55 protein-coding genes are annotated in these 56,858 nt (G+C 71.9%); 38 read left to right on the top strand and 17 right to left on the bottom strand.

Features of this window, described 5'->3' with window-relative positions; all coding sequences use genetic code 11:
• Positions 1-387: 387 nt before the first annotated feature.
• From AC07B0_RS37810 to AC07B0_RS37770, 9 genes are all read right to left on the bottom strand, one after another.
• Positions 388-1,848, bottom strand: a complete 1,461-nt coding sequence (locus tag AC07B0_RS37810; RefSeq protein ID WP_469383470.1) for a peptidoglycan DD-metalloendopeptidase family protein — start codon at positions 1,846-1,848, stop codon at positions 388-390.
• Complete coding sequence (locus AC07B0_RS37805) at positions 1,841-2,530, bottom strand: hypothetical protein (RefSeq protein ID WP_469383468.1); 690 nt, start codon at positions 2,528-2,530, stop codon at positions 1,841-1,843. Before AC07B0_RS37805 ends, AC07B0_RS37810 begins: the two co-directional genes overlap by 8 nt.
• A 75-nt stretch (positions 2,531-2,605) precedes the next feature.
• The gene (locus AC07B0_RS37800) at positions 2,606-5,041 is read right to left on the bottom strand and encodes a hypothetical protein (RefSeq protein ID WP_478900276.1); all 2,436 of its coding nucleotides are present in this window, start codon (positions 5,039-5,041) and stop codon (positions 2,606-2,608) included.
• Positions 5,038-7,644 (bottom strand): ATP-binding protein, encoded by a 2,607-nt coding sequence (locus AC07B0_RS37795; protein WP_469383464.1) that lies wholly within the window; start codon positions 7,642-7,644, stop codon positions 5,038-5,040. The genes AC07B0_RS37800 and AC07B0_RS37795 overlap by 4 nt, the downstream gene beginning before the upstream one ends.
• Positions 7,645-7,687: 43 nt before the next feature.
• The gene (locus AC07B0_RS37790) at positions 7,688-8,281 is read right to left on the bottom strand and encodes a hypothetical protein (protein WP_478900275.1); all 594 of its coding nucleotides are present in this window, start codon (positions 8,279-8,281) and stop codon (positions 7,688-7,690) included.
• A complete protein-coding gene (locus tag AC07B0_RS37785) occupies positions 8,278-8,613 on the bottom strand; it encodes a hypothetical protein (RefSeq protein ID WP_469383459.1) in 336 nt (111 codons plus the stop codon). Before AC07B0_RS37785 ends, AC07B0_RS37790 begins: the two co-directional genes overlap by 4 nt.
• Before the next feature lie 17 nt (positions 8,614-8,630).
• Complete coding sequence (locus AC07B0_RS37780) at positions 8,631-9,749, bottom strand: conjugal transfer protein (protein WP_478900274.1); 1,119 nt, start codon at positions 9,747-9,749, stop codon at positions 8,631-8,633.
• Complete coding sequence (locus AC07B0_RS37775; protein ID WP_467299605.1) at positions 9,746-10,021, bottom strand: hypothetical protein; 276 nt, start codon at positions 10,019-10,021, stop codon at positions 9,746-9,748. Before AC07B0_RS37775 ends, AC07B0_RS37780 begins: the two co-directional genes overlap by 4 nt.
• Before the next feature lie 184 nt (positions 10,022-10,205).
• Positions 10,206-11,156, bottom strand: a complete 951-nt coding sequence (locus AC07B0_RS37770) for a hypothetical protein (protein ID WP_478900272.1) — start codon at positions 11,154-11,156, stop codon at positions 10,206-10,208.
• Positions 11,157-12,098: 942 nt separating this feature from the next.
• On the opposite strand from AC07B0_RS37770, the gene AC07B0_RS37765 reads away from it, so the two are divergent.
• Positions 12,099-13,136 (top strand): P-loop nucleotide/nucleoside kinase family protein, encoded by a 1,038-nt coding sequence (locus AC07B0_RS37765; RefSeq protein WP_478900270.1) that lies wholly within the window; start codon positions 12,099-12,101, stop codon positions 13,134-13,136.
• 127 nt (positions 13,137-13,263) lie between these two features.
• Here AC07B0_RS37765 and AC07B0_RS37760 read toward each other — a convergent pair whose 3' ends face one another.
• Positions 13,264-13,467 (bottom strand): hypothetical protein, encoded by a 204-nt coding sequence (locus tag AC07B0_RS37760; RefSeq protein ID WP_469383450.1) that lies wholly within the window; start codon positions 13,465-13,467, stop codon positions 13,264-13,266.
• Positions 13,468-13,579: 112 nt separating this feature from the next.
• On the opposite strand from AC07B0_RS37760, the gene AC07B0_RS37755 reads away from it, so the two are divergent.
• Positions 13,580-14,287, top strand: a complete 708-nt coding sequence (locus tag AC07B0_RS37755) for a hypothetical protein (RefSeq protein WP_469383448.1) — start codon at positions 13,580-13,582, stop codon at positions 14,285-14,287.
• 19 nt (positions 14,288-14,306) lie between these two features.
• Here the strand turns inward: AC07B0_RS37755 and AC07B0_RS37750 are convergent, their stop codons facing one another.
• On the bottom strand, positions 14,307-15,071 hold the full coding sequence (locus tag AC07B0_RS37750; protein ID WP_469383444.1) for an ABC transporter permease: 765 nt from the start codon (positions 15,069-15,071) through the stop codon (positions 14,307-14,309).
• Entirely contained in the window at positions 15,068-16,069 is a 1,002-nt protein-coding gene (locus AC07B0_RS37745) for an ABC transporter ATP-binding protein (protein ID WP_478900268.1), read from the bottom strand. The genes AC07B0_RS37750 and AC07B0_RS37745 overlap by 4 nt, the downstream gene beginning before the upstream one ends.
• 293 nt (positions 16,070-16,362) lie before the next feature.
• On the opposite strand from AC07B0_RS37745, the gene AC07B0_RS37740 reads away from it, so the two are divergent.
• The 11 genes from AC07B0_RS37740 to AC07B0_RS37690 all read left to right on the top strand — a co-directional run bounded on the left by AC07B0_RS37740 (position 16,363) and on the right by AC07B0_RS37690 (position 24,518).
• On the top strand, positions 16,363-16,542 hold the full coding sequence (locus AC07B0_RS37740) for a hypothetical protein (protein WP_356882289.1): 180 nt from the start codon (positions 16,363-16,365) through the stop codon (positions 16,540-16,542).
• Between the two features lie 443 nt (positions 16,543-16,985).
• Entirely contained in the window at positions 16,986-17,186 is a 201-nt protein-coding gene (locus AC07B0_RS37735) for a hypothetical protein (protein ID WP_356882287.1), read from the top strand.
• A 169-nt stretch (positions 17,187-17,355) separates the two neighbouring features.
• Positions 17,356-17,535 carry a hypothetical protein gene (locus AC07B0_RS37730; RefSeq protein ID WP_356882285.1) on the top strand — a complete coding sequence of 60 codons (180 nt, stop codon included), beginning with the start codon at positions 17,356-17,358 and terminating at the stop codon, positions 17,533-17,535.
• Positions 17,536-17,619: 84 nt separating this feature from the next.
• Positions 17,620-18,456, top strand: coding sequence for a hypothetical protein (locus AC07B0_RS37725; protein ID WP_356882283.1), 837 nt, complete (start codon positions 17,620-17,622; stop codon positions 18,454-18,456).
• A complete protein-coding gene (locus AC07B0_RS37720; protein WP_356882281.1) occupies positions 18,453-19,472 on the top strand; it encodes an alpha/beta hydrolase in 1,020 nt (339 codons plus the stop codon). The genes AC07B0_RS37725 and AC07B0_RS37720 overlap by 4 nt, the downstream gene beginning before the upstream one ends.
• Positions 19,469-20,014 (top strand): hypothetical protein, encoded by a 546-nt coding sequence (locus tag AC07B0_RS37715; RefSeq protein ID WP_356882279.1) that lies wholly within the window; start codon positions 19,469-19,471, stop codon positions 20,012-20,014. The genes AC07B0_RS37720 and AC07B0_RS37715 overlap by 4 nt, the downstream gene beginning before the upstream one ends.
• The gene (locus tag AC07B0_RS37710; RefSeq protein ID WP_356882277.1) at positions 20,011-20,739 is read left to right on the top strand and encodes a class I SAM-dependent methyltransferase; all 729 of its coding nucleotides are present in this window, start codon (positions 20,011-20,013) and stop codon (positions 20,737-20,739) included. The genes AC07B0_RS37715 and AC07B0_RS37710 overlap by 4 nt, the downstream gene beginning before the upstream one ends.
• Complete coding sequence (locus AC07B0_RS37705) at positions 20,736-22,451, top strand: ABC transporter ATP-binding protein (RefSeq protein WP_469383436.1); 1,716 nt, start codon at positions 20,736-20,738, stop codon at positions 22,449-22,451. The genes AC07B0_RS37710 and AC07B0_RS37705 overlap by 4 nt, the downstream gene beginning before the upstream one ends.
• The gene (locus AC07B0_RS37700; RefSeq protein WP_478900266.1) at positions 22,448-23,902 is read left to right on the top strand and encodes a phytoene desaturase family protein; all 1,455 of its coding nucleotides are present in this window, start codon (positions 22,448-22,450) and stop codon (positions 23,900-23,902) included. The genes AC07B0_RS37705 and AC07B0_RS37700 overlap by 4 nt, the downstream gene beginning before the upstream one ends.
• Positions 23,902-24,324 carry a hypothetical protein gene (locus AC07B0_RS37695; RefSeq protein ID WP_356882271.1) on the top strand — a complete coding sequence of 141 codons (423 nt, stop codon included), beginning with the start codon at positions 23,902-23,904 and terminating at the stop codon, positions 24,322-24,324. The genes AC07B0_RS37700 and AC07B0_RS37695 overlap by 1 nt, the downstream gene beginning before the upstream one ends.
• 35 nt (positions 24,325-24,359) lie before the next feature.
• On the top strand, positions 24,360-24,518 hold the full coding sequence (locus AC07B0_RS37690) for a hypothetical protein (protein ID WP_469383432.1): 159 nt from the start codon (positions 24,360-24,362) through the stop codon (positions 24,516-24,518).
• 63 nt (positions 24,519-24,581) lie between these two features.
• Here AC07B0_RS37690 and AC07B0_RS37685 read toward each other — a convergent pair whose 3' ends face one another.
• The 4 genes from AC07B0_RS37685 to AC07B0_RS37670 form a co-directional block, all read right to left on the bottom strand.
• On the bottom strand, positions 24,582-25,001 hold the full coding sequence (locus tag AC07B0_RS37685) for a nuclear transport factor 2 family protein (protein ID WP_469383431.1): 420 nt from the start codon (positions 24,999-25,001) through the stop codon (positions 24,582-24,584).
• A gap of 57 nt (positions 25,002-25,058) precedes the next feature.
• Positions 25,059-25,988 carry an NAD-dependent epimerase/dehydratase family protein gene (locus AC07B0_RS37680; RefSeq protein ID WP_356882265.1) on the bottom strand — a complete coding sequence of 310 codons (930 nt, stop codon included), beginning with the start codon at positions 25,986-25,988 and terminating at the stop codon, positions 25,059-25,061.
• Positions 25,985-28,822 carry an AMP-binding protein gene (locus tag AC07B0_RS37675; RefSeq protein ID WP_478900264.1) on the bottom strand — a complete coding sequence of 946 codons (2,838 nt, stop codon included), beginning with the start codon at positions 28,820-28,822 and terminating at the stop codon, positions 25,985-25,987. The genes AC07B0_RS37680 and AC07B0_RS37675 overlap by 4 nt, the downstream gene beginning before the upstream one ends.
• Before the next feature lie 154 nt (positions 28,823-28,976).
• Positions 28,977-29,585 (bottom strand): 4'-phosphopantetheinyl transferase family protein, encoded by a 609-nt coding sequence (locus AC07B0_RS37670; RefSeq protein WP_478900262.1) that lies wholly within the window; start codon positions 29,583-29,585, stop codon positions 28,977-28,979.
• A 791-nt stretch (positions 29,586-30,376) separates the two neighbouring features.
• Here AC07B0_RS37670 and AC07B0_RS37665 point away from each other — a divergent pair.
• The 24 genes from AC07B0_RS37665 to AC07B0_RS37550 all read left to right on the top strand — a co-directional run bounded on the left by AC07B0_RS37665 (position 30,377) and on the right by AC07B0_RS37550 (position 50,015).
• The gene (locus AC07B0_RS37665; RefSeq protein WP_478900260.1) at positions 30,377-31,171 is read left to right on the top strand and encodes a helix-turn-helix transcriptional regulator; all 795 of its coding nucleotides are present in this window, start codon (positions 30,377-30,379) and stop codon (positions 31,169-31,171) included.
• Positions 31,172-31,271: 100 nt separating this feature from the next.
• Positions 31,272-32,060, top strand: coding sequence for a LuxR family transcriptional regulator (locus AC07B0_RS37660; protein ID WP_356882257.1), 789 nt, complete (start codon positions 31,272-31,274; stop codon positions 32,058-32,060).
• A gap of 187 nt (positions 32,061-32,247) precedes the next feature.
• A complete protein-coding gene (locus AC07B0_RS37655; protein ID WP_469383509.1) occupies positions 32,248-33,273 on the top strand; it encodes an ACP S-malonyltransferase in 1,026 nt (341 codons plus the stop codon).
• 82 nt (positions 33,274-33,355) lie between these two features.
• Positions 33,356-34,108 (top strand): thioesterase II family protein, encoded by a 753-nt coding sequence (locus AC07B0_RS37650; RefSeq protein WP_356882253.1) that lies wholly within the window; start codon positions 33,356-33,358, stop codon positions 34,106-34,108.
• A complete protein-coding gene (locus tag AC07B0_RS37645) occupies positions 34,105-34,872 on the top strand; it encodes an IclR family transcriptional regulator (protein ID WP_356882251.1) in 768 nt (255 codons plus the stop codon). Before AC07B0_RS37650 ends, AC07B0_RS37645 begins: the two co-directional genes overlap by 4 nt.
• Positions 34,873-34,997: 125 nt before the next feature.
• Complete coding sequence (locus AC07B0_RS37640) at positions 34,998-35,252, top strand: acyl carrier protein (protein WP_356882249.1); 255 nt, start codon at positions 34,998-35,000, stop codon at positions 35,250-35,252.
• A gap of 34 nt (positions 35,253-35,286) precedes the next feature.
• Positions 35,287-36,552, top strand: coding sequence for a beta-ketoacyl-[acyl-carrier-protein] synthase family protein (locus tag AC07B0_RS37635; RefSeq protein ID WP_356882246.1), 1,266 nt, complete (start codon positions 35,287-35,289; stop codon positions 36,550-36,552).
• A complete protein-coding gene (locus tag AC07B0_RS37630) occupies positions 36,549-37,700 on the top strand; it encodes a beta-ketoacyl-[acyl-carrier-protein] synthase family protein (RefSeq protein ID WP_478900258.1) in 1,152 nt (383 codons plus the stop codon). Before AC07B0_RS37635 ends, AC07B0_RS37630 begins: the two co-directional genes overlap by 4 nt.
• On the top strand, positions 37,697-38,593 hold the full coding sequence (locus AC07B0_RS37625; RefSeq protein WP_478900256.1) for a beta-ketoacyl synthase N-terminal-like domain-containing protein: 897 nt from the start codon (positions 37,697-37,699) through the stop codon (positions 38,591-38,593). Before AC07B0_RS37630 ends, AC07B0_RS37625 begins: the two co-directional genes overlap by 4 nt.
• Positions 38,594-38,614: 21 nt before the next feature.
• The gene (locus AC07B0_RS37620; protein WP_478866724.1) at positions 38,615-39,463 is read left to right on the top strand and encodes an alpha/beta fold hydrolase; all 849 of its coding nucleotides are present in this window, start codon (positions 38,615-38,617) and stop codon (positions 39,461-39,463) included.
• Positions 39,460-40,428: an acyl-CoA thioesterase family protein gene (locus AC07B0_RS37615; protein ID WP_356882238.1), complete on the top strand. Its 969-nt coding sequence runs from the start codon at positions 39,460-39,462 to the stop codon at positions 40,426-40,428. The genes AC07B0_RS37620 and AC07B0_RS37615 overlap by 4 nt, the downstream gene beginning before the upstream one ends.
• Positions 40,425-40,769 carry a hypothetical protein gene (locus tag AC07B0_RS37610; RefSeq protein ID WP_478900254.1) on the top strand — a complete coding sequence of 115 codons (345 nt, stop codon included), beginning with the start codon at positions 40,425-40,427 and terminating at the stop codon, positions 40,767-40,769. Before AC07B0_RS37615 ends, AC07B0_RS37610 begins: the two co-directional genes overlap by 4 nt.
• A gap of 1 nt (position 40,770) precedes the next feature.
• Complete coding sequence (locus tag AC07B0_RS37605; RefSeq protein WP_356882234.1) at positions 40,771-41,178, top strand: hypothetical protein; 408 nt, start codon at positions 40,771-40,773, stop codon at positions 41,176-41,178.
• The gene (locus tag AC07B0_RS37600) at positions 41,178-41,561 is read left to right on the top strand and encodes a hypothetical protein (RefSeq protein ID WP_356882232.1); all 384 of its coding nucleotides are present in this window, start codon (positions 41,178-41,180) and stop codon (positions 41,559-41,561) included. The genes AC07B0_RS37605 and AC07B0_RS37600 overlap by 1 nt, the downstream gene beginning before the upstream one ends.
• A 46-nt stretch (positions 41,562-41,607) precedes the next feature.
• Complete coding sequence (locus AC07B0_RS37595; RefSeq protein ID WP_356882230.1) at positions 41,608-42,735, top strand: beta-ketoacyl synthase N-terminal-like domain-containing protein; 1,128 nt, start codon at positions 41,608-41,610, stop codon at positions 42,733-42,735.
• A gap of 34 nt (positions 42,736-42,769) precedes the next feature.
• Positions 42,770-43,018, top strand: coding sequence for an acyl carrier protein (locus AC07B0_RS37590; protein ID WP_356882228.1), 249 nt, complete (start codon positions 42,770-42,772; stop codon positions 43,016-43,018).
• A complete protein-coding gene (locus tag AC07B0_RS37585) occupies positions 43,018-43,425 on the top strand; it encodes a 3-hydroxyacyl-ACP dehydratase FabZ family protein (RefSeq protein ID WP_467299555.1) in 408 nt (135 codons plus the stop codon). Before AC07B0_RS37590 ends, AC07B0_RS37585 begins: the two co-directional genes overlap by 1 nt.
• Positions 43,422-43,901 (top strand): 3-hydroxyacyl-ACP dehydratase FabZ family protein, encoded by a 480-nt coding sequence (locus AC07B0_RS37580; RefSeq protein WP_356882224.1) that lies wholly within the window; start codon positions 43,422-43,424, stop codon positions 43,899-43,901. The genes AC07B0_RS37585 and AC07B0_RS37580 overlap by 4 nt, the downstream gene beginning before the upstream one ends.
• A 13-nt stretch (positions 43,902-43,914) precedes the next feature.
• Positions 43,915-44,661, top strand: coding sequence for a 3-oxoacyl-[acyl-carrier-protein] reductase (gene fabG, locus AC07B0_RS37575; protein WP_356882222.1), 747 nt, complete (start codon positions 43,915-43,917; stop codon positions 44,659-44,661).
• A 68-nt stretch (positions 44,662-44,729) separates the two neighbouring features.
• A complete protein-coding gene (locus tag AC07B0_RS37570) occupies positions 44,730-45,350 on the top strand; it encodes a 2-hydroxychromene-2-carboxylate isomerase (protein WP_356882220.1) in 621 nt (206 codons plus the stop codon).
• 52 nt (positions 45,351-45,402) lie between these two features.
• Positions 45,403-45,618 carry an MbtH family protein gene (locus AC07B0_RS37565; RefSeq protein WP_356882218.1) on the top strand — a complete coding sequence of 72 codons (216 nt, stop codon included), beginning with the start codon at positions 45,403-45,405 and terminating at the stop codon, positions 45,616-45,618.
• A gap of 118 nt (positions 45,619-45,736) precedes the next feature.
• Positions 45,737-46,432, top strand: coding sequence for a thioesterase II family protein (locus tag AC07B0_RS37560; RefSeq protein WP_356882216.1), 696 nt, complete (start codon positions 45,737-45,739; stop codon positions 46,430-46,432).
• Positions 46,429-47,292: a mycofactocin-coupled SDR family oxidoreductase gene (locus AC07B0_RS37555; protein WP_356882214.1), complete on the top strand. Its 864-nt coding sequence runs from the start codon at positions 46,429-46,431 to the stop codon at positions 47,290-47,292. Before AC07B0_RS37560 ends, AC07B0_RS37555 begins: the two co-directional genes overlap by 4 nt.
• Positions 47,293-47,336: 44 nt before the next feature.
• On the top strand, positions 47,337-50,015 hold the full coding sequence (locus tag AC07B0_RS37550) for a non-ribosomal peptide synthetase (protein WP_478900251.1): 2,679 nt from the start codon (positions 47,337-47,339) through the stop codon (positions 50,013-50,015).
• Between the two features lie 6 nt (positions 50,016-50,021).
• On the opposite strand, the gene AC07B0_RS37545 is transcribed toward AC07B0_RS37550, so the two are convergent.
• Entirely contained in the window at positions 50,022-50,564 is a 543-nt protein-coding gene (locus AC07B0_RS37545) for a hypothetical protein (protein ID WP_356882210.1), read from the bottom strand.
• Between the two features lie 139 nt (positions 50,565-50,703).
• Between AC07B0_RS37545 and AC07B0_RS37540 the strand changes: the two genes are divergently transcribed.
• Positions 50,704-56,858, top strand: a 6,155-nt coding sequence (locus tag AC07B0_RS37540; protein ID WP_478900249.1) for an amino acid adenylation domain-containing protein, incomplete at its 3' end; no start/stop codon positions are given.

Genomic DNA, 56,858 nt, shown 5'->3' with positions numbered 1-56,858 from the left:
GTGGTTTTTCCCGCTTCGCTCCCGCGGGCGCCGGGTTCCCGGAAAGCCTCCGGTGGCAGGCAGCCGCGGCGACCACCGCGGCGACGGTGACCGGGGCGGCCCACCAGCCGTTGTGCCGCGCCCACTCCGCGAGCCGTTCGGTATGGCCGGGAAGATCCTCCAGGATGCCGATGGCACCGTCGATGAGATCGTTCGTGGTCATCGCCCACCGCCCGGCGACGGGCTGGGCGACGTCCGGCCGGCGGCCGGGACGAACACGGGCGAAGACGGGAGCACGGCTGCACCTCCAAGGGCGAACGGGCCTTTCGTCTGATACAGGTGCCGGGATCCCGCCCGGTGTGACATCCCGCCCGCGGTTTTTCCCCACGGAGCCGGCGGCCGGCCGGGTCATATCTTGACCCCGTGGTTGCGTAGGTACCGGAGCGGGTCGATGTCCGACCCGTACTCGGGACCGACGCGTACCTCGAAGTGCAGGTGAGCGCCGCTGACGTTGCCCGTGGCACCGGAGTAGCCGATCCGGTCTCCGCCGTTCACCTTCTGGCCCACGACGACGGCCAGGGAGGAATGGTGCGCGTACTGGGAGTACTTGCCGTCCCCGTGTTTGATCACCACCTGGTATCCGTAGGCGCTGTTCCAGCCCGCGGTGACCACGGTGCCCGGGCCGATCGCGCGGATCGCCGTTCCGGAGGGTACGGGGAAGTCGACGCCGGTGTGGTAGCCGCTCGACCACATGGAGCCGGACACCCTGTAGCCGGTACCCACCGCGTCGTCCGCGACCGGCGCGACCCAGGTGCCCGAGGTACCGCCCGTGTCCGGCTCGGTGTAGTTCGGCCGCTTGATGATCAGGATCCGCGCCTCCCAGTAGGAGAGGGGCTTGATCCGGACGTCGGCACCCGTGTGCGGGGCGTCGATGACCTCTTTCCCCGCCCCCCCGATGTACATGGACACGTGTTCCGGACGGGACGCGCTGCCGCCGGAGAAGATCAGGTCGCCGGGCCGCAGGTCGCCCATCGACACCTGGGTCCCGGTGCCGACCTGGTCGTACGTCGTGCGGGGCAGGTTCACGCCCACCTTGCTCCAGGCGTACTTGACCAGGCTGGAGCAGTCACAGCGGTTGGCGCCCGTGAACTGGGGCTTGCAATCACCGCCCAGCATGTAGGGCGTGCCGAGAGCTTCCTTCGCGGCGGCGACGACCTTGGCGAGTCCGCCACCCACTTTGCCGTCCATCGGAGCCGCCCACTTCTCGGCACGCTCGCGGATCTGGCGGACGTAGTTCCTGGTCTCCTTGTACGGAGGGACACCGTGGTGCTTGCGCACCGCGCCGCTGCCCGCGTTGTAGGCGGCGAGCATGTTGTCCACCACGTCACCGGGGACGTTGCGGATCTCGTCGGCCATCTTGCAGTCGTACGACACCATCGAGGGAACGGCGTCCAGGGGTTCCAGCGGATCCCTCTTGCCGTCCTTGTTGCCGTCAACGCCTTCGGTGGCCCACGTGCTGGGGATGAACTGCGCGATCCCCAGGGCGCCGGCCCCACCGTCCGGCGGGTTCGTGCGGAAATTGCTCTCCTGGTAGAGCTGGGCGGCGATCAGCGACGGGGTGACTTCCGCACAGCCGTACTTCGAAACCGCGTCGAGGATGATGGGACGCAACCAGTCAGGGATGTCCTTGGTGTCGGACAGCCCGCCTCCGAACCCGGCGTTCTCCAGGGACTTGGAGGTGTTGTCCTTGCCAATGGCGGAGGACAGGGCCAGGACCGCGGTCAGCATCAGGCCGAAGCCGAGGAGGGCACACACGAGCAGGCCGATCACCGCCCGCTTGATCCACTTAGAGTCGTCCTGCTCAGACATTCGGCAGTCCGACCACGCGCCAGGTGCCCTCGCTGTGGCGGAGCTTGAGCGCGAGGTGCTGCTCCGACTCGGCCGCGGGGCCACTGGCGGGCGTCTCCGTCACCCGGTAGACGACCCGCGCGAAACTGTCGTTCTGGGTCGGTTCCGGCGCCCCGTCCGGCAGGGAGACCTGTAGCACCGTGACGCTCACCTGGACCTGGGCGGCCTTCCAGTTCAGCCACTGCTGCCCACCTGCGCTGCCGCCCGTGTGGGTGCGGAGGTCCTCGCCGAGTTCCCCGGCCGCGTACTCGGCGGCACGCCGGGACGCGTCGTCGTACGAGGTGTCCCGGCCGGGCCGGGCATCGTGGCTGGCCCACGCGACCGTGAAGGAACGGGCTGCTTCCTGTACCGGATCCGGCACGGGGCCGGGCGACGAGGGATGGGTGGGCTCGGTGGGTTCCGCGGCGGGGGAGGGGGACACCGCGCTCTGCGTGGGGGGCGCCGGGTCCTTCACGGGGGATACGCGGCCGCCCGCCTGCGGCGCCGGGGGAGCGGTCGTGGGGGACTTCGACGGGCTACCGGCCGGGCGGGCCGGCTCGCCGCCGTCGAGGAGCAGGACCACGCCGACGGCCGCCAGGGTCACAGAGGCGATGAACAGCCAGATCGTGCCGTGCTGGGCGCGCTCGGCATCGGCTTTGGGCATGGGGATCCCCCGTCGGGTGCTTCAGGTGCGGTGAACTGGGCGGCCGGGGCCTCGCGGGCCCCGGCCGCGGTGCGACTACGGCCGTGGTTTGGCCGGGCCGGCCGGGCGGGTGACGCGCCGGGCGACTCGCCCCGGCTGGGGCGTGGCCGGGTCCTTTTTCGGCAGCGGAGTGGGCGCCGCGGGGGTGGATGCCCCGGGGGTGGCCGGTGGCTGCATGCCCGGAACCGCGGTCGGCCCCTTGTCCGACAGTTTCGAGGCGTTCGGCTTGGAAGCAGGCTGCTTCGGAGCGCCGGGCGTCTTGGTACCGGAAACCCTCACGTTGGCACCAGGGGTCTTCGGTGCGATCGTGCCCGCCTTCGGGCCGGGGTTCTCGGTCGAGATCGCGCCGGCCCTGGGTCCGGGCGGAGCTGATGCCCTGGGGTTCGGCTCGATCTGCGCCAGACCGAGTTTGATCTGGGCTGCGGTCAGGTTGCGCATGCCCTCGTTGTGGAAGTCCTTGGCCTCCTGGAGCTTCTTCCCGACCTGAGCCTTCTTCGCGTCCTTCACCGCGGTCAGCTGATTGCGCACCTCACCCGCCCGGGCACGTGCCGCGACGGCGCTTCGCTTCGTCGCGGCTATGCCGCGGGGGATGCCCACGGGCGCACCGAGCGTGGCCATGAAGGCGAACTTGCCTGCCTTCGCTCCGTACTTCGCGGTCACGGCCGCGGCCTTGCCCGTGGCCATGGTGGCCCGCCCACCACGGGTCTGGGACATCTTGTTCACGGCGGCATCCTGGAGGCGTTTCTTCAGGGCCCCCGTGGCCGCCTTCTTTCCCGCGACCTTGGCGGCCGTGGCCGTGCCACCGGTGCCGACGGCCGCTGCCACATTGGCGCCGAGTTTGGCCGCCGTCTTCAGGCGGCTCGACTTGCCGTTCCCCTGCGGCTTGCCCACCCAGGCGTCACGTGCGGTCTTGAGGCCCTTGCCGATCGGACCGGTCACGCGCTCCGCTTCGCCGCGCGCGTCTCCCCACATCTGCTTCACGTCGGGAGTGAGCCCCGTGTCCGGGCTGGTGAAGACGGAGCTACGGGCTCCGCCGACTCGGGCGGCGGCGAGCTTGCGGTTGAGGTTGACGGCGATGCTCTGCGCGGTCTGCTTGATGCGCTTGTGGCCGGCCAGTCCGGCGACGGCGGCGACGTCGATGACGATGAACTTGACGGCCAGGACATCGCCGGTATCCGCATCGATGAGCGCGAGGATGATGACGATGAACATGGCCATGAACAGGATTGCGAGGATGACACCGAGGAGGGCCTTGACGACCGCGGAGACCCATCGCCACAGGGACGCCCGGCCGCCTCCGGGCAGGATGCCGACACACAGCGCCCAGTGGCCGCGGATGGCCTCGAACGCCAGCCAGCCCTGCGAGGTGAGGAACCCGCCGGTCACGAGCACCATGAGGATGGCCACGATGACGGCGGCGATCGCGACGAACAGGGCGCTGAACGCGAGGTCCGGGGAGGCGCGCTTGGCTTTGGGCTTCATGTCCCCGCACGCGGATTCGAACTTCTTCGCGGAGTCGGTCAGCGCTCCGACGTAGTTCGTGTCGTAGATGGAGTCCGCGAGGCCGGCTTCCCAGTAGTTCATCCCCAGCTCGCCCAGCCTGAACTCCGCGAGCTTGAACTCACGGAAGGCCTGGTCACAGGAATCCTTGAAGGTGGTTCCGTAGACCATGAGCTGGTTGGGTTTGACGATGAACGCGTCGACCAGGGCGTTGGTGATCGGCTTGGCCACGTTGTCGGGATCGGCGCAGCCCTGGGATTTCGTGGGATCGCCGGCTAGTACAACGGTGGCGACCTCGAGCGTGAAGCACTTGGCCGTGCCGACCATTCCCTCCTCCGACAGGAGCATGGTCGAGCCCGTCGGTTGAGTCTGGTCGTGGTTGCCGAGCAGCACCTGGGTGGGCGAGACCAGAACCGTGGTGGTCAGCGCGGCGATGACCAGGGACACCCCGATCTCGGCGAAGCCGCGCGAACGCTCCTTGAACAGGATCACCCAGCCGGCATAGGCGCCCGCGAAGAGCAGGAAGAGCCCGGGCAGTCCCAACTTGTCGATGACCTGGTACTTGATCGCGTTGGCGATGGTCTCGACCGGAGCGACGAGGATCTCCGCCAGGCCGAAGTTCAGAGCCCATTTGATCAACCAGCAGGTGAAGCCGACGATCCACTTCGTGAGTCCGAAGAGCAGCTGGGCGACGATGTTCCAGATCTTGAGGTCGATGTCCTTCCAGCCGCCGGTGTCCGTCTTCACCGTGTAGGCGGAGATCGGTACGTCTTTCTTGTCCGTGACGTTGAAGGGCTGCAGGATGCCGTCGCTGGCGTCCTTCTGCTTCTTGCCCTCGACGACCGTCGGCTTGGCCGCCGGCGCGCTCACCGCGGGCCCGCAGGCGGTGAGCCCGATGGTGAACAGGGCAAGCAGGAGCGTGATCAGAGCGAGACGGCTCCTCCGGCCCGCCCGCTTGCGCGCGGTCCTCATGTGAGGGCTCCGTCCGCCACCGGGGCGAGCTCCGCGTCCTCGTCGTCCGCCGCGTCGGCCTGGCCCGGGGTGGTGTAGATCGCGGCGGCCGCGTTCTCGTCCGCCGGGATCAGCACCTTCAGGCCCGCGATGCGCTTGCGCAGGTCTCGGTACAGGCATTCACCGGCCCTCATGAAGCGTTCGGCGTCGCTGACGTTGAGGGGGCTGAGGTTTTCGGTGATGAGCTTGAGCATCTCGCCGTCGGCCGGGTCCAGGTCGAGGAACTCCAGGCAGCGGGCGGCGAGCGCCTTGCCGCGGTGGCGGAACACGAAGATGTGGCTGAGCAGGGCCCGGATCTTGTCGCCGACCTCGTTCTTCGGACCGATGTCGTACGGGTCGTGGCTGCCCGCGAAGGCGCCGGCGTTGTGCTTGCGGCCGTCGGCGATCATTTCCAGCAGGAGGCCGGAGCCTTCGGCCGAACTCGTCAGCCACCAGCACTCGTCGAGGAAGACGCCGGCGAACTCGCTCGAGTCGGCGAAGGCGATCTCCCGGCACAGCGCCGTCATCAGGTACATGAGCCGCCAGCCGAACCGCTTCTCGACCTCGAGGGACGGGAGCCGGTGCTCGGACAGCTCTTCCTTGGTCGGCAGACCGAGCCGGTCGACGGCGAAGACGATGCTGTCGGCGGCCGTGATCCGGACCACCGGCAGCGACGGGTCGAAGATGACCCGGCCCAGGTCCTTCTTCGCCAGCGAGCGCAGCTTGCGGACGAGGTCGGAGGCAGCGGCCCGCACCGCGGCGTCGTTCGGTTCTTCGGGGTCGGCGGTACGGGCCCGGTCGGCGAGCGTGTCGGTCAGTGAGAGCATGCTCGGCTGAGGCCCGAGGCGCGTGGCCTCGATCGCCTCGGCGAGGGTGATTCCCTCGATGCTCATCGAGCCGATGTCGAGGAGCGGGGTGAGGAAGCTTTCGGTGTAGCGGGCCGCACGAGGGCCGCGGAAGACCCGCAGGGGGTCCAGGGACACGCCGGCGTTCTCGTCGACGTTGATGATCTGCGTGGTGCCCGGGCACGCGTTCGCGAACCGGCTCCACTCCTGCTGCGGGGTGCGGTCGATGACCAGGGCGCGGCCGCGGGAGTTCTTCTGACCGGTCCGGTGGCCGGTGGTCAGGATCGAGTACATCGCGCACTTCATCGCGACGGACTTGCCGGAACCGAGCTCACCGACGAACGCGGCGGACGCGCTGGCGTTGACCCGCGGGCCGTGGGAGAAGTCCACGAGCACCGGGCGCACACCGCCGCCGTTGAGCTGGAGCCCGAAGAGGCTGCCGGAGTCGTCGCCGAGCCCGGCGCCGCAGAACGGCATGCTCATCGCGAAGTCGCGGGCGAGGAGGTACTGGGTGTAGTCGAGCATCGGCCGGGGCGTCTTGATCCCGGGCAGCATGCCGTGGAACAACGCGACCTGGTCACCGGTGGGCCGCACGAGGGTGTAGTCGTTGCCGCCGAAGTGGTTGGCCAGGGACGTGGCCCGCTCGTCCGCCTCCTCGGCGGTCTCCCCCCATACACAGGTGGCGACGGAGGCACGGATCTCGACCTCGGTCGAGGACGCGGTGAGGCGGTCGCGGTACTGGTCCAGCGCCAGGCTCGCCTTGTCGAGGGAGGCGGGCACCCCGGAGGTCTCGCCGTCGTACTCGCCCCTCTGGTGGGCGAGTTCGCGCTGCTGGCGGCGGCTCTTCGGTTCGGCTTTCGCCCCGGACTCCACATGGAGCCGCACCGCCCAGTCGACGGGGAAGTTGAAGTCGTCCAGGGCGGCCAGGTACTCGCTGCCGGGGAACCGGAAGGCCTCCGGCATCTCCGCGAGCATGCAGAACGCCTGGTACGAGTCGCCGAACTCGGTCGTCGCGCGCATGTAGCGCCGCTTGAACGGGTTGGTCGGGCCCTTGGAGGGCCGGTTGCCGCGTCCTCCCTCGTCCAGGATGACCTGGGTGTGGGCGGTGACGGTGTGGCCGCGGCCCCGCAGGGCCCGGGGGGCCCCGTCCTCCGGGAGGAGGGGTTCGCTCACACCCCGCCGGGCGCTGTGACCGTAGATCCACAGGATCTCCGCCTCGGTGGCCGGCCGCATCCTGATTCCAGAGGGCCAGCCCGCGGCCAGGCGGGTGGCCTGCTCCAGGCGCTGCCGCTCCTCTGACACGGGTATCGGGCCCACGGGCAGACCGAGCGTCCCCAAGACCTCGGCCTGGAGGGAGGAGATGACGGCCCGGGCGCTCTGCTTGAGGTCGTTGTGGGCCAGCGGGACGGCGAGGAAGTCGACGCGGCCGGAGAGTTCCAGGTCCTGGAGCTGGTCCAGGACTTTCAGCGCCAGGTCGACGTACTCGGGGGACTGGTCGAGGTCGACGCCGGCGGTCATGCGGGTGACGACCGAGGCGGCATCGACACTCGGGCACAGGCTGAGCAGCAAAGCCTCGCCGCGCAGGGACTTGAAGAGCGCCTCCAGGGAGTCGAGCCGCTCACGCTTCGTCGACTTGCTGGCATGCGTGTAGTTCTCGGTGTCGACGCGCCACACCGCCCACACGGTGGCGGCGGTGGTCCAGATCAGGTGGCCGCTGATGTGCCGGACGGGGAGACGCATGATGCTCTGCTTTCTCTGCGGATGATGGCGTTGAGCCGGCTGGTCAGCGCTCGTCGAGTGAGGCGAGGAGGGCCTGCAGCCCGGTCTTGGGCTGCGGCCGGCCATCGGTCCCAGCAGCCGCCGGGGAGGTCGGACGGACCCGCTCCGGTGTGGCGGAGGCCTTCGTGTCCGGTACGGGAGCGGGCTCGACGACCTTGGCGGCTGGGGCCGGGGCCACCGCCGGGGCCGGCCGTTCGTCGGACCGGACGCGCACCGTGCAGGTGGCGGACGCCAGTCGTGGACGAACGACCCGCTGTGGCTGGCCGGCCAGCCGGCCCTGGACCGGGGTGGAGGAGTAGGTGAGCAGGCTCCGGAGCGCCCGGGCCGGGTCGCGCCCGTCGAGACGCGCGTAGCGCAGCACCCAGGCCAGACCCCACGGGACCGAGGCCATGAGGACGAAGTTCATCACGCCGAAGTGGGCCCACAGGTCCCTCGTCATGACGAGAAGCCCGAAGGTGACCACCATCGTCATGACCTGCGTGATCGTGTACGGCCCTCCCGGGAGCCGGCCGGCCCCCGGGAGTTTGCCGATGACCAGGGGGTGCTTGCGGGCTCGTGTGTACGAGTGCCCGATCAGCTCCTCCTCCGAGGCACTCATGACAGCTGCCGGTCCCCACCCGTCAGCCCGGCGGCGTCGCCGGTGACGTGGACGACGGAGACCGGGGCCCCATTGTCGGTGATCTCGGATCCGACCTTGCCCTGGAGGACGCCGAGGTTGCTGATGCCCCACAGGACCAGTGCGGACAGGACGAAGGCGACGAGAGTGCCGACGAAGGACCGGGTCTTCCACCACGCCATCAGCACGGCGATGACCGCCATGACGCCGGCCACGGCCATGATGAGCGCCTTGACTTGGCCGGTCTTCGTGTTGGCCCAGTCGAGGACATCGCCGGCGAGGACGACGTGGTCGGGATTGGCCAGGGTGTTCATGAACGGTTCCTCTTTCTTCAGGAGCTCGACGGCGAGGGCGATTTGCCCACGGCGCCGGGGGTCGGGGTGACGTGCGGCGCCGCGGACGGCGCACTGCTCGGGCGGACGGCCGGGGCATCGTCGATGGACGAGACCTCCCAGCGGCCCGCGCGTGACTTGAGAGTGAGCGCGTAGCTCAGGGAGACGGGTGCTCCGGTCTGTTCCGTGGCGGTGATCTGCACCAGCTGGTGCAGCACCGTGCCGTCGGCGGGCACCTTCTGCTGCCCGTTCTCGCGGGAGTCGTCCTGGACGCCGGTGACCTTGACCGTGGCGTACGGCGACGGGTTGATGGCCTGGAGGTGCACGCCCGGGGACGTGTACCGGTCGAGTTCTGCCGTGCCGGTGAGGTAGGCGGTCAGGAAACCGTGTGCGGTCTCGACCGCCGGGTCCGTGCCGCTGGAGCCGCGGTCGGATCCGTACGCCAGCTCGCCGGGCTGGAGTGCGGCGGGGGCGGCGACCTGAGCCGGCAGGGACGTCGCCGTGTACCCGGTCACGGTTTCCGCCGGCTTGCCCGTACCGCCGGCCACCGCCGGGCCCGTCGCGTGGATGCCGACACGGAAGTACTGCACTCCCTGCCGCTTGGTCTTGCCCTTGTCGTCCTGGGCGGTGACGTCGGCGGCCACGGTGATCGACCAGTAGCCCGGTTGTACCTCCCGGGACGCGATCACGGTCGACTGGGTGGCCGTCCGGGTGCCGGGCTTCACCGACAGCGAGATGGAGCCGGAGAGGAACGGCGCCAGATCGCGCTCCGTGCCCTGGCCGGCCTGGAGGTAGGCGGCGACGAACAGCTCGGCGAATCCGGCGGGACCGACCGGTGACGCCGGAGTCGGAGCCGCGACCGGCTTGGTGACTCCCTGGGCCGGTGTGGACGAGACGAGGAACGCCAACCCACCTAGGACCGGTCCGGATACCACGACCGCCCAGGCGACGATGCGGACCAGGCTGGTGATCCCGGACAGGTGCGCGGTGCTCGTCTTCCACCCGGTCGCGACCGCGTCGGCCGCCTCTTCCTGTGGCGCGTCGATCTCCTGCTCCGGGACCTCCGCCTCGACGGTCTGCTTCTTGCCGCCCTTTCGCTGACGCCGTACCCGCTTCACGAGGCGCTCCGCTGGGCCTGCGCGGTCAGGACGGTCGAGATGCGCTCCTTGAGTTCATCGGGTGTGCGGGCGACCAGGACGTCCCAGGACGCCAGCGCGGACTCCGACTCCTTGGTGAGGAAGGCACGCATCTGCTCGTGCAGTGTGCGGTCCATCGGCCGGCTCACCAGCGCGGCGGCGATCTTGGTCAGCTGACGGGAGGCGCGTGCGACGCGGGCCTCGTCGGCGTCGAGGAGCTGTCGGCCGGTGCCGGCCGGGGGCGTCGTGGTCACGTCGGGTCTCCCGGAGTCGCGAAGGGTGGAGGGGGGCTGAGGTGGGGCGGTGCCGCAGTGGGCGGGGGTTTCGGTTGCTACAGGTGTCGAAGGAGCGGCCGGTGTGACAGTGGGCCCGAAGTTTCTTCGAACGGCTTTCACAGCGGCCGCTTCAGGAGTGAACCGGCCGCCGTCGCGGCGGGATTCAGGCGACGGCCCGGTACTGGGCGAGGTCCGCCTTCGTACGCAGCGTCCGGACGGCGCGGCTGGCGTGCTGCCGCAGCAGGGCACCCTCGTGGCCCATGGACCGTGTGGTCATGTGCTGCTGCTCGGGACGGACCGAGGCGGACAGGTAGTAGCGGGCGATGCGCTGTGCCTCGATCCCTTTCAGCGCGCCGATCTCAAGCGCCCACAGCAGCAGATCGAGGACTTCAGTCCGTGTCTCGTGACGGGACAGAGCAGGCTCGTCGGCGTCGACGAGCTCCATCTGCGCCGCGCGCACCAGCAGGTCCGCGAGCTCGACCTTGTCGTGGGGAGTCTCCGGGTCCGCGCTGGAGACGACGTGGCCGTAACGGCTGTGGCATTCGGCCTCCGCGAGAGGGGCGACGCGGGCGGCAACGTCCCGGGCCTCGTCCCCTTCGTCGAAGTGGGCGGCCAGGGTGCGCCGGGTCAGCTGGAGGGTGTCGAGGGCGAGGTTGTTGTAGATGCGGTGCGGCCGCCGGTCGAGCGGGTAGGTGCGCACGACCTCGTAGGCCGCGCCGAAGACGGCCGCGCAGACGTCATCCCACGGCAGCCCGGTCCGGCGCTGCGACTTGGCCATCAGGACCGCCTTGGGCATCAGTATCCGTACCGCGATCCGCCAGGCGAGGTGCCCGTCGAAGCCCTCGCCGCCGACGCGTTCGACCAGCAGGCGCATGACGCGGTCGTGGCTGTCGAAGTCGCCGCGGCGGTAGTGGGCGGTGACCGTGTCGACGATGTCCTGGGGGCCGGTGGCACCGGCGAGGACCGGGTACTGATGTGCCCACTCGGCGACCCGGTCGACTGCGCGGAGGTCGTGGCACAGCACGTCCCAGTCGCGGTTCATCAGGGTGATCGTGTTGTAGCGGGTCACGGACTCGGAAGAGTCGAGCTCCGCGTCGAACTGGGAGGTGGCCATGCCGGGTCCGTCCTTTCGTCATCTGGACTCGATGGCGCTCACACTCCCCGGGGCCCCCTTGACCGCGGTCTGACGGCGGTGCGAGGGCCGGTGGTCAAGGGGAAACGGGCCTGGACGTCCGGTCGTCCGGCTGGGCAAGGGGTGACGGGTCAAGGGGCGGATGTGGCGGCGGACGCACTGGACCCGCCGGTGCCGACGAGTCCGGTGCGCCGCCCCCGCACCGGTCGCCCTGATGTACCTCGGTCCGCCGCATCGGCATCCGCACCCGGCTGCGGCCACCCGCGGACATCCGCACCGGATGCGCCGGTCTCGGCAGGGCCGCACCTGGGCGGTGGGGAGGGTGCGTCCCGGCATCAGCCTTCGTCGCCGCGCTCCGCGGAACCACGGCGGATTCCCACGATCCGGTCCGGAGGCCCCTTGACCAGACCTCTGGTCAAGGGGTGCGAGGTCCGTAGTGGCCCTGGTCAAGGGGGTGCCACGCACCTGGTCAAGGGGTGGCCGGCAGGCCGACTTCCCGGGCCCGGAATCAGGTCAAGGGGTCGGGAGAGGGCGAGGCACCGCCGTCACCTCACGCGGATGCCGAGTGCCCGTGTCCGAAGCGGCCCGCGCCCAGGCCAGTGGGAAGCCGCGGTCGGCCGGGAAGGGTGCAGCGGTGGTACGGAGCGGTATCGCACCGGGCTCAGGGACCGGTGCACCCGATGCACCACTTCGATGAGTGCCATCGGGTGCGTCCTGACGATGCGGATGCAGCCGGTGCCCAGGGGTGCGGCAGGCACATGGAATGTTCGCGGGGATGTTCACGGTGCAGGCCTCTTACGGCATCGGCATCGGCACCGGCATCGCACTGCCCGGGCGGCACGCGGGCCCTTCCCGCGGCCGCACGGAGAACGCCGAGGCGGACGAAATGCGGCTGCCGAGGACACGCCCTCTAGGCTTGGCCGCATGACGATGACGGAGGGTCAGAGGACGGAACAGGGGCGGCAGGGGTGGAGGCCGGACCGTCTGCGCGAGCAGAGGGAGGCCCACGGCCTGACCTTGGAGGAGACAGGTGAACGGCTCCGCGAGCTTGCCGAGCCCGCCGGGCTCGCTGGCGTCCGCGCCGCGAACCCGCTGACTTCGTGGCAGCACGAGCAAGGCGTGGTCTATCCGGACCCGCACCACCGCCGCGCCTACTGCCTCCTCTACCGGGCGACAGAAACGGACTTGGGATTCCGGGAGGTGCTGCCGGGCGAGGAGGTCTCCGGCACACTCACGCCGACGGACGACAGCCCCAACGGCGCGCACGCCCTGTCTGTAGAGCGGGCGATTCGCGCCCTCGTGCCAGGCAGCGAGGACGACGACCCTCACGGTCTCCAGCGCGGGATCATCGAGGCGTGGCAGCGCCGGCACACCGGTGGCGACCCCCACCGCCCGGTGTTGATCCTGATCGGAGGCTACGCGGGATCCGGGAAGACCGAACTCGCCCGCTTCCTGGTCCAACTCACCGGCTGGCCGCTGCTCGACAAGGACCCGCTGACCCTTCCGCTCGTGGAGAAGCTGCTGATCGCGCTCGGGGGAGATCCGAACGACCGCCACACGGACCTCTATCGGACGCAGGTCCGGCCCGTGGAGTACGACTGCCTGATGCGGTCCGCCATGGCCAACATCCGATGCGGCATCAGCACGGTGCTCTGCGCACCCTTCGTTTCGGAGCTGACGGACCCGGCGTGGATGGCAGGGCTCACCCGGCGCGCCGCGTCCCTGGGGGCCGACGTCCACCCGATCTGGGTGCGTTGTGACGAGGAGTCGATGCGAGAGCATGTCGCCTTCCGCGCCGACGACCGGGACGCCTGGAAGCTGGAGCACTGGGACGAGTACATGGCCACGCTCGACCTGGAGCTGCGCCCGGCCGTGCCGCACCAGGTCATCGACAACCGGCGGGGCACGGCGGTGACACTCGCGGACCAGGCCCGCCAAGCGATCGGGACGATGTACGCCTGAGCCGGCTCAGGCCGGCCCTACCGGTTACGGCCTGCCGCCCGGAGGTACCCGCGCCGGGACAGGAGCGGCCGGGTGCGGGCCCCGCTGAGCCGTTCACGGCGCCGGCCGGGAGCCGGGCCGCGCCAGGTCAGTCCCGGTCGTCGCTGCTTCCGCCGCCGAAGTTCAGCGTGTGCTCCAGCACGTCCTCCAGCGGGTCGTCGATCTGCCCGGTGTTGACCAGCGCCACCACCGGCGCGTTGTGCGAATCCCGGTGGTACTCGTCCGCGGCGGCCGTGCCGGCGGAGACGGCGGTGAGGGCGGCCACGAGGGCGCCCGTGATGATCTTCTTCATGCCCCGCCCAACGACACGGGGCCCCACAGGATGCGGATCCCGTCCGGGCCGGTCCGGCCGCTTCGGCCCGGGTCCTTCACCGGCTGTCAGTGGGGTCGTGGATCATGTCCGGGTGACCGAACACACGCAGGACCGCCCGCAGGACACCGCTTCCGGCGACGCCGAGACCGGGATCTCCTGGCTCGCGGCGCCCCGCTGGATCCCCTACGGCGGGTACAACGTGGTGATGGCCCGCGGGCTGACACCGGACGCGCTGGTCGAGCGGCTCTCCGCGGCCGCCTGCTGGGCGGGGCCCGCCGTCGTCCACAGGGTGCCCGGCGAGCACACCGCCGAGGAGCTCGCGGACCTGGACGCCTTCGAGGTCGAGGAAGACGTGTTCCTGCGGTACGGCGAGCACGCCGGACTGTCGTTCGCGGTCATGTACGGCCCGTGGTGGGGCGAGTTCGGCGAGCTGGGTCCGGCCTCGGAGGGCGGGGCGCACGTCTTCCAGGTGGTGTTCGAGGAGGACAACGGCAAGCCCGTGCCGCCGTTCTTCGAGTACCACCACGACGGGCACCTCGCCTGCTCGTTCAACCTGCACCTGGACGGGTCATGGGGATACGACGGCGTCGACGGGGACCCGGCGGTGGCCGCGGAGGTGACGGCGGCCATCGCCGGGGCAGGACTGCCGGCCGGCGGCCGGGAAGGGTACGCGGGCGCGGAGGACGAAGAGCGCACGCGGCGCGCCCTGTTCGAGATCCTGGGGCGCCTCTTCGGTCTTTCCCTGCCGCGTGAGCGGATCCTCCGGGGGACCCTCGCCACGGCCGCCCTGACGCCCTGAGGGAGGCGGCGGCCCTGCGCTACGTACGCGGCTCCCAGCGGAACCTGCGGATCGCGATCCACGCGAACAGGGCCGTCCACACGACCGTCAGCGCGACCCGGCCCAGCGACGCGCCCACCGTCAGTTCGGCCGTCCAGCCCGAGCGGATCAGATCGACCGTCGAGGACAGCGGCGCGAACAGCAGGGCGTCGCCCAGCGCGTCGGGCAGCACCTCGCGGGGGATGTAGACCCCGGAGATCATCGGCAGGATGAAGATGGCCGGAAGCGTGGCGACCATCACGGACTCGACGGTCCGGCAGAGCGCCGCGGTCGCGGCCGCCATCGCCGTCATCAGCGCGACACCGGTGACGAGTCCGACGAGCGCCGCGAGCGGGGCCCGGGGAGCCGCGCCGAACATCACCGACAGCGCGGTGGTCACCACGACGATCTGCACCACGGAGATCGTCACGTACATGGACGCGCCGCCGGCGAGGATCACCGGGTCGGACACCTCTCCCGTCCGCAGCCGCTTGAGGACGAGCTCCTCCCTGCGAGCCACGTACAGGCCGGTGACGGACGAGTAGAGGGAGAAGATCAGCAGGGTCCCCGCGGCGGTGGACACCATGAGCGGTCCCGCGTTCAGTCCGTACTCGGCGAGGTCCAACTGGTCCTGCACGGCCCGCATCGCCATGAGGATCATCAGTGGTACGAACACCACGAACAGGTAGTTCGCCTTGATCCGGTTGAACAGCTTCCACTCGATGCGGAACAGAGCCTTCATGTGCCGTACGGCCGGAGCGTTCACGCGCCCTCCCCTTCCTGCCGGTGCCGTGCGTCCCCGGCGTCCCCGGCATCCCCGTTGTCGTCGTTGTCGTCGGTGTCGTCGTGCGTACCGGCGATCCTGATGAAGGCCTCTTCCAGGGAAGCCGGGCGCGCCGTGAACCGGTCCAGCACGACGTCGTTGTCCTCGGCCCAGGCCAGGAGCCGGGCGGCGTCCTTCTGCAGCCGGTCCGTCGTGACGGTCACCCGGCCGTCCTGCTGTTCCGCGGTCCCGCTGACGGGCAGGTCGTGCACGTTCCACCCGTCCGCGAGACCGAACGACAGCGTCGACGGATGATCGGCGACGATCTGCGAGACGGTTCCGGTACTGGCGATCCGCCCCCGGTGCATGATGGCCAGCCGGTCGGCGAGGGACTCGGCTTCTTCGAGGTAGTGCGTGGTCAGCAGGATCGTCGTGCCCTGCTCCCGCAGCTCCCGGACGAGCCGCCAGGTGGCGCGGCGGCCCTCGGCGTCCATGCCGGCCGTGGGTTCGTCGAGGAACAGCACCTCGGGGTGTGACAGCGTCGCGATCGCCAGGTCGAGGCGGCGCTTCTCGCCGCCGGAGAGGTTCTGCACCATCACGCCGGCCCGGTGGGAGAGTCCGGCGAGGTCGAGGGCCTGGGCGACGGGGCGGGGCCGGGAGACGAGCTGGGCCCACATCTCCACGCTCTCCCGCACCGTCAGGTGGGATATGAAACCGCCCTCTTGCAGCATCGCCCCGGTACGGGGCCGGATGCGGCCCCGGTCGGTGACCGGATCCAGTCGTCCGAACAGACGGACGTGACCGCGGTGCGGGGCGGCGAGACCCTCGAGGAGCTCGACGGTGGAGGTCTTGCCCGCGCCGTTCGTGCCCAGCAGGGCGAAGAGTTGGCCGGGGGCGACGCTGAAGCTGACACCGCGCACCGCGTCGAACGCGTTCTTGCCCCGCCCATAACGGCGCCACACATCGGTGGCTTGAATGTGACTGGTTTCTTCTTGGGTCATGCGCCCCTCCTCTAGAGCAATGCAGCGGAATGGATCCTTTCATGTCTCGCGCGCGGCGTGCCAGCAGCCGCCGGGTCATGCCGGCGGACGATTCGGAACCTCAAGTTCCGCCAAAATGAACTACCACCTGTGAACCTCAAATTCCGCGAAAATCGATCCATGTGACGGTCATCACTCGGCAAACACTTGATCAAGGCGCGTTCGACATTCATATACTTGCAACCAGCAACGAAGTGAGTGGGAATGACCGCCCGCCTTCGATGCTGAAGGGTTTTCCAAACAGGGGGAATTTCATGCTCACGGAGAAGGTAAACAAGAACGCCGCGCTCACGGGCCCGCTGGGTCCGAACGCGCCGGTGGGTGCCGTCGCGCCCGTCATGGCCACTCCCGCGTTGATCTTCACGCCGAGTGCCGGCAAGGCCACCGCGGTCGCTCTTGCCACCGCCGTCGGGTACGTGACCGCGAAGAAGTAAAGGTGAGGGCGGTGCCCACCCGGCGATCCTGAAGACCGCCCGGGTTCTCGGGCCCCTCCCGGCTTCCACCATGCCCCGCGGGCGGACGCGCCGGGCGCGGCCGCACCGGTGGCCGAAGCGTGTGCGGGCCGCTCCGCACGCCCTGCCTTCCCGCGCTTCCGTACTGCCTGCACCCATGGCCCGGCCCGGCTCCCGCCGGGACGCCGCTGCGCGCGGCGGTGAATTCCCGTGCCCTCATGGCGTTCAGGCCGATCATTTGTTAATCGATTCATCCGCCGGGCGTTGAAAACATATCCGCCCGGGGCCGATTTGGCGTGCACTTTCGCGGGTGAGAATTCTGCCGTCGGTAAATGAATCCCAAAGTATTCCCGCCTGCATTGATTATCGTGAAGGCGGGATGGTGAATGGCTCACCACATCACAAAAAACGAGAGGAACAGAGCTGTGCTTACTCAGAAGGTCAACTCGAACGCATCGCTTCAGGGGATTCTGAATGCGGGCGCCCCCGCCGGTGCCGCCGCTCCGGTCATGGCCACTCCGGCCATCTTCGCCACCCCCGTGATCGCCAAGACCGCCGGCTTCGTCGTCGGTGGCGCGGTGGTGACCGGCGCCGCCGCGGTGGCGTACAAGACCGCCACCGGCTGACACCGGAGTTCCTGACCACCACATCAGGGAGGGACCGCCCCAGCCGGGCGCAGGGCGAGCCACGGCACGCCGCCGGCCGCGGTCCCGACGAACCGGTTCTGGCAGACAGTCCAAGTGTCTGCCAGAACCGGAGCACTGTCCCATTTATCAGATTGCTGGAGGAAGTGCCATGTCTGTGCTCATCGAGAAGGTCAACGCGGGTGTCGGCCGGCACGTCGACGGCCCGGTCGCGCCCGTGATGGCGACCCCCGCCGCGTTCACGCTCGGCTTCGTCGGCGGCGCCAAGGCGACCGCCATCATCGTCGCCGCCGCCGGCGTCGGTGCGGCGGTCAAGGCCTGCCAGAAGTAGCCGGGCGAGGGGTGGGGAGTCTCCAGCGGTTCGAGGCTCCCCACCCCCGCAGCTCGCTCCACCCGTAGCGATCAGGAATAGATCATGCTCACACGCCTGCGCCAAGTGGCCGAAGCCGCGTGCGCCCGGCCGCTCGTCACAGCCGAGCGGCTGTCCGCCGCCACCCACCTGCTGTCCAGCCTCGAATACATCGTCCGCAAGACCGACCGGGAACCCGGTGGCCTCAACGACTGGACCCACACCAGGTCGCAGGTCCCCGCCAGGACGAAGACCGTGCAAGCGGTCAAGGACTTCGTCGCCCGCGAGCCCGTCACCCAGGCCATCCACGGCTCCCGGGCCCTGGCAGCCGCCGTGCTCATCTCGCCGGTCAAGAACAATGCGGTGAGGATGGCCGCGAACGCCTACCTGGCGGGCAGTCAGATCCTCATCTATCCGCGGCACCTGTTCGGCACCGACGGTTCCGACCAGGTCTCGTTCCTGGTGCAGACCGCCGCCGCGCTCGGCAGGGCGGGCGGCACGGACGCCACCCGCAACGCCGCCGTGCAGTTCATCGGCGCCCAGACCGTCCTGTCCTACGGTGCCTCCGGGTGGGCCAAGCTCCCCGGCGACACCTGGCGCTCCGGTGACGCCCTCGCCAAGATCATGCGTACGCAGACCTACGGCGACGAGTGGTTCTTCAACCGGCTGGAGAAGTACCCGGCCGCGTCCCGCGTCATCTGCCACACCGTCCTCGCGCTGGAGTGCGGGTTCCCCCTGCTGCTCCTGAAGAAGGGCAAGTACCTCGACGCCGGGCTGCTGGCGATGGGCGCCTTCCACCTGGCCAACGCCCGCTTCATGGGCCTGTCCCGCTTCGCCTGGGCGTTCGTGTCCACCTACCCGTCCGTGCGAGCACTCGCCAAGGGCGCCGGGAGGGCGGCATGACTTCCCCGACGTTCACCCGGCTGACCACGGTCGGCCTGGCCGCGTGCCTCGCCGCCGGCGTCGTCCACCAGGGCTACGCCGAGCTCAGCTCCCGGACCCGCCGCCACGCCGGCTTCGAACGCCGCCGCCTCCAGTGCGGCAGCGGCAACATCCTCACCTACCACGTGCGCCGCGGGGCGCCCGGCGGTCCCACGCTCGTGTGCGAGGCCGGGCTGATGAACACGTCGGCCGCGTGGCTCCTCCTCGCGGACCACCTCGACCCCGCCATCTCGCTGGTCCTCTACGACCGGGCCGGATACCGCAGCTCGCTGCGCCGCTGCCCGGAGGACTACTCGCTGAACGAGTCCGCGGGCGACCTCGTGGAACTCGTCACCGAGGCCGTCGGCCAGGACGGCCCCTGCGTACTGATCGGGCACTCGCTCGGCGGCTACCTCGTCCACCGCGCGGCGGCCACCGCCCCCGACCGGGTGCACGGGCTCGTGCTCGTCGACCCCACGCACCCCCGCGAACTGATCCACTCGCGCAGGCAGCGCGAAGGGTCCCGGGCCGCCAACCTGACCATGAAGCTGGGCACCTGGTCGGCGATGCTCGGAGGCGGACTGCTGCTGGACAAGAAGGGGATGTTCGCCTTCGCCGAGGGCAGCCCCCACTACCGGACGCTGCGCCTCGAAGCGTCGGCGCCCTCCACCTGGCGCGCCACCCGGCGGGAGTGGGACTACTCCTACGCCTTCATGCTCGACGGCGGCCGCCCGCTCGACCAGCTGCGGATACCCGTCTCCGTGGTCGCCGCCGAGTCGACGATGCGCGACATCCCCGAGCACCAGGACCTGTACGACGACTACGTCGCGTCGGGCGACGGCGGCCGGATCATCACGATCGAGGGCTCCACCCACGTGTCCGTCACGGGCGGGACCGAGTACACCCCGGTCACCGCGAAGGCGATCGAGGAGGCGGTGGCGGCGATCACCGCCCGGTTCACCGCCGACGACCGGCAGGAGCAGGGGGACGCGGCGTGAGCAGGACGAAGATCGGGATGGAACAGGCGGTCCCGGCGATCCTCGCCGGATGGTTCATCGCGTCGGTGCTGAGCCAGCACCCCGACCGCAGCTACGACAAGGTCCGCAAGGCGGACAAGACCGGCACCGGGATCCTCATCCCGAACTGGCGGTTCTTCGCGCCCAACCCGGCCGTGGACGACCAGCACTTCCTGTACCGGCTCGCCAACGAGGACCGGACGGAGCACACCGAGTGGCGCGACGTGTACTCCATCGCGCCCCGCAAGCTGGTCCACGCCTTCTGGTTCCCCGGCCGCCGCATCGAGAAGGCGATCTTCGACGTGGCCTCCACCCTCCTGAACAACCCGGGGGCCATGACCCCCCTGCACCGGGAGGCCAAGGAGTCCGCCTACCGCCTCGTCAACGACTTCGTGCGCCGGCGGCTCGCACCGGAGCCCGGCTTCCCGCTGTTCCAGGTGATGCTCGTGCGCTACTCCGGCTACGACCACAGCGAGGACCCCAAGTACGACATGGTCTTCGACTACGAGGAAGTGAACCCGTGAGCCAGGACGTCCAGTACGGCACCGAGGTGGCGTCCGTCTACGACTCGTTCATCTCACCCGCGATGGACAGCCGGGACGCCGTGGAACGGCTCCGCCCCCACGTCACGGGCGCCCGCGTGCTGGAGATCGGGGTGGGCACCGGCCGCATCGCCCTCCCCGTCGCCGAGATCGCCGCCGAGCTGGTCGGCGTGGACAACTCCCGGCCGATGCTGGACGAGTTCCGCTCCAAGACCGTGCCCGCGAACGTACGGCTCGTGGAGGCCGACTTCCGCCGGCCGCTGCCGCCCGTCGGCCGGTTCGACGCCGCCTACGCCACCATGGGTTCCCTGGCGTGCGTGCGCTCCCGCGAGGAGCTCGTCGCCGCCCTCACCCATGTGCGCGAGGTGCTCGAACCGGGCGGCTCGCTGTCGATGGAGTACTACGCCACCGGCACCTACCGGCCGCTCGTGGCCCAGCACACCCTGACGATGCCCACGCCGCACCGCGCCGGCGGCGTCACCACGTTCACCGTCACCCTCGACGACGCCGACGTACTCACCATGCACACCCGCATCGACGAGGACGACGCGCCGCCCGTGGAGTTCGCCGAACAGATCCTCCTCATCGAGCGCGCCGAGGTCGAAGCCTGCCTCGCCGAGGCCGGATTCACCGTCGAGCACGTGACACCGGCCGAAGGCTTCCAGCCGTACGACTGGTACACCGCCCTCAACGAAGGCACGCAGTGAACATTTCCGTCATCGCCCGCCGCCACCGGCTGCTGCTCGGCACGGGCATCCTGCTCGGACTGGCAGGCACCGTCGCGACCCTCGTACAGCCGCTCGTCATCGGTGACCTGATCGAAGCCGTGGCGGCGGACGAGTCGGTGGCGTGGCCGATCGTCTGGATCGCGTCGCTGTTCGCCGCGGACGCGATGCTGGCCGCCCTGCACTTCTACCTGATCGGCCGCGCCGGGGAGAACATCGTCCTCGACATGCGCACCACGCTCACCGGCCGGCTGCTGCACTCCCAGATCAAGGCGTTCAACCGGCTCGAACACGGCGACGTGTTCACCCGCACCCTCGCCGACACCTCCCTCGCCCGCGTCGCCCTGTCGTCCTCCGTCGCCCAGATGATCACCTCCGGGTTCACCACCCTCGGCTGCATCGTCGTCATGGCCTGGATCGACTGGAAGATGCTGCTGGTCACCGCGGGCTGCCTGGGCACCGCCTCGGTGATCGCCCTCCTGCTGGCCCGCGCCGTCCGCAAGGCCGCCGTGGTCAACCGGGAGGACACCAGCGACTACGGCTCCGGGCTGCTGCGGGTCCTCGGCGCGCTGACCACGGTCAAGGCCTCCCGCGCCGAGGGACGCGAGGCCGAACGCCTCGCGGAGCTGGCCGACTCCGCACGTCTGAGCGGGATCCGGGTGACCCGGCTGTCGGCGATGCTGATGCCCGCCATGAACGTGGGCACGCAGGTGTCCCTCGCCGTGGTGATCGCCTGGGGCATGGCGCGCACCGCCACCGGGGCCCTGCCCGTGGAAGACCTCACGGCCTTCATCATGTACCTCTTCTACCTGGTGTCGCCGCTGGTGATGCTGTTCATGTCCCTCGGCGAGTTCCAGCAGGGCAGGGCCGCCATCGACCGGGTCACCGAGCTGGCCGCCATCGACCAGGAGACGACCGGCGAGGCAGGCTCCGCCACCGTCGGCGGTGCTCCCGCGGTCGCGTTCGAGAACGTCTCCTTCTCCTACCCGGACGCCGCGGCCCCCGCCATGACCGGCGTCTCCTTCTCGCTGCCGGCCACGGGCGTCACGGCGATCGTCGGCCCGTCCGGTGCCGGCAAGACGACCCTGTTCCAGCTCATCGAACGCTTCCACGACCCCGACCACGGCAGGATCCTCCTGTCGGGCGCCGACGCCTCCTCCATGCCGCTGGCCGAACTGCGCTCGCGCATCGGCCTGGTCGAGCAGGAGGCCCCGCTCATGCGCGGCACCGTGCGGGAGAACCTCGTGTACGCCCACCCCGACGCCACGCCCGACGAGATCGCGCAGGCCGTCGAGGCGGCGCACCTCACCTCGGTCGTCGACGCCCTGCCCGACGGACTGGACACCAAGCTCGGCGAGGGCGGCACCGGCCTGTCCGGTGGCCAGCGCCAGCGCCTGGCCATCGCCCGCGCCCTGCTGACCCGGCCCGACGTGCTGTTGCTCGACGAGGCCACCTCGAACCTCGACTCCGACTCCGAGACGGCGCTGCGCGACGCGATCGCCACCATCGGCGCCCGCTGCCAGGTGCTCACCATCGCGCACCGCATCTCCACCACCATCGGCGCCGACCGCATCCTCGTCATGGAGGACGGAGCCCTGCGCGCCGCCGGCACCCACGCCGAGCTGATGGACCGCGACACCACCTACCGGCGTCTGGCCAGTCAGCAGCTCGCCCCCGCCGGAGCCGCCTCGTGACCGACGCCGCGATCGTGGGCACCGGCCCCAACGGCCTCGCCGCCGCCGTCACCCTCGCCCGGGCCGGTCTGAGCGTCTCCCTGTTCGAGAAGGCCGACACCATCGGCGGCGGTCTGCGCACCGAGCCGCTGTTCGACCGGGACGTCCCGCACGACATCTGCTCGGCCGTCCACCCGATGGCCGCCGCGTCCGCGTTCTTCCGCGCCTTCGACCTGAGCGCGCGCGGGGTGCGGCTGCTGCAGCCGGACGTTCCCTACGCCCACCCCCTGCCGGACGGCCGCGCGGCCGCCGCCTGGCGCAGCATCGCCCGCACCGCCGAGCACCTGGGAGCGGACGGCCCCCGCTGGGCCCGTCTCATGGGACCCCTCGCCGGCCGCTCCCGCGCCGTCGTCGACCTGCTCCTGTCCGACCAGCGCTCCCTGCCCCGGGACGTCACCGCGCCGCTGCTGCTCCTGCCCCGCGTCCTGGCCCACGCCACCTCCCGCAGTCCGTTCGCCACCGAGGAAGCCCGGGCGCTCCTGGCCGGAGTGGCCGCGCACGCGGTCGGTAAGCTCCCCTCGCTCGCTTCCTCGGCCGTCGCGATGCTGCTGGCCCACACCGCGCACAGCACCGGCTGGCCGCTACCGGAGGGCGGCAGCGCCCGCATCGCCGACGCGATGGCCGCCGACATCACCGCGCACGGGGGCGTCTTCCACACCGGACACCACGTCCGGGACCTGGCCGAGCTCGGTGACGTCCCGCTGGTCCTCCTCGACGTCAGCCCGAAGGAGTTCCTGGCGATCGGCGGACACCGGCTGCCCGCCCGCTACCGGCGGGCGCTGGGCCGCTTCCGCTACGGCCCGGGGGCGGCGAAGGCCGACTTCCTGGTCAGCGGTCCCGTCCCGTGGACCAATCCGCTCGTGGGCCGGGCGGGCACCGTGCACCTCGGCGGCACCCGCGCCGACATCATCCGGCAGGAGAACGCCACGGTGGCCGGATCGCCCGTCGACGACCCCTTCACGCTGGTCGTCGACCCTGCCGTCACCGACCCGTCCCGGACCGCGGGCGGCAAACGCCCGGTCTGGGCGTACGCCCACGTCCCCCACGGGGACACCCGGGACCCCGTCGACCTGATCCGGCGGCGCATCGAGGCGTACGCCCCCGGCTTCACCGACACGATCATCGCCTCGCGGGGCCTGCCGGCCGCCCGGTACGAGGTCTACAACCCCAACTACGTGGGCGGGGACATCGCCTCCGGGGCCATGACCCTGCGCCAGTCCCTCGCCCGCCCCACGGCGCGCCCGGACCCGTACTCGACCCCCCTGAAGGGCGTGTACCTGTGCTCGTCGTCCACCCCGCCCGGGCCCTCCGTGCACGGCATGTGCGGATACCTGGCGGCCCGGAGCGCCCTGAAGCGTCACCACGGCCTGGACACACCCGACCTGGCCCCCCTCCGAAAGGAAAACCACTGATGCGTACCCGTACCCGTACCTGGGCCGTGGCGGCCGCCGCGGCCACCGCCCTCATCACCGCCGCCGCCCCCGCCTCCGCGGCCGGCGGCGGGATCCCCTGGTCCGTCACCCACGGAACGGGCAAGGCAGAGGGCGACCGGCGCCTCGCGCGCAGCGCCACCGGAGTGCTGCAGCTCCAGGTCGACGGAAAGCTCTCCCACACCGGCGAGGGCTGCTCCTCGGTGTGGACCCGCTTCCAGTTCGACTTCGCCCCCATGCCCGCCCGCAAGCAGGCCCAGGTGTGCGGCGACGGCACCGTCGACGTCACCGTCCGCGGGTCCTACATGCCCACCACCACCGCCTACGTGACGGTCTGCAAGGGCACGGAGAAGGCCACCGACTGTGCCGAGTGGGCGAGCCTCACCCACTGGCCCATCGGCTGACCACCCCACCCCCCACCACGACAGGAGACACAGCCATGAACGGAATCGACGTCAACGACCTCGACGAGGTCATCGCCAAGACCTTCCGCGAGGTCGCGACGGCCGTCAACGCCCACAACGAGAAGAGCATCCACATGTACAGCGCGGCCCTGCGCGCGCTGGTCGAACTCCGCCGCGAGGTCACCCCGAACTGACCCCCGGCCCCCGGTCCACCGGTCCGCCGCCCGGGCGGCGGACCGGCCCGCGACCGGACCGGCTCAGCTCTCGATCAGGTCCTGGAAGACCACCGTGTCGAAGGCGTCCTCCATCCGTACCGCGACCCCGTCCCGCAGGGTCCAGGAGTGGATGAAGGGCAGGGTCCGCGTCGTGCCGCGGACCGAGGTGACCTGGCGGACGCCGAACACCACGATCCGGTTGCCGGAGGCCACGAACTCCTGGGGCTCCAGCCGCATCCCGCCCAGGACCGCGGGCACCCGGGAGAGGAACTCTCGGACCCCCGCGTGGCCGTGCTTGGTGCCGCCGAGGCCGTACTCGGCCATTCCGTGCGGATGCACCCACTCCACCTGGGGATCCAGGGTGCGCAGCAGCGCGGCCACGTCGCGGTCGTGGAAGGCGCGGTAGGCACGCCGGACGAGGGCGAGGTTCGCGTCGGTCGTGCCTGGTGTCATGGTCGTCATGTCTTCGTATCCCCCGTTGTGTCGATGCGAGAAGAACAGCGATGGAACCGCGATGGATCAGCGATGGATCTGCTGCGGGTACAGGGCGCGCAGGGTGCGTTCGATCCCGTCCCGCCAGCCGGTCCGGCAGGGCCCGGTGAGCCGCAGGCGCAGCGCGGGGTCGAACCGGTACGTCTCCCGGGTGACCGCGCTCGGCGCGAGCCGCGCCTCGACACCGGTCAGCGACTCGATGTGGCGGAGCAGGTCGGTGACGCCGACCGCCTCGTCTCCGCCCCAGTTGACCAGCGTCGAGGGGACCGAGGCGGCCCGCCACAGGTGCGGGACCTGCGCGACGAGGTCGTCGGTGTAGAGGAGCGAGCACCAGTTCTGGCCCTCCAGGGGCACCGCGACCGGTGCCCCGGCCAGCATCTGCCGGAAGTACAGCATCGGCACGCCGCCGTAGCTGCCGCCGGGCCCGTAGGCGATGTTGAGGCGGGCGATGGTGGTGGGCAGGCCCAGGACCCGGGCGAACGCGCGGACCACGCCCTCGGTGGCGAGCTTGCCCGCCGGGTAGGCGGGCAGCCAGTCGGCGGACGCGTCCACCGGGTCGTCCTCGGCGTAGGCGTGCTCCAGCGTCCGGCGGGCGTACAGGGCGCCCGTGGAGACGTACAGGAACGATTCGGCAGTGCGGCAGTGGCTCATCAGGCGGCCGGTGGCCACCGTGTTGACCTCCGTGCTGCGGTTGAAGTCGCCGTCCTCCCCGCGGTCCACGGCCGAGTGCAGCACGTGCGTGAAGTCCTCGGGCAGCCCCTTGAAGGCGCGGTCCGAGGTGTCGGCCATGTCCCAGCGCCAGGTGGTGACCCCCGCGCCGGCCAGCTCGCGCTCGACGGCCGGGTCGCCGAACCGGCCGATGCACCAGACCTCGTTGTCCGCGGCCAGCGCCCGGGCCACCGGCCGTGCGACCTGCCCGGTGCCGCCGGTGATCAGGATCTTCTTGCCCTTCGTCACTTCTTCTCTCCCCCGGGACCGGTCGTGTGTACGGCGCCGGCGGCAGCCCGCCCGGCGTCCGAGGCGGCCAGGCAGCGGTCCAGCTCCCGGCGCAGGATCCCCTGGAAGGCCGCCACGTGGCGCGCGCCCATCAGGGTGTGGTGCTCGCCCGGCACCTCCAGGTACCGGTTGGGCTCCGTGGTGTGCTCGTCCCAGCGGCGCAGCTGCCGCTCCAGCCACTCCTCCCGGGTGCCCTGGAGCGGCTCCGCGTGGAAGACGCTCATCGAGCGCACGGACCCGGTCGGCTCGTAGCCGCGCCCCAGATCGGTCAGCGCGTCGGCGACCTCCGCCCAGGCCGCGAACCTGGCCTCGTCCAGGTCGAGTTCGGCGAGCCGCCCGGCGGGCGCGAGTCCGACCAGGCGGGCCACCTGCGTTTCCCGGGGCAGCCCGCGGAGGGTGGCCGGGAGCAGGGCCGCCCGCTCCTTGTCGATGAGGTCGAGGAAGGCCGCCAGATGGGTGGCGGTCTCGGTGAAGTCCAGTTTCTCCATCCGGTACTTGATGTGCGGAGGGAGGTTGAAGCTGCCGACGAAGTCGACCCGTTCCCCCTCGGACTCCAGGACCTTGGCGATCTCGAAGGCCACCGAGGCGCCGTACGAGTAGCCGGCCAGGGCGTACGGGCCGTGCGGCTGCCGGGCCCGGATGGCGTCCACGTAGGTGTCGACCATCTGCGCGTACGAGGCGAAGGGCTTCTCGCCGTCGTTGAAGCCACGGGCGCGCAGGGCGTAGAAGGGGCGGTCACCGGCGAAGTAGGTGGCGAGCCCGACGAAGACCAGCACCTCGCCGACACCCGGGTGGACGCAGAACAGGGGCGTCTTGGTGCCGGAGGTCTGCAACGGCACGACCGGGTCGTACGGGCGGGGTCCGGGCGCGGTGTCGACGTCCGTGCCGGTGCGGGCGCGGCCCGCCACGCGGGCGGCCAGCGCGCGCACCGTGGGAGCGGTCAGGACGGTGACGACCGCCATCCCGGTGACGCCCAGCCGCTGCGCCACCTTGGCCCGCAGCCGCAGGATGTCGAGCGAGGTGCCGCCCAGGTCGAAGAAGCTCGCCGTGGCGCTGATCGCGGCCGGGTCCACACCGAACAGCTCGGCGTAGATCTCCGCGATCGCCCGCTCCACGGGCCCCTCGGGCGGGGTGTGGCCGCCGAGCATGCGCTGCCGGAGGCCGGCCGCGGCGCGCCGCTGTTCCTCGTAGGCACCCGATTCCAGGACGCGGCGCATCTGCGAACGCTGGATCTTGCCGAGGCTGGTCTTCGGGAACTCCGAGGCGGGCAGGGGCAGCACCAGAGCCGGCCGGAACCCCCAGTGCATCACCACCGTGTTGCGGACGGCCGTCATCACCCCGTGCAGGGCCGCCTCGTCGCCGGCGGGCAGGTCGGGGGTGAAGGCGATCACGAGCTGCTCGGTGTCGCTGCCGGGCGGGCGCGTGGGGAAGGCCGCGACCTGCGTGGGGGTCACACCGTCGAGCCGTTCGAGCACGGCCTCGATGTCGTGGCTGAAGTAGCTGACGCCGTTGACGATGACGCTGTCCTTGCTGCGCCCGACCAGGGTCAGCCGGCCGTCGTCGATCCGGCCCAGGTCGCCGCTGCGGAACCAGCCGTCGGCGGTGAAGGCCTCGGCGGTGGCCCGCGGATCGTTGAAGTAGCCGGAGGTGAGCATGGGGCCGCGGAGCTGGAGCTCGCCGGTCCGGCCCCCGGGCAGTACCCGCCCCGCCTCGTCCACGATCCGCGTCCGCAGCCCCGTGACGGGGGTGCCGAGGCGGGCGAACTCCGCGCCGCGGTCGGCCTCGGGGAACTCGCCCCGGGAGTAGACGCTGCCCGCGCAGGTCTCGGTCATCCCGAAGGCGGGCCACAGGGCGTCGGGGGCCAGTCCGTACGGGGCGAGGACGCGGAGGAACGTTTCGCCGGTGGAGACGACCACGGCCTCACCGCCGCTGATGACGTGCCGCAGCCGCCCGAGGTCGAGGCTCTCCCGCGCGTCGGCGAGCCGGTCCGCCGCCGAAGCCACCAGCCCCAGGAGGAAGTTGGGGGCGAACGTCATCGTCACCCCGTGCCGGTCGATCAGGCGGAGGAACTCCAGCGGGTCGTCGAGCACCGCCGCGGCCGGCGCGTGGACCTGGCGGCTGCCCGTGGACAGCGGCAGCAGGTGGCACTCCAGGAGGGCGGCCACGTGGTCGAAGGAGACCCAGTTCAAGGTGGTGTCGGCGGCGGTGAGCCGCTGGTGGCCGTTCTTCGCGGCCATGGAGGCGAGCAGGGCGGCGTGGCTGAGCATGACCGCCTTGGGGGCGCCGCTGGAGCCGGAGGTCAGCATCAGCACGGCCGTGTCACCGGGTGCGGCCCGGTACGGCTCCCCGGCGGGCTCCAGCCCGTCGAGTTCCTCCAGCCGGGCCACCGGCGGCCCCCCGGCCGCCGGCAGCCGGTCGGCGAAGGCGCCGGTGGTGATGGTGAGCGGCTCGCCGAGCAGGGCGCCCACGTGGCGCAGCCGCCCGGCGAAGGCCTCGGGGTCACCGGCCGGAGCCGCCATGGGGCAGGGCAGGAAACCGCCGAGCACGGCCGCCCAGAACGTCGGCAGGAAGTCCTGCGCACGGTCCAGGGCGATGACGACCCGGTCCCGGGGGCGCAGTCCCCGGGCCCGCAGCCCGGTGAGGATCCGGCGGGCCCGGTCCAGGAGTTCGGGGTAGCGCTGGTCCTCGTACCCGAGGTGGGCGGCGCCGTGGCAGTGGCGCAGGCCGGAGTCCGGGTGCCGTTCGGCGGCGGTCAGCAGCAGGTCGGTGAGGGTGGCCGGCGGGATGAGGGGCACGGGCGTGGCGGTCGGTGGCGTGACAGGTGGGTGAGGGGTGTTCGAGGGCTGGGCGGAAAGCACGGTCGTCTGTCTCCTGGCCTCGCGGCACGCCGGGACGGGGCGTGCGTGCGCAATGGGATGAAGGACGTGGATGGCGCCCGGCCGGCCGGGCTCACAGGCGCCGGACGGAGTGCGGTCCGCCGGCGGACGCGGGCAGGGCGAGGGAGGCCACCCAGCCGTCGGGCACGGCCACGCCGTGGGCTCGCCACAGGGCGGGGAATCCGAGGGGTGACGTGTCGACGAGAGCGCTGCCGACGGGGCGGCCGGTGCCGGGCGCGAGGCCGCCGGGGCCGGTGTCCACAGCGGTCAGATCGGTGGCGATGCCGATCCCGACGGCCTTGAGCACGGCCTCCTTGCGCGTCCAGCAGCGCAGGAAGGCCAGGGCGCGGGGGCCGCCTTCGGGCAGGGCGTACACGGCCCGCCGTTCTGCCCGGGTGAGCACGGCCGAGTCGAACCGGTCGGCATCGAGTGGGCGGACGCGCTCGACGTCGACGCCCACCCGGAAGGGGGAGAGGGCCACCATCCCCAGGCCGGCGGTGTGGGTGACGCTGAACTGCCAGGTCGTGGCGGGGATCCGCACCGCGGGCGGTCCGTGTTCCTCGCTGCCGCATCCGGGACAGGCGTCGCGGCCGAGGGAAATTCCGGTGGCCGGCACGCCGAGCGCCTCGGAAAGAGCCCGTTTGACCGCCGCGCGGCAGGTGACGAACTCGGCCCGCGCCACCGCCGATTTCATCGTTTCGGCGCGGCCCGTTTCCCCGTCGTCGAGAAGGGCGAGGTCCTCACTCCGGTACGTGCCGACCGGTACCGGCCACCACCGGACGACTGTGTCGGAGGTCTCCGAAAATGGCGCATATGTGATCTGTTCCGTCCCCGTGTGGCGTGTGGTCACAGAGGTCACCGTAGGCTTGAACCCCGCCTGAGGGACGCTTGAGCCGGGGTGAGTTGGCCAGAAGCGGACACCGTCGCCACGCATCGTGAGGGAGGGGGAGCACCCCGTGATGCAAACGGAAGTGGCAGTTTTGCATTCCGGGGAGTGGGTGCAGGTTGCTGCCATCGCAGCTGGAAAGCGTCGTACGAGTGGGCGAATTGAAAGGATTGTGTGGCACTTCTTCACGTGTCGCCTTGCGCTCGCCGGTAAGTGACTGTTCACCAGGTGGTGTTATGCGGGCGTGATCGGAGGGTCAGGTCGTTCCGTACGCGTCTCCGTCGCGGCGGCGGGGTGTTCGAGGGGGCCCGTGCCGGGCCCGCCGCCGGGCGTCCCGGCGCCCCGGACGTCCCTCGTGGCCCGGTCCGTCGGAAACCCCGTCGGAACCCGCTGGCCAGGCAATCCGTGACCTCTGTGGCCGCCTCGGGAATTGTTGACCAGCCCCGATTCGGCGAACTAGTGTCTGACCTCGAATGCTGCTTGAGACTCGCTATGATATTTGCTTGATGAAATAGTTGAGCACGCATCTATTTTGCGGAGGGGCTGAAGAGCATTCATCCAACCACCGGTCGAGCAAGGGGGATGCAATGACAGGTGCCGCCATCGAGTCCACTCACGGGGAAGAGATGCGGGAGGAGCTTCCGGAAGCAGAGCCGTCCGACCACGCCGCCCATGTGGAGCGCACCCTGTTACAGGCCCGCGCGCTCATCGAGTCCACCGTGTCGCTCCACCGCAAGCGGCCGGCTCCGGCTCCCGCCGCCCCGCACACCGACGTCGCGGAGCTCGGCGACGCCGTCGAGGAACTCGTCCGCCGTGCCCGGCACTCGGTCTGCGTCGCGGTCACGGGCAGCGATGCGTTCCAGCACATAGCCCGGAAGGCGCTGACCACGCTGGAATCCGGACTCGTGGTGCGCCTGCTGTGCGCGCCCGAAGTGGCCGACCGCTCGCCGGCCCTGCCGTCCAGGGCGCCCGGCGTCCGCCTGGAGGTGCGGGTGTGCGAAGCGGAGCTGCGCGACATCGTCGTGGTCGACGGCTCCTCCGCACTGGTGCGGGCGGCATCCGACAGTGCCAACGGGCAGGCGACCCTGGTCAACGACGCCGCGGCGGTACGAGCCCTGGAACTCCTCTTCGCCGGAGCCTGGTCGCGCGGGCGCAGGCTGGAGGACCACCTCACGCTGAGCCCGAAGATACGCGGCGACCTGACCCGCCGGATCCTGGAGAGGCTGCGCGACGGATTCACCGACGAGGCGGCCTCCCGCGACCTCAACGTGTCCCTGCGCACCTACCGACGCCACGTAGCCGAGATCATGCGCGAACTCGGTGCCAGCTCCCGCTTCCAGGCGGGCGTGCGTGCGGTGGAACTGGGGCTGCTCTCGGAATGACACGGCCGCGAGCCGGCTTCAACGGGGATCGCGTGGCGCCGATCGACCAATCGGGGCCGCGCAGCAACACATGAACACCAACGGGGATGGTGAGTGCCACGTGTCGGACGCGACCGAGGACGAGCTGGAACGAGCGCTTCTGGAAGTACGGGCCCTGATCGAGTCAACGGTGGCCATCCACCGGGACCGCAGCATCCGGGAGCAGCAGATCGCCGAGGTGGACGGGGGCTACGCACCCGTCCTGGACACCGCGGCGAACCTCATCCGGGGAGCCGTGCGAACGATCGACATCGTCGACGCGCGGCCGCCCGGCGCGCAGGAGGAACAGGCCCGCCGGGGGCGGTCCGAGCGCAATCTGATCTACTCGACCGCCGACGGCGTCTCGGTCCGGCTGCTGACCAGCCCGGCCATGGTGGACGAGGACTTCGTCCGCGAACAGCTCGCGCTGGAACGGCCCGTGGCGATCCGGGTCGCCCGGGTCCCGCCGCTCCAGGCCCTGCTGGTCGACGGGAGCAGCGCGCTGGTGATGGCCGAGTCGGCGGCCGGCATGCGGGCCTCGATGATCCGTGCGCCGGAGGTCCTGCACACCCTCGGCACGCTCTTCGAGAGCATCTGGCGCAACGCCGTGCCCGCCGGTGAACGCATCGTCTTCGGAGACCGCGACCGGGCCGTCCTGGCCCGGCAGATCCTCGGCGCGCTGCGCGCCGGGGTCACCGACGAGGTGGCCGCCCGCGAACTCACCGTCTCGGTGCGCACCTACCGCCGGCACGTCGCCGAGATCATGGCGCTGCTCGGCGCCCAGTCCCGCTTCCAGGCCGGGGTCCGGGCCGCCGCCCTGGGCATGCTGCCCGCCGCGCCCGACGCCCCTGCCCGTGGCGGCCGCGCCTGACACCGCCCTGCCCACCGCTGCCGCCGGCACCGCTTCCGGCCGGCGTCCGGGCCGGTCGCTGGCAGCTTCCTGAAACCTCCGTTGCCGCCCGCCGGGCGCCGCCAGTTGTATGGCGCCGGGACGGGGATCCGAGCTCCCGGTGAGCCCTCGGCCCCTTCCCGGTGGCATGGAGAGCCCCCCGTCCTGCATGCCACCCGGCGCGCGGGGATCCGCCGGCCGCGGCAGCGGCCACGACGGATCCCCGCGGCCCCAGGCGGACGACGCGGTGTACGGCGCGGAAGGCGGATCAATGGACCGGATGTCGGTAGGCCTCGTGTTCCCGGGACAGGGAACCCAGAAAGAGGGAATGGGCGCCGTCTGGCGGGACACCCCTTCGTGGAAGATCACCGAAGAGGTGTCCGACGTCACCGGGGAGGACCTGCCCCGGCTGCTCCTCGACACCCCCGGCGAGCAGCTGCGGCGCACCGACCTGGCCCAGCTGACCGTCTTCACGCTCACCCTCGTCGCCCACGCCGAGGCCGTGCGCCGCGGCGCCTTCGAGGGGCAGCGGGTGGTGGCCTGCGCCGGGCACAGCCTCGGCGAGTACGCCGCCCTGACCGTCGCGGGAGCCCTTCCGGCCGCCGCGGCCGCCGGACTGGTCGCCGCCCGCGGCCGGGCGATGCGGGAGGCCGCCGAACAACGCCCCGGCACCATGGGAGTCCTGGTCGCGGCCCCGCTGGAGGCCGTCACCGGCCTTGCCGAGCAGCTCCGTACGGCCGGCCACGAGGTGTGGGTCGCCAACGTCAACGCACCCGGCCAGACGGTCGTCGCCGGCTCCGCCGACGGCATCGACCGGATCGAGGCCGAAGCGCCCTCGATCGGCGCCAAGATGATCCGTCCGGTGGTCGGCGGCGCCTTCCACAGCCCGTTCATGGCCCCCGCCGCCCAGCGCCTGCGCGCCGCCCTGGAACGCACCGCCTTCGCCCCGGCACACCTGCCGGTGGTCGCCAACGTCGACGCCCGCGCCCACACCGGCGGCGACTGGGCCGGGCGGGCCACCCGCCAGCTCACCTCCCCGGTGCTGTGGGAGCCGTCCGTACACACCCTCGTCGGACCGCTCGGCTGCCGCCGCCTGATCGAGATCGGCCCCGGGCGGACCCTCGCCGGCCTGATCCGCAGGATCGCCCCGGACGTCGAGGCCGTGTCCCTGGACAGCCCCGGGGCCCTGGCCTGAAGCCGCTCCCGGACCACGTCCGCCGCCCCGCCCCACGCCACCGCACGCCCACCGCGCGCTGCGCACAAGGAGACCACCCACCATGCCACTGGGCACCCACAGCACCTGGCTGCGCAGGTTCACGACCGCCGCACCGCCGCGCCTGCGCCTGGTCTGCCTGCCGCACGCCGGCGGTTCGGCCAGCTTCTTCCACGACTGGGGGCACGCGTTCGGCGACGACGTCGAGGTGCTCGCCGTCCGCTACCCGGGCCGGCAGGAGCGCATCGCCGAGGAGCCCTGGACCTCGCTGGAGGACCTCGCCACCGCCATCACCGGCGAGCTGGAGCCCTTCCTGGACACCCCGCTGGCCCTCTTCGGCCACAGCATGGGCGCCACCCTCGCCTACGAGATCACCCTGCGGCTGCGCGAGCGGTTCTCGGTCGCCCCCGAACTGCTGATGGTCTCCTGCCGCAGGGCCCCGCACCTGCTCACCCCCGGCACGGCGGCCTTCGACACCGACGCCGAGCTCATCGAGCAGGTCAGGGAGCTCGGCGGCACCGACTCCGCGTTGCTCGACGACGAGGACCTGCGCGAACTGGTGCTCCCGGCCATCAGGGCCGACTTCACCGCCGTCGCCGGTTACGCCGCCCGGCCCGGCGTCCCGCTGCCGTGCCCGGTCGTCGGGTACGTCGGCGACAGCGACTTCGGCGTCGGAGTCGACGCGGTCGCCGCCTGGGCGGACATCGCACCGCACGGGTTCGGACTGCGGGTACTGCCCGGCGGTCACTTCTACCTGGTGGACCGGCGGGAAGAGCTCGTCGGCGACATCCGCGCACGGCTGGCCCCGCGAAGGTGAGCACCGCCCTGCGGCCGCTGCCGGACTGCGGGGTGGGGGTGCTGGACAAGGCGTCCCTCCTGCTGGAGATCGTGGAGAGCGGCCCGGCGAGCCTGGTCGACCTGGTCGCGCACAGCGGCCTGTCCCGCCCCACCACCCACCGCATCGCGATCGCGCTGGAACGGCTCGGGCTGCTCACCCGCGACGCCCGGGGGCGTTTCGTCCTCGGCCCCCGGCTCGGCCTGCTCGCCGTCGAGGCCCGCCACGACCGGCTCGCCGAGGCCGCGGGCCCGGTCGTGGAGCGCCTGAGCAGGGAGACCGGCCTCGACGCCCGGCTCTACCGCCGGCGCGAGGGGCTGCACATCTGCATCGGCTCGTCCGTGGACCGCGCGGCGGGCGTGGACCTGGCCGCCATCGGCACCGCCCGCCCGGCCACCGCCGGCCCCGCGGCCCAGGTGCTGTACGCCTGGGAGGAACCCGAAGCGCTGTACGAGGGGCTGCGGCGGGCCCGTTTCACGGCCGCGCACCTGGCGTCCGTACGCCGCCGGGGCTGGGCCTACGGCCCCGACCCGATGGGGTCCGGGCTGGTCTCCTACGCCGTACCGGTGCGTTCCGGACCGGGCGCCGCGGCCGCCGCCCTGGCACTGACCGGCGTGTCGAGCCGGATGCCCGAGGCCCCCGGGCGGGGGCTGCGGCGCGCCGCGACGGACGCGGCCGTCTTCCTGGGTGACGCGTTGCTGCGGGGCACCCGGCCCAATTCCGCGGCCGGCCGCTCCGGAACCTGAATTCAGCGGCGATGGTGGCAGGTTGTTGCAGCCGTCGTTGTGAGAAAAGAACTCGCGCCCGCACCATTTCGAGTGCGAGTAACCGCGCCGCGCTTGCGGCGGTAAATCGGATAAGGGGAAACAGCGTGACGACTGCAACGCGCGACGATCGTCTCGAACTCATCAAGGAAACCGTCTGCGACATTCTCGAAATCGAGGAGGACGAGGTTACCGAGGTCAGCCTTTTCAAGGAGGACCACAACGCCGACTCGCTCCGCGCCATCGAGATCCTCGCCGCCCTGGAGAAGCAGTTCGGCATCGTGATCAACCAGAGCGAGCTGCCCCGCATGGTGAACCTCAAGGGCGTCTACGAGGTCGTCGCGGAGCCGGCCGGCTGGTAGGGAAAGCGGCGCTGGGAAGGATGGGGAGATTGCCATGACAGCGGCAGAGCGCGGCGCCGGCCGTATCCGGCCGGAGCGGCACCGGGTCGTTCTCACCGGACTGGGAGTGGTGTCCAGCATCGGACTCGGCGCGAAGGAGTTCCTCCAGGGACTCCGGGAAGGCCGCAGCGGTGCCCGGCCCATTTCCGTGTTCGACACGGAGGGCTTCGCCCACGCGAACGGGTGCGAGATCACGGATTTCGACCCGCGCGAATGGATCACCACGCTGGACGTGGAACAGCTCGGCCGGGCCGCGCAGTTCTCGACCGCGGCCGCCCGGATGGCCCTGGAGGACTCGGGTCTCGACCTGACGGAGCTGCGCGGCAGGCGCGGCCTGATCTCCATCGGCACCACCGACGGCGAGAGCTACGACCTCGATCAGCTGGTCGAGGGCGAACTCGCCTTGGACGTAGGTGAGTTCGATCCCGCGGCCGCCCGGCGCGTACCGGCCGGCCGGCTGTCGGTGGCGATCGCCCAGGAGCTCGGCCTGAGCGACGTGGAGGCCCTGACCATCCCCACCGCCTGCTCGGCGGGGAACTACGCCATCGGCTACGGCTTCGACGCCGTCAGCTCCGGCGAGGCGGAGTTCGCCTTCTGCGGCGGGGCGGACGCGATGTGCCGCAAGACCTTCACCGGTTTCTACCGGCTGGGCACCATCGCCCCCGACCGCTGCCAGCCCTTCGACGTCGACCGCAAGGGCATCCTCACCGGCGAGGGCGCGGGCGTCCTGGTCCTGGAGCGCCTGGACTCCGCCCTGGAGCGCGGCGCGACCATCTACGCCGAGGTCCTCGGCTACGGGCTCAACTGCGACGCCCACCACCAGGTCGCCCCCGACCGGGACAGCGTCGCCGAACTGATGCGCCTCGCCCTGGAGAACGCCGGCGTCGAGCCGCACGAGGTGGACCTCATCTCGGCGCACGGCACCGGCACCAAGGCCAACGACATCACCGAGGCGGGAGCCATCCGTCAGGTCTTCGGGGACGCCCCGCCCCGGACCGTCTCCATGAAGTCGATGCTCGGCCACAGCATGGGCGCCGCCAGCGCCCTCGGCGCGATCGGCTGCGCCCTGGCCATCCAGAACCGCTTCATCCCCCCCACCATCAACCATGTCACCACCGACCCCGAGTGCGACGTCGACTGCGTACCGAACCACGCCGTCGAGGCGGATCTGCGGATCGTCCAGAACAACGGTCTGGCCTTCGGCGGCAACAACGCGGCGGTGCTGCTCGGCCGGTACGACGCGATCAAGGAGGCGTCATGACGATCCGCCCCATCATCGGGATGGGCGCCGTCGCCGCCACCGGTTCCGGTGTCGGTGAACTCTTCGAGAACCTGTGCGCGGGCGTCAGCGGCCGCGCCGAACTGCGCGGCTTCGACCGCACCAGGTTCCGGGCGCAGCACGCCTACGAGGTCGACGACCGACCAGCCGCCGGCCAGGACGTACCCGGCCGGGCGAGCCGGCTGCTGCACGAGGCGATAGCCCAGGCCGCCGCCGACGCGGGGCTGGGGGAGGACCTCTCCGGCATCCCGATCCTGGTCGGCACCGGCCTGCGCGAACTGCGCTCGCTGGAACTGTGGTGGCGCGACGGCTCCCCCTTCGCCGACTCCGGGCTGCACTTCGGCACCGGCCTGAAGGAACGTTTCAACGCCGACGTCACCCACACCTTCTCCAACGCCTGCTCGGCCTCCCTCTACGCCCTCGCGCTCGGCAGCGACCTGCTCGGCCAGGAGGGCGAGGACGCCCCCGACACCGTCATCGTCGCCGGCGTCGACGTCCTGACGGAGTCGATGTACGGGCTCCTGGAGCGCGTCCACCCGACCCCGCCGGACCGCGTACGGCCCTTCGACCGCAACCGCACCGGCGTCCTCATGGGCGACGGCGCCGCCGCGATCGTGCTGCGCCGCACCGCGGAGGGTGCCCGCCAGGTCCACGGCCACCTGCGCGGCGTCGCCGTCAACTGCGACGCCTACCACGTCACCGCGCCCTCCCCGGAGGGCATCGCCGAGGCCATGCGCACCGCCCACGAGCTCGCCGGCGTCAAACCGTCCGACGTGGACCTGGTGATGCTCCACGGCACCGGCACCCTGCTCAACGACGAGGCGGAGGCCACCGCCCTCGCCGCCGTCCTGGGCGACGACGCCGCAGGGCCGCTGATGACCGCCGTGAAGTCCATGACCGGCCACACCTCCGGCGCCTCCGGACTCATCAACCTGATCGTGGGCGTCAAGGCCCTGAACGAGGGGCGGGTGCCGCCGACCGTGGGCCTGGACGAGCCGGTCGAGGAGGCCGCGCCGTTCCGCTTCGTCACCGGGCAGCCGGCCGTGGAGCAGCCCCTGAAGGTCGCGCAGCTCAACGCCTTCGGATTCGGCGGCATCAACGCCGTCGCCATTGTGGAGGGTCCCCGATGACCGCACAGTCCGCCACCAGAGCCACCGGCACCGCCGTGGTGGTCACCGGCGCCGCCGTCCTGCTGCCGGGAGCCGACACCGTACGGGCCCTGGCCGACGGACCCGCCGCCGGCGGCGCCCCCGTCGAACCCGCCGCGCACGTCGGCAAGAAGGGCCTGCGCTACAAGGACCGGGCCACCCAGCTCGGCTACGCCCTGACCGCCGCCGCGCTGCGCGACGCCGGCCTGCTCGGCGCCGACGAGAAGGACGGGCTGCTCGTCGCCGCGGCCGGCGTCGGCGTGGTGGCCAGCTCCAACTTCGGCAACCTCGACACCGTCGCCCGGGCGCTGGACACCATCCGCGAGGAGACCGTCACGGCCACCTCGCCGATGGACCTGCCCAACGCCTCCAGCAACGTCATCGCCTCCTCGGCCGCCATCCGCTACGGGCTGCGCGGTCCCAACCTCATGGTCTGCAACGGCGAGACGTCCGGCCTGGACGCCGTGCACTGGGCCGTCACCCTCATCACCGCCGGACGCGCCGAGCGGGTCCTGGTCCTCGGGGTCGAGCCCGACAACGAGGTCGTGCGCCGGCTGCTGGGCGGCGCCCACGCCGTCGACGGCGGCGCCGCCCTGGTCGTCGAGTCCCGGGCCGCGGCCGCCGCACGCTCCGCGACGGTCCGCGCCGTGATCGGCCCGTACAGCCGGGGAGCCGGCGCCGTGGACGCGCGGGGCCGCCGCTGGGAGGCCCCCGCCCACCTGGGCAAGGCCTCCGGGGCCTCCGGGCTGCTCCAGGTCGCCGCCGCCGTCGGCTGGTTCGACGCCGGCGAGCGCGGCCCCGTACAGGCCGTGACCGGCAGCGCGGCCGACGACGCGAGCGCGGACCTGCTGCTGCTCGCTCCCGAAGCCGCCTGAGTGGCCGGGGAAGAGGCCGTGATGAACACCCACGTGGACCTGCGCCCCGTGACGGTCGAACGGCGCACCGAGGGCAGCGGGCCCCGCGTCCTGCTGCTCCACGGACTCGCCGCCAACGACAGCGTCTGGGAGAAGGCCCTGCCCGAGCTGCCCCCGTCGTACCAGGTGTGGACGGCCCGGCTGCCGTGGCGGACCGAGACCATCGCCGACTGGAACGAACAGCCCAACCTGCGGGGCTGGCTCGGCAAGGCGCTGGAGGCGGTCCCCGGTGGCGCCGAGGTGGTCGTCGCCCACTCGATGGCCTCCAACGTCCTGCTCGACCTGCTGGACCAGAAGAACCGGGGCGGCGCCGACTCGCTGCGCCAGTACGGCATCCGGGCCCTGGTGCTCGTGTCCCCCTTCTACCGGGGCAAGGCCGAGGAGTTCGACTGGAACACCATCAGCTACTACCTCAACGACTTCCACCTGATCATGGAGGAGGGGATCCGCGCCCACTCCGGCGGCCGGATCCCGGACGACATCCAGCAGGCGATGGGGGAGCGGGTCCGCGACCGGGTCGGACCCTACGGCTGGCTCCGCTTCTTCGACCTGTACCTGCGCACCCCCGCCCTGCAGACCGGGCGGATCACCGCGCCCGCCCTGGTGCTGGCCGGCGAGCACGACTTCGCCGCCCGGCCCCGGGACGGTGCGGCGCTGGCCGCGGCGCTGCCCGACGCCGCCTTCCGCACCCTGCCCGGCAGCGGGCACTTCCCGATGCTCGACGCGGCAGGGGAGTTCGCCGCCGCCGTCAGCAGCTTCGTCAACTCGACCCTGGGCCTGACCCCGCCGCGCGGGGCCGCCCTCCTCAACGCCCTGGAGCCCCGACCATGACCCTCGTCACGGACACCGCCGTCAAGGCGCTGCTGACCACCGCCACGACCACCACGGTGCGCCCCCGCTACGAGGGGTCCAACATCTGCACCTGGATCGGCTTCAAGCACGTCAACTACCTCGTCGAGGAAGCCGTACTGGACCACTTCCGGCAGGCCGGGCTGCCCGCCCGCGCGCTGTACGAGGAGCACGGCCTGGGCCTGGACCTGGTCACGATCGACAGCCGCATCCTGCACGCGTTCCACATGGACGACACCGCCGAGGCGGAGGTCGTGCCGTGGACGAAGGACGACGACGGCACCATCGGCTTCAAGGTCACCATCCAGTTCGAGCGGGACGGCGAGATCCACAAGGCCGTCACCTCGAAGGTCCGCGTCTCCCTGCGGATCGACACCTACCTGGAGGCGGCCGGCGAGGTCCCCGAGCTGCTCGCCCGCTTCGCCGTCGCCAAGCTCGGCGACGACCTGGAGCGCGAGGCGCCCGCCGCCGCCCCGGCCGAGGAGGAGATCCTCGCCTCCCTCACCGCCGGCCGGAACGCGTACGCCTGGAAGTGGAACATCCCGTACCCCTACTGCCACTTCACCGAGCGCATCCAGATGTCGGGCTACCTGCGCCTGATGGAGGAGGGCAAGGACCGCTTCGTCGCCGACCGCGGCATCTCCATCAAGACCCTGCTCGACGACCGCCGCTGGATCCCCGTCGTGCCCCGCTCCGACATCCGCATCCTCGACGAGGCGCTGATGGAGGAGGACCTCTACACGGTCTACACCGTCGAGGAGGTCTTCAAGGACTTCACCTACACCTCGCGCATGGACTTCTACGTCCTGCGCGACGGCGAGCTCGTGAAGACCGCCACCGGCAGCATCGTGCACGGCTACGCCGTCATCAAGAACCGCCGCGACTGGAGCCTCGTCAACTTCGACCAGCGGGTCCTCGACGCCGTCAACGGGACGCCGGCGGCGTGAGCGAGATCTGGGAGAGCGGCACCCCACGGCTGCTGCTCGTCGAGAGCCAGGGCCGCTTCGCGCAGGACGCCGGTTTCCGGCGCGACGCGGTCACCCAGGTCCTCACCGGGCAGTCGGCGCTCCTCTTCCTGGTCCAGGACGGGGTCGTCCTCGCCGTCCCCGACAGCGACAGCGACCTGGACCGCTTCCAGAAGGAGGGGGGAGTGCTCGCCGCGGACAGCTTCTCGCTCGCCCAGCGCGGCCTGGAAGCGGCGTCCCTCCGCCCCGAACTGCGCGTCGTGGGCATGGACGTGGTGGCGGGCTGGATCCTCGATCCGGCCGTCCGGGTGGTGTGGCACTGAAGTGGCCAGGAAGATTCCGCACACGGACGTGCTCATCACCCTCATGGGTCCCCCCCACACATCGGACCAGGTCACCACCGCCCTGCGGCTGACCCAGTCCCTCCTGGAGCGCGGCGCCACCGTACAGGTATGGACCTGCGGCTACGCGACCATGCTCACCCAGCGCGGCCTCGGCGGCGACAAGCCCCGCAACCTGGCCGACTGGAACCGCGCGTACCCCTCCACCGCGGCCCTGGTGGAGGAGCTCCTCACCACCTGGGAGGGGCGGCTGTACTGGTACGGCTGCCGCTTCTGCAGCGACGACCGGGGGGCGGTGGACCACCTGCCCCAGGTGGTGATCCGCCCGCCCGGCGGCTACGCCGCCAACGCGGCGGCCGCCGACAAGGTCCTGCACCTGGGGGGCATCTGATGGGCGCCCGCGTGCTGGCCATCGTCGAACACGGCTACCGCGGCGCACTGGAGAAGCAGTTCTTCGACGAGCTCTACCTCGCCACCGAACTGCACCGGCAGCTGGGCGGCCTCGACATCCTGCTCCGCGGCTCCGCCGCGAGCTACGCCCTGGACACGGGCCCCGTACCGGCGCTGCGCATCGGCGACCGGACGGTGGACACCCTCACCGACCCCCGCGCGGGCCTGCGCACCCTGCTGGCCCAGGGCACGGGCGTCCTCGTGGAGGAGCCGGACATCGCGGCCCTCGGCGCCGCACGCCCCCTGGTCGCAGGCGTCCGGCTCGTCGCCGCCGACGCGACCGCCGCCCGCTGGAACGAGTACCGGATGGTCATCTTCCTGTGACCACCCCGACCGGGACCACCCTGAACGGAAGGAACACGTGACGGTCATGACCACCCCCACCACGGGCACCGGACGCCCGGTGATCACCGCCTGGTCGGCCGTGTCGCCGTACGGCATCGGCAGGGCCGCCTTCACCGAGGGCCTGCGGGAGCGGCGCGCCACCGTCACCGGCCTCGGCCCCGAGCACGGCACCACCCCCGACGGCGTGGGCCACGTCGTGCCCGGCTTCTCCATCCGGGAGGTGCTCGGCAAGAAGGGCACCCGCTCGATGGACCGGGTCACCGGCCTCGCCGTCACCGCCGCCGGCGCCCTGCTCGACGACTCGCCGCGCAACCGCGCCGTCGGCACCGGCGAGGGAGCCGCCTTCGCCCTGGGCACCACCACCGGCAGCGCCCAGTCGATGATGGACTTCACCCGGGACTCCCTCACCGGCGACCAGCCCTTCTTCGTCGACCCGGCCCGCTTCCCCAACACGGTGATGAACTGCGCCGCCGGACAGAGCGCCATCTGGTTCAACCTCAAGGGACCCAACGCCACCATCGCCGGCGGCCGCACCGCGGGCCTGCACGCCCTGAACTACTCGCGCAGACTGCTGGGATCGGGCCGCGCCCGTACCGTACTGTGCGGCGCCGCCGAGGAGTTCAGCCAGGCCCGCGCCTGGCTGGAGCACCACAGCGGCGAGCAGGACACCGGCCCCGGCCCGGCCCCCGCGCCCGTTCCGGCGCTCGGCGAGGGCTGCGCGATGCTGCTCGTCGAACCGCACACGCCCGAAGACGCCGGGCAGCCCGTCCTCGCCGAACTCCTCGCCGTGGAACTGCGCGTCGTCCTCGACGGCGACCCCCGCCCCACCCTCGTCTCCTGCCTGCGCGCCGCCCTGCGCCGGGCCGGCGTGGAACCCGCGCAGGTGGCCGCCGTCGCCCGCTCCGGCGCGCCCGGCCGCGAGGGCCTCGGCGAGGCCGACGCGGTGCGCGAGGTGTTCGGCGCCGTGGACCACGCCGACCTGACGCCGACCGGCCTGATCGGCGACACCGGCGCCGCCGCGGCCGCCTTCCAGGCCGCCGCCCTGCTGTCGTACGCCGCCGACCGGCCCGCCGAGGCGGCCGGCCGGATCGGCGTCATCACCTCCGTGGACCGCACCGGCACCGTCGGCTGCGCCCTGCTCGGCCTGCGCTGAAGCCGGCCCGCCCTCCCGAAAGGACAAGAACACCGTGCTGGAGAAGGAAGAACTGCGCGCCCTCGTCGCCCAGGTGCTGGACGTCGAGGTGGCCGAGGTGGGCGACGACGTCAAGTTCGTCGACGACCTGGAGGTCGACTCGCTGATGGCCCTGGAGGTCGTCGTGGTGCTGGAGAAGAAGTACGGCGTCAAGCTCCCGGAATCGGACCTCAAGCACATCGTCACCCTGGACAGCGCCTACGACGTGCTGCGCTCCCGGATCGACACGGCGCAGGCCGCCTGATGCCCGCCGCGAGCCCACTTCGCGCCGCGGTCGAGGTGCTGCCCGCCGAAAGCGAGCTGAACACCGCGGCCCGGTTCACGGTGGCGGACACCGAGACCGTGCTCCCCGGCCACTACCCGGGCTTCCCCATCTTCCCCGGGGTCTGCCTGGTCGAATGCGCCCGCCAGGGCGCCGAGGCCACCCGGCCCGACGACGCCAAGGGCACCCGCCTCGCGGCCGTGGAGTCCACCCGGTTCACCGGACCCGTCTTCCCCGGCGACCGGATCGACATCGCCATGGCCTGGAAGCGGACCCCCGCCGGCGACTGGCAGGTGCGGGCCAAGCTCACCACCGGGCGGGGCCCCGCGGCCGGCGTACGGCTGCGCTACGCCACGCCCGCGACGACCGGAGAGGCGGCGGCCGCATGACCGGCCAGCGCGACATCCGGGCCCGGCTGCCCCACCGCTTCCCGATGCTGCTGGTGGACCGCGTCGTGGACGTCGTCCCCGGCGAGCGCCTGATCGCCCTCAAAGCGGTCACCTGCAACGAGCCCTGGTACGAACGGCTCGACGCGGACACCCCCGAGGAGGACTTCGCCTACCCGCAGTCGCTGCTCGTGGAGTCCTGGTGCCAGTCCGCCGGCGTACTGGCCACCTGGGACGACCCCAACCCGGACGTGCTCGACGGCCAGGTGATGCTCTTCGGCGGCATGACCGGCGTCGAGTTCCACCGGCCGGTCCTGCCCGGCGAGGTCCTGGAACACCGCGTGCGCCTGGACCGCAAGGTCGACGACACGCTGCTGTTCGACGGCGAGACCCGCTCGGCCGGCGAGACGGTGATGACCGTCGGCCGGATCGTCATGGCCTTCCGCCCGGCGGCGGCGCTGCGCCCCGCCACCGCCTGAGGAGACGAACGACATGCCAGACAGCACGAACCGGGTGGCCCTCGTCACCGGCGGTTCCCGCGGCATCGGCCGCGCCACGGTCCGCGCGCTCGCCCGCGACGGATTCGACGTGGCCTTCTGCTACCGCTCGGACGACAGCGCCGCGCGCACCCTGGAGAAGGCCGGCGAGGAGTTCGGCGTCCAGGTGGTGGGCACCCGCGTCGACGTCGCCGACGGACCCGCCGTACGCGCCTGGACCGAGGCGACCGAGGAGGGCCTGGGACCGGTCGCCGCGGCCGTCACCGCCGCCGGCATCACCCGCGACAACCCGCTGGTCCTCATGGAGGACGAGCAGTGGCGCCAGGTCATCGACACCAACCTGGACGGCGTCTACCACGTCTGCCGCGCGGTGGTCTTCGGGATGATGAAGCGCCGCGGCGGCGCCATCGTCAACATCTCCTCGGTCGCCGGGGTCTACGGCCACGGCACCCAGACCAACTACTCCGCCTCCAAGGCGGGGATCATCGGCTTCTCCCGGGCCCTCGCCAAGGAGACCGGCCGGTCCGGCATCCGCGTCAACGCGGTCGCACCCGGCTTCATCGAGACCGACATGGTCGCCCAGATGAACGACAAGGCCCGCAAGGACGCCCTGTCCTCGATCCCGCTGCGCCGCATGGGCACCGCGGAAGAGGTCGCCGACCTCGTCGCCTACCTGGCCTCGGACAAGGCCGCCTACATCACCGGCGCCGTCCTGCAGATCGACGGCGGCATCACGATCTAGAACCACCCGCACGACCGCACCCGCACCACCGCACGGCACCACCCGCACGCGAACCGCTGGAGGCGGCGATGGCACGACGCGTACCGCGCTGGTACTTCTCCTTCCGCAGCCCCTACTCCTGGATGGCCTACCGGGACCTGGTGGACCACCACGCGGACGTGGCCGCGGCGATCGAATGGCTGCCCTTCTGGGAGCCGGACGAGCCCGCCCTGGACGAGCTGGAACGCAGCAACATCAAGCTGCCGTACGTCGCCATGTCCAAGGAGAAGCACCTCTACATCCTCCAGGACGTCCGGCGCCTGGCCCGGGCCCGCGGCCTGGACATGGTGTGGCCGGTGGACCCCGCCCCCCGCTGGGAGGTCTCCCACCTGGCCTACCTGGCCGCCGAGCGGCTCGGCGCGGGCCCCGGGTTCATCGCCGAGACCTACCGCGCCCGCTGGGAGCTCGGCGAGGACATCTCCGACCCCGGCACCATGCGCGGGATCGGCGAGCGGCTCGGCCTCGACGCCGAGGCGCTCGCCCGGGCCCACGAGGACCCCGAGATCCGCGAACTGGGACTGAAGGCGCTGAACTCCCTTCACCGCGACGGGGTGTTCGGAGTCCCCTTCTTCATCAGCGGCTTCGACAAGTACTGGGGCGTCGACCGGCTCCCCGACTTCGTCGAGCAGCTGTCCGCCCGGGCCGCCTGACCCGAGCACCCGCATCCCCGTCCACTCCCGCAAACCGGAGGAAGAACCGGCCATGGCCACCAACCCGTTCGAGAACGACGACGCCCGCTACCTGGTCCTCGCCAACGAGGAGAACCAGCATTCCCTCTGGCCCGCCTTCGCCGAGGTCCCCGCCGGCTGGACCGTGGCGCACGGCGAGGACACCCGCCAGGCGTCCCTGGACTACATCAACGAGAACTGGACCGACATGCGGCCGAAGTCGCTGGCCGACGCCATGGACGCCGCCTGACACCCCCCGCCGGCGGCTGGGCAGCGGGCGTTGGCAGCAATCTGCAACGCCCGTTGTCCATGTCCGGAGCCGATGACAGCGTGGCCCTCACGCAGCTTCCCAGAAAGCGATGCCGCTCATGACGCACTCCCTGATGTGCCTTCCGTTCGCGGGGGGCGGCGCAGGTTTCTACCGCGCCTGGAAAGACCTGCCCGCGCACGCCCCGCGGATCGTCCCGATCCAGCTGCCCGGCCGCGAGGAACTCTTCCTCGACGAGCCGTACCGCGACGCGCACACCGCCGCCGACGTCCTCGCCCCCCGCGTGGCCGACCTCGCCGCGGGCGAGCCCCTGGCGCTCTTCGGGCACAGCCTGGGCGCCGTCCTCGCCTACGAGATCGCCCGCCGGCTGGAGCGCGACCCGGCCGCGGCCCTCACCCACCTGTACGTGAGCGGTTCGCCCGGCCCCCGCACCGGCCGCTCCCGGCACGCGACGGGACTGGACGACGAGGCGTTCCTCGCCCGCGTGCAGGAGTTCGCCGGGTACGAGCACGACGCGCTGGCCGACCCCGACATGCGGGAGCTGCTCCTGCCGATCCTGCGGGCCGACGTCGAGATGCACGAGAGCTACCGGCCGCGCTCCGACGAGCCGCTGCGGATCCCGGTGACCTCGCTGCGCGGCACCGAGGACGCGCTGGTGACCCGCGCGGAGGCCGAGGAGTGGCAGGAGTTCACCACCGGCGCCTTCCGTCTGGTGGAACCGGCCGGCGGCCACATGTACCTCACCGGGTCTCCGCTGCCGCTGATCGACGCGATCGCCGCGGTGCCCGCCTCATGACCACCGCCACCGCCGCCACACCCGCCACGGGGGCCGGCCGTCTCACCGGCAGGACCGCCGTGGTCACCGGCGCCGCCCGGGGGCTGGGCCGCTCCTGCGCGGTCCGGTTCGCCGCCGAGGGCGCCGACCTGGTGCTCGTCGACGTCGCCGGTGACGTGGCCGGGGTGCCCTACCCGCTGGGCTCCCGGAGCCAGCTGGAGCACACCGCCCAGCTCTGCCGGGCGCACGGCGTCTCCGTGCACACCGCCGCCGCCGACGTCCGCGACCCCGGAGCCGTCGAGGCCGTCGCCGGCCAGGCGCTGGAACGCTTCGGCACCCTCGACGTCCTGCTCAACAACGCCGGCATCGCCTCCCCCTCCGGCAAGGCCGTGCACGAGATCGCCGAGGACGAATGGGAGCTGATGGTCGGCATCGACCTCACCGGCGCCTGGCGCATGATGAAGGCCGTCGTCCCCGCCATGGTCGAGCAGCGCTCCGGCAGCGTCATCAACGTCGCCTCCACCGCCGGCCTCGTCGGCTACCGGCACTTCGCCGGCTACGTCGCCGCCAAGCACGGCCTGATCGGCCTGACCAAGGCCGCCGCCCTCGACTACGCGCCGTTCCGGGTCCGGGTCAACGCCCTGTGCCCCGGCTCCGTGCGCGACGATCCGCTGCACGAGGGCCGCATGCTCGCCGAGATCGCCCGCTCCCTCGACGTCGACGTCGCCGAGCACGAGGAGATCTTCGTCCAGTCGCAGCCGATGAACGCCCTCATCGAACCGCACGACATCGCGGGCGCCGCCCTGTGGCTGGCGGGAGACGACTCCCGCCAGGTCACCGGGACCACCCTCACCGTCGACGGCGGCTTCAGCGCCCGCTGACCCCCGACCCGCATTCCCCTTCCCGCACGTACAGGAGTCCGACCATGTCGAGAAGTCAGGCCGAGTCCTGCCACAGCCTGGTGGTCCGGATGCCGGGCCCTGTCGATGCCGGGGACCTCGAACGGCGTCTGCGCGCCGGCGCGGCCGGCGCCTGGGACACGGCCGCTGAGCTGCGCCTCTGGCAGGACCGCCTGCCGTACGCCGCCACCCACCCGGGCGCCGCCGACCGGCTGCGACGGGAGGCCGGGCGTCCGCTGCGCTCCGCCGGCCCGCCGCTGCGCGCGGTCCTGCTCCACTACCGCGACGGCGACGCCGACCTCGTGCTCGTCGCCCGCCGCACCCTCGCGCTCGACCCCGGGACCCTGGCCGTCACGCCCGCCGACGCCGAACGCCCGGCCGGCGAGCGGCCCGTCCTGGAGTGGGGCCTCGGCGACCCGGCCCGGACCGGGCACACCGCCGAAGCCGCCGTGGCACGGCCCCTGCCCGGCGACCCGGCACTGGTCGCCGCGGCCACCGCCCTGGTCCTGGCCCGCTACGGGGCGGGCGAGCCCGTGGACGAGACCCAGGACGCGGCCGCGTTCACCGCGCGCTGGGCGGCGTACGAAGGCGGCCTGCTGAACCTCGCCGGCATCGGCGTCCTGGTCGAGGAATCCCGGCCGGGCGTGCGCCGCCTGCCGCACCTGGCTCCCGTCCTGCCCGGCGTCCTGCACGTGACCCGGCAGGCGGACGGCACCGCCACCGCGGTGTTCCGCCACGACCTCGGCGACTTCCACCCGGCCGTGGCCGAACGGTTCGCCGCCCATGTCGCCCGGGTGGCGGCCCAGCTGGCGGCCGCCCCCGAGCGCCCGCTGGACTCCGTCGAGCTCCTCGACGCCGACGAGACCGCGTGGACACTGGCCCACGGCGTCACCCCTCCCACCGGCGACCCCGGCGCCGCCGCCCGCACGATCGACGGCCTCTTCGCCGACGTCGCCCGCGCCCGGCCCGACGCCGTCGCCCTGACCGCCGGGGACACCAGCCTCAGCTACGCCGAACTCGACGCCCGCGCCGAGCGCACCGCCGCCGGACTGCGCGCCGTGGGCGTGGCCCCCGGCGCCACGGTGGGCGTCGCCCTGGAGCGCGACGCCGACCTCGTGATCACCCTGCTCGGTGTCCTCAAGGCCGGCTGCGCCTACGTCCCCATGGACCTGCGCTACCCGGAGGACCGGCTGCGCTACACGGTCGAGAACGCCGGGATCACCGTGGTCGTCGGCGGCAGCGGCTTCCCCACGCTGGACGGCGTACACCTCGTCACACCGGACGCGCTGCGCGCCCTGGCCGCGGGCGCGCCGCCGCGGCCCCGGCCCGAGGACGGCTCGGCGCCCGCCTACGTCATCTACACCTCCGGCTCCACCGGCCGCCCCAAGGGAGTCGTCGTCCCGCACCGCAACGTCGCCGCCCTGATCGAGGCGACCCGCGAGGACTTCCGGCTGGGCGCCGACGACGTGTGGACCCTCTTCCACTCCAGCGCCTTCGACTTCTCCGTCTGGGAGATCTGGGGCTGCCTGCTGACCGGCGGCCGCCTGGTCGTCGTCGACTACTGGACCACCCGCGACACCGAGCTGTTCCACGCCCTGCTGGTCCGCGAGGGCGTCACCGTCCTCAACCAGACCCCCTCGGCCTTCGCCCAGGTGGTCGAGGCGGACCGGCACGCCCCCGCCGACGCCCTCGCCGTACGGCTGGTGGTCTTCGGCGGAGAGCCGCTCGACGTCCGGATGCTCGCCCCCTGGTTCGCCCGGCACTCCCACACCGAGTGCCGCCTGGTGAACATGTTCGGCATCACCGAAACCACCGTGCACGTCACCGCCCACACCGTCACCCCGGCCGACGTCCTGGCCGCCGGCCGCAAGGTCGGCCCCGCCCTGCCCGGATGGACCCTGTCGGTACGCGACCCGCGCGGCCGTCTGCTGCCGGTCGGGGCGGCGGGCGAGATCTGCGTCGGCGGCGCCGGCGTCGCCGACCGGTACCTGGGACTGCCGGAGCTCACCGCGGAACGGTTCGTCACCGACCCCCACGGCGGCGGACGGATCTACCGCAGCGGCGACCGGGGCCGGCTGCGCCCCGACGGCAGCCTGGACCACCTCGGCCGGCTCGACAGCCAGGTGAAGGTGCGCGGCCACCGCATCGAACTCGACGAGATCCGCAACGTGCTGCTCAGCCACCCCGACGTCGCCGGCGCCGCGACCGTCCTCAACCACGACGTGCCGGGGGACGCGGCCACCGCCCGGATCGACGCCTACGTCGCCCTGCGGGGCCCCGCGGCCGCCGCCGACGTCCTCGCCCACGCCCGCGGGGTGCTGCCCGTCTACATGGTTCCGGCGTCCCTGACCGTGGTGGCCGCGATCCCGCTGACCATCAACGGCAAGGTGGACACGGCCGCGCTGCCCGCCCCGTCCGCCGCGCCGGCCGGCTCCGCGCCCGCCTCGACGGCCGCAGCGGCCCCCGGGACGGGCACGGAACACGACCCGCTGACCGAGCAGATCCTCAAGGTCTGGGGCCACGCACTGAATTGCGACGTCACCACGAAGGACAATTTCTTCGAACTCGGCGGCAATTCTCTGCTGGTCATCAGGGTGCTGCGCGAAATGCGGGGCCAGGGCCTGCCGAAGGTCACGACGCAGGACTTCTATCGCAACTCCACGGCAGGCCGGTTCATCGAACTCGTCCGGGACGCCCAGATGTGACGCGACTCAACGCGACGCGGGTATGTCGACCCTGCGCTTCACGGCGGACAGGAAAGAGAGACGGACGATTCCGCTCGGAATCCGGATGGCTTTCCAGTAACGTCCGAAACGGCGCCGGGTCGCCTCGTCCGTGGCCAGGATCCTGGTCTCCGTCGACAGAATTCCATCGGCGTACCGCATCGTGAAGACGGCCTTCGTGCAGCCCGGCTCCGCGTACTGCGCGAACACCTCCGCCATCGGCCGGTCCGGGGTCACCGGGCCGGCCTGCGAGCCGATGCCGCCGTACACCAACTCATCGTCGGACAGCTCCAGTACGGTGTCGCCGTCCTTGGCGAAGTCATCCAGCACGCGGCCGTCCGCCGAGAGCCTGCTCTTGGTGAACCGGAACAGGAACCGGGCCACGGGAGCCTCCCGCCAGGTCATCTCGCGGGCCGCCAGCATCACCTCTTCGCGCGGCGCCTTCACCGCTATCCAATGCTGTTCCCGGAAATGCCATTCGGGCATGTAGCGGTCGACGATTGTGCGTTCCGCATCCTTCTTCTCGGTCATACGCCGACGCTAGCACGCGGCCGACCGCTCCCCAGGGCTTGGCAGCTTTCTGCAAGCGCCGTTGTCCTGGCCGAAAGCCCGCTGTTAGACAGGGGGCCTGACTCCGTGATTTCCATCGATGTATTGAGGGTGAGTGGCTGTGTCCGACCTTCGGGGTGCCCTGCTGCCGCTGACCGCCGCCCAGTCGGGTGTCTGGTATGCGCAGCAGCTGAATCCGCAGAACACGATCTTCAACACCGGTGAATTCCTGGAAATCGACGGACCGGTGGACCCGCTGCTCCTCCAGCAGGCCCTGCGCCAGGTGGTCGCCGAAGCGGAGACGCTGCGCCTGCGCTTCCACGAGGGCGACAGCGGCCCCGTGGCCCGGATCGTGCCCGCGGCCGACCTCGACTGGTCCCTGCACGTGGTCGACGTCAGCGACGCCCCCAACCCGGTCGTGGCCGCCCGCGCCTGGATGGCCGAGGACTTCGCCCGGCCCCTGGACACCGAGCACGACCAGCTCTTCCTCTTCGCCCTCTTCAAGGTCGCCGAGGACCGCCACCTGTGGCTTCACCGCTACCACCACCTGCTGGTCGACGGTTTCACCGTCAACATGGTCGCGCAGCGCACCGCGGCCCTGTACTCCGCGCTGGCCGCCGGTGAACCCGTACCCGCCACCCCCTTCGCACCCCTCGCGCAGCTCCTCGACGAGAAGGCCGCCTACCGCGACTCCGAGCGCTTCGGCACCGACCGCGCCTACTGGATCGACCGGCTCAAGGAGTGCCCGGAACCCGTCAGCCTCTCCGGGGAACAGCCGGGCCTGGCCGGCTCCCTGGCCCGCCGCACCGCTCGCCTCGGCCGCACCGAGACCGAGCGGCTGCGCACCCTGGCCTCCGACGCCGCCGTCACCTGGCCCCCCGCGCTGGTCGCCGCGGTCGCCCTGTGGCTCCGGCGCCTGACCGGGGCCCCCGAGGTGGTCCTCGGCCTGCCCGTTTCCACCCGGCTCGGCAAGAACGCCCGCAGCGTCCCCGGCATGGTCTCCAACGTCCTGCCGCTCCGCGTCGCCATCGAGCCCGGCACCACCGTCGAAGAACTGCTGCACCAGGTCTCCGCCGAGATGCGCGCCGCGATGAAGCACCAGCGCTACCAGTTCGAGGACCTGCGCCGCGACCTCGGCATGCTCGCCGACGACCGCCGCCTGGTCGGCCCGCACGTCAACATCATGATGTTCGACTACGACCTGCGGTTCGCCGGCCACACCGCGCGTCCCCACAACCTCTCCATCGGCCCCGCCGACGACATCTCCTTCATCGTCTACGACCGGGGCACCTCCTCCGGCCTCCAGATCGACTTCGACGCGAACCCCGACCTGTACGCCGACCAGGACCTGCGCGCCTACCAGCTCGCCTTCCTCGACTTCCTGCACCGGCTGGGCAGCACCGAGCTCCACGAGAGCGTCGACTCCATCGACTTGGACACCTTGAGCCTGCCCGAACGCGCCCGTACCGCCGCCGGCACCACGGCCCCCGGCACCGCCGCCGTCGGCACCACTGCCCCCGGCACCACGGAGCCCGCCGCCGCCCGGGCCGCCTCCCGCGCCCCGCGCACCGCCGCGGAGGAAAGCCTGTGCCGGCTGTTCACCGAGGTGCTCGGCACCCAGGTCGTCTCCGTGGACGACAACTTCTTCCTCCTCGGCGGCAGCTCCCTCCACGTCACCCGCCTCGTCGGACGCATCCGCAAGGAACTGGGAGCCGAACTCACCCTCCGCACCGTCTTCGAGAACGCCACCGTCGCCACCCTCGCCGAAGCCCTCGGCCTCGCCGCCGCCACCGACGGGGGCGCCGGCGCCCGGCAAGCCCTCACCGTGCGCCCGCGCCCGGCCCGGCTGCCGCTGTCGGCCGCCCAGAACCGGCTGTGGTTCCTCAACCAGATGGAGACCGGCAGCGGCAAGGCCGCCTACAACGACGGCCTCACCGTCGAGCTGACCGGCCGCGTGGACACCGACGCCCTGCGCGCCGCGCTCGCCGACGTCGCCGTCCGCCACGAGAGCCTGCGCACCCTCTTCCCCGTCGTCGACGGAGCCCCCCACCAGCACGTCCTGGACGCGGCCGAGGCCCGCCCCGAACTCCTCGTCACCGAGCCGGCCGACGAGCGCGAGCTGGCACACGCACTCGCCCGCGCCGCCGCCCGCGGCTTCGACCTCGCCACCGAGATCCCCGTCCGCGCCCACCTGTTCACCCTCGACGACGAGCGGCACGTCCTGCTGCTCGTCGTGCACCACATCGCCGGCGACGGCTGGTCGGTGGCCCCCTTCACCCGCGACCTCGGCCGGGCCTACACGGCCCGCCTGCGCGGCGCCGCCCCCCAGTACGAGCCGCTGCCCGTCCAGTACGCCGACTACACCCTGTGGCAGCAGGAGCTCCTCGGCGACGAGAGCGACCCCGACAGCGTCCTCGTCCAGCAGATCACCCACTGGAAGGACACCCTCGCGGGCCTCCCCGAGGAGCTCGCCCTGCCCACCGACCGGCCCCGCCCGGCGGTGGCCGGCCACCAGGGCGGCCGGATCGGCTTCCGCCTCGACGCCGAGGTCCACGCGCGGCTGCTCGCCCTCGCACAGGACACCCGGGCCAGCGTCTTCATGGTGGCCCAGGCCGCCCTCGCCACCCTCCTCCACCGCGTCGGCGCCGGCGAGGACATCCCCGTCGGCACCGTCATCGCGGGCCGCACCGACGACGCCCTCGGCGACCTGGTCGGCTTCTTCGTCAACACCCTCGTGCTGCGCACCGACGTCTCCGGCGACCCCACCTTCCGCGAACTCGTCGAGCGGGTCCGCGAGTACGACCTCACCGCGTACGCCCACCAGGACGTGCCCTTCGAGCGGCTGGTGGAGATCCTCAACCCGGTCCGCTCCCTGGCCCGCCACCCGCTGGCCCAGGTCACCCTCGCCATGGACGACAATGCGGCCCCCGTCCTGGAGCTGCCCGGCCTCACCGCGACCGTCCGTCACCTCGACACCGACACCGCCAAGTTCGACCTGTCCTTCCGGCTCGGCGAGCGCTTCGACGCCGACGGCCGGCCCGCCGGCGTCGACGGCAGCATCGAGTTCGCCCGCGACCTCTTCGACGAGGCCACCGTCCACGACCTCGGCGAGCGCTTCCTGCGCCTGGTCGAGGCCGCCACCGCCGATCCCACGGCCCGCGTCGGCTCCCTCGACCTGCTCGACCCGGCCGAGCGCACCCGCCTGCTGCACGGCTGGAACGACACCACCGCACCCGTCCCGGACGCCACCACGCCCGAGCTCGTCGCCGCCCAGGCCGCCCGCACCCCCGACGCGCCCGCCCTGGTCTTCGAGGACACCGTCCTCAGCTACCGCGAACTCCAAGACCGCGCAGGCCGCCTGGCCGCCCTGCTCGCCCACCACGGCGCCGGCCGCGGCCGCTCCGTCGCGGTCGCCCTGGGCCGCAGCGCCGACACCGTCGTCAGCCTCCTCGCCGTGATGAAGGCCGGCGCCGCGTACGTGCCCGTCGACCCCGCCTACCCGGCCGAGCGCATCGCGTACATCCTCGACGACTCCCGCCCCGCCCTCGTCATCACCACCACGGCCCTCCAGGACTCCCTGCCCGCCGACGGCACCCCACGGCTGCTCCTGGACACCGCCGAACTGCCCGACGAACCCGCCGCCGACACGGCGCTCACCCCGGCGGACGCGGCGTACGTCATCTACACCTCCGGCTCCACCGGCCGCCCCAAGGGCGTCGTCGTCACCCACACCGGCGTCGCCAGCATGGCCGCCGCCCACCTCGCCTGGTTCGGCGGCGGTCCCGGACACCGGGTGCTGCAGTTCTCCTCGCCCAGCTTCGACGCCTCCATCTGGGAAATGCTCACCACCCTCGGCACCGGGTCGGCCCTGGTCCTCGCCCCCGCCGAGCGACTGGCCGCCGGCGAACCGCTCGCCGCGCTCCTCGCCGGGCAGCGGGTCACCCACGCCACCCTCCCGCCGGTCGTGCTGGCCGCCATGGGCGACTCCCGCCTCCCCGAGGGCATGACCCTGGTCACCGCCGGCGAGGCCTGCTCCGCCGAGCTCGTGGCCCGCTGGTCCGAAGGGCGCCGCATGGTCAACGCCTACGGCCCGACCGAGTCCACTGTCTGCGCCACCATGTCCGGCGCCCTCAGCCCGGGCGCCGGTGCCCCCACCATCGGCCGCCCGATCACCAACACCCGCGTCTACGTCCTCGACGCGAGCCTCAACCCCGTACCGGCCGGTGTCCCCGGCGAGCTCTACCTCACCGGCTCCGGCCTCGCCCGCGGCTACCACGGCCGCCCCGGCCTGACCGCCGAACGCTTCGTCGCCGACCCGCACGGGACCCCCGGCAGCCGCATGTACCGCACCGGCGACCTCGTGCGCTGGACCGCCGACGGCGAACTCGACTACCTCGGCCGTGCCGACGACCAGGTCAAGATCCGCGGCTTCCGCATCGAACCCGGCGAGATCGAAGCCGCCCTGCTGGCCCACCCCGCCGTCGCGCAGAGCGCCGTACTCGTCCGCGAGGACCGCCCCGGCGACAAGCGCCTCGTCGGCTACGTCGTCCCCGCCGGCACCAGGTCCGACGCCGACCCGGCCGAGCTCCGCGCCCACGTCGGCGCCACCCTGCCCGACCACATGGTCCCCGCCGCCGTCCTGGTGCTCGACGCCTTCCCCGTCACCGCCAACGGCAAGCTCGACCGGCGCGCCCTGCCCGCCCCCGACTTCGCGGGCCTGTCCGCCGGACGCGCCCCCCGCACCCCGCGCGAGACGCTCCTCGCCGCCCTGTTCGCCGAGGTCCTCGACCTCGACACCGTCTCCATCGACGACAGCTTCTTCGACCTCGGCGGCCACTCCCTCCTCGCCACCCGCCTCATCAGCCGCATCCGCACCGAGGCCGGTGCCGAACTCACCGTCCGCTCCCTCTTCGAGACCCCCACCGTCGCCGCCCTCGCCACCACCCTCGACGGCGCCGCCGACGCCCGCCGAGCCCTGCTCCCGCAGGCCCGACCAGCGGAGATCCCGCTGTCGTACGCCCAGCGGCGACTGTGGTTCCTCGGCCACTTCGACGGCCCCAGCGGCACCTACAACCTCGGCCTGTCACTGCGCCTCCGCGGCCGCGTCGACACCGCCGCCCTCGACGCCGCCCTGGCCGACGTCACCACCCGGCACGAGGCCCTGCGCACCGTCTTCCCCGACACCGACGGCCGCCCGCACCAGCTCGTCCTGGACCCGGCCGCCCCCGCCTCACAGCCGTTGCTGCACCGCACCACCGTCACCCCCGACACCCTGGACGACACACTCGCCCGGGCCGCCGCCACGGGCTTCGACGTCACCCGAGAGATCCCCGTACGCGCACACCTGCTCACCCTCGCCGACGACGACCACACCCTCCTCGTCGTCGTCCACCACATCGCCGGCGACGGCTGGTCCCTCGCCCCGCTCGCCCGCGACCTGGGCCGCGCCTACGCCGCCCGACTCGACGGGACCGCCCCGGAGTTCACCCCCCTGCCCGTCCAGTACGCGGACTACACGCTGTGGCAGCGCGAGGTCCTCGGCGACGAGGACGACCCGCGCAGCGAGCTGTCCCGCCAGGTCGACCACTGGCGCGAAGCCCTCGCCGGCCTGCCCGAGGAGCTGGCGCTCCCCACGGACCGCCCGCGCCCCGCCCAGCTCAGCTACCGCGGCGACACCGTCGGCTTCACCGTCCCGGCCGAGCTCCGCACCCGTCTGGAAGAGCTGGCCCGCAACACCGGCACGAGTCTGTTCATGGTCGTCCAGGCGGCCCTGGCGACCCTGCTGCACCGCATGGGCGCCGGCACCGACATTCCGCTCGGCTCCCCGATCGCGGGCCGCACCGACGAGGCCCTCGACGACCTGGTCGGCTTCTTCATCAACACCCTGGTGCTGCGCACCGACGTCACCGGCGACCCCACCTTCCGGGAGCTGCTGGAGCGTGTCCGGGAGACGGACCTGGCCGCCTACGCGAACCAGGACGTGCCCTTCGAACGCCTCGTGGAAGTCCTCAACCCCGAGCGGTCGACGGCCCGCCACCCCCTCTTCCAGGTCTCCTTCCAGCTCCAGAACATCCCCTCGGACCAACTCGCCCTGCCCGGCGTCGAGGTGACCCAGCAGCCGGTCCGGCTGGACACCGCCAAGTTCGACCTCTCTTTCACACTGGCGGAGGCCGGGTCGGGGCTGGAGGGGAGTGTCGAGTTCGCGGTCGATCTGTTCGACCGGGTGACGGTGGAGGGGCTGGCCGGTCGTCTGGTGGCGGTCCTGGACGTGGTCGC

The sequence above is a fragment of the Streptomyces sp. NPDC044704 genome (assembly GCF_056433525.1).
This window is presented reverse-complemented; position numbering and strand designations above follow the sequence as displayed.

Excerpts from the sequence above, each read along its gene's own strand:
- AC07B0_RS37805 (WP_469383468.1), bottom strand. The coding sequence starts at position 2,530 with ATGCCCAAAGCCGATGCCGAGCGCGCCCAGCACGGCACGATCTGGCTG.
- AC07B0_RS37580 (WP_356882224.1), top strand. The coding sequence starts at position 43,422 with ATGACCGGCCAGCGCGACATCCGGGCCCGGCTGCCCCACCGCTTCCCG.
- AC07B0_RS37615 (WP_356882238.1), top strand. The coding sequence starts at position 39,460 with ATGACCCTCGTCACGGACACCGCCGTCAAGGCGCTGCTGACCACCGCC.
- AC07B0_RS37760 (WP_469383450.1), bottom strand. The coding sequence starts at position 13,467 with ATGAAGAAGATCATCACGGGCGCCCTCGTGGCCGCCCTCACCGCCGTC.
- AC07B0_RS37545 (WP_356882210.1), bottom strand. The coding sequence starts at position 50,564 with ATGACCGAGAAGAAGGATGCGGAACGCACAATCGTCGACCGCTACATG.
- AC07B0_RS37695 (WP_356882271.1), top strand. The coding sequence starts at position 23,902 with ATGCGTACCCGTACCCGTACCTGGGCCGTGGCGGCCGCCGCGGCCACC.
- AC07B0_RS37630 (WP_478900258.1), top strand. The coding sequence starts at position 36,549 with ATGACGATCCGCCCCATCATCGGGATGGGCGCCGTCGCCGCCACCGGT.
- AC07B0_RS37765 (WP_478900270.1), top strand. The coding sequence starts at position 12,099 with ATGACGATGACGGAGGGTCAGAGGACGGAACAGGGGCGGCAGGGGTGG.
- AC07B0_RS37620 (WP_478866724.1), top strand. The coding sequence starts at position 38,615 with ATGAACACCCACGTGGACCTGCGCCCCGTGACGGTCGAACGGCGCACC.
- AC07B0_RS37770 (WP_478900272.1), bottom strand. The coding sequence starts at position 11,156 with ATGGCCACCTCCCAGTTCGACGCGGAGCTCGACTCTTCCGAGTCCGTG.
- AC07B0_RS37550 (WP_478900251.1), top strand. The coding sequence starts at position 47,337 with ATGTCGAGAAGTCAGGCCGAGTCCTGCCACAGCCTGGTGGTCCGGATG.
- AC07B0_RS37725 (WP_356882283.1), top strand. The coding sequence starts at position 17,620 with ATGCTCACACGCCTGCGCCAAGTGGCCGAAGCCGCGTGCGCCCGGCCG.
- AC07B0_RS37800 (WP_478900276.1), bottom strand. The coding sequence starts at position 5,041 with ATGAGGACCGCGCGCAAGCGGGCGGGCCGGAGGAGCCGTCTCGCTCTG.
- AC07B0_RS37790 (WP_478900275.1), bottom strand. The coding sequence starts at position 8,281 with ATGAGTGCCTCGGAGGAGGAGCTGATCGGGCACTCGTACACACGAGCC.
- AC07B0_RS37635 (WP_356882246.1), top strand. The coding sequence starts at position 35,287 with ATGACAGCGGCAGAGCGCGGCGCCGGCCGTATCCGGCCGGAGCGGCAC.
- AC07B0_RS37785 (WP_469383459.1), bottom strand. The coding sequence starts at position 8,613 with ATGAACACCCTGGCCAATCCCGACCACGTCGTCCTCGCCGGCGATGTC.
- AC07B0_RS37600 (WP_356882232.1), top strand. The coding sequence starts at position 41,178 with ATGGGCGCCCGCGTGCTGGCCATCGTCGAACACGGCTACCGCGGCGCA.
- AC07B0_RS37740 (WP_356882289.1), top strand. The coding sequence starts at position 16,363 with ATGCTCACGGAGAAGGTAAACAAGAACGCCGCGCTCACGGGCCCGCTG.
- fabG (WP_356882222.1), top strand. The coding sequence starts at position 43,915 with ATGCCAGACAGCACGAACCGGGTGGCCCTCGTCACCGGCGGTTCCCGC.
- AC07B0_RS37665 (WP_478900260.1), top strand. The coding sequence starts at position 30,377 with ATGACAGGTGCCGCCATCGAGTCCACTCACGGGGAAGAGATGCGGGAG.
- AC07B0_RS37650 (WP_356882253.1), top strand. The coding sequence starts at position 33,356 with ATGCCACTGGGCACCCACAGCACCTGGCTGCGCAGGTTCACGACCGCC.
- AC07B0_RS37730 (WP_356882285.1), top strand. The coding sequence starts at position 17,356 with ATGTCTGTGCTCATCGAGAAGGTCAACGCGGGTGTCGGCCGGCACGTC.
- AC07B0_RS37555 (WP_356882214.1), top strand. The coding sequence starts at position 46,429 with ATGACCACCGCCACCGCCGCCACACCCGCCACGGGGGCCGGCCGTCTC.
- AC07B0_RS37795 (WP_469383464.1), bottom strand. The coding sequence starts at position 7,644 with ATGCGTCTCCCCGTCCGGCACATCAGCGGCCACCTGATCTGGACCACC.
- AC07B0_RS37745 (WP_478900268.1), bottom strand. The coding sequence starts at position 16,069 with ATGACCCAAGAAGAAACCAGTCACATTCAAGCCACCGATGTGTGGCGC.
- AC07B0_RS37690 (WP_469383432.1), top strand. The coding sequence starts at position 24,360 with ATGAACGGAATCGACGTCAACGACCTCGACGAGGTCATCGCCAAGACC.
- AC07B0_RS37810 (WP_469383470.1), bottom strand. The coding sequence starts at position 1,848 with ATGTCTGAGCAGGACGACTCTAAGTGGATCAAGCGGGCGGTGATCGGC.
- AC07B0_RS37560 (WP_356882216.1), top strand. The coding sequence starts at position 45,737 with ATGACGCACTCCCTGATGTGCCTTCCGTTCGCGGGGGGCGGCGCAGGT.
- AC07B0_RS37595 (WP_356882230.1), top strand. The coding sequence starts at position 41,608 with ATGACCACCCCCACCACGGGCACCGGACGCCCGGTGATCACCGCCTGG.
- AC07B0_RS37570 (WP_356882220.1), top strand. The coding sequence starts at position 44,730 with ATGGCACGACGCGTACCGCGCTGGTACTTCTCCTTCCGCAGCCCCTAC.
- AC07B0_RS37655 (WP_469383509.1), top strand. The coding sequence starts at position 32,248 with ATGCCACCCGGCGCGCGGGGATCCGCCGGCCGCGGCAGCGGCCACGAC.
- AC07B0_RS37625 (WP_478900256.1), top strand. The coding sequence starts at position 37,697 with ATGACCGCACAGTCCGCCACCAGAGCCACCGGCACCGCCGTGGTGGTC.
- AC07B0_RS37720 (WP_356882281.1), top strand. The coding sequence starts at position 18,453 with ATGACTTCCCCGACGTTCACCCGGCTGACCACGGTCGGCCTGGCCGCG.
- AC07B0_RS37565 (WP_356882218.1), top strand. The coding sequence starts at position 45,403 with ATGGCCACCAACCCGTTCGAGAACGACGACGCCCGCTACCTGGTCCTC.
- AC07B0_RS37585 (WP_467299555.1), top strand. The coding sequence starts at position 43,018 with ATGCCCGCCGCGAGCCCACTTCGCGCCGCGGTCGAGGTGCTGCCCGCC.
- AC07B0_RS37685 (WP_469383431.1), bottom strand. The coding sequence starts at position 25,001 with ATGACGACCATGACACCAGGCACGACCGACGCGAACCTCGCCCTCGTC.